The organism is Pseudomonas sp. A-RE-22 (assembly GCF_019956035.1).
GTDB lineage: Bacteria > Pseudomonadota > Gammaproteobacteria > Pseudomonadales > Pseudomonadaceae > Aquipseudomonas > Aquipseudomonas brassicacearum.
The window spans coordinates 115,343-173,013 of the sequence record NZ_JAHBCZ010000002.1; the positions used below are offsets into that span (position 1 = coordinate 115,343).

Consider the following 57,671-nt stretch of genomic DNA (forward strand, 5'->3'; position numbering starts at 1 on the left):
CCGTCCAGTTCGTCAGGCTTGCGCGGGCCGGAGATCATGTTGACGTAGGTGGTGATCGGCTGGCCAAGGGCCGAGCGGGTCAGCAGCGACAGCAGCGGCACGACGTCGCGCAGGTTCTCGACGACTTTTTCGATGCCGGTCACGGCAATGTGCACCGGCGGCACGGTGGTGGACATCCGCCCGTTGCCTTCGTTTTCCACCAGCAGCAGCGTGCCGGTTTCAGCGACGGCGAAGTTGACGCCGGAGACGCCGATGTCGGCCTCGAAGAATTTCTGCCGCAATACCTTGCGACCGATCTGAATGAGTTGGTCAACGTCCTTGGTGTACTCCACGCCGAGTTTGTCGTGGAACAAGGACGCGACCTGACCGGCATTCTTGTGGATCGCCGGCATAATGATGTGTGAAGGCTTCTCGTGGTCGAGCTGGACGATGTATTCCCCCATGTCGGACTCAAGACATTCAATGTCCCGAGCCTCGAGGAAATGGTTCATCTCCATCTCTTCGCTGACCATCGATTTGCCCTTGATCACTTGCCGCGCCTCGTGAGCGCGGATGATCGAGAGGACGATGCCATTGGCTTCGTCCACCGTTTCCGCCCAGTGCACGTTCACACCGTTGCGGGTCAGGTTGCTTTCAAGTTGCTCGAGCAGGTCGGGCAGCTTCGATAACGCACGGGCGCGGACGGCATTGCCCAGCACACGCAGGTGTTCTCTTTCGTGGGCATCGCTGAAGGACGTTGCCCGCTTGGTCATCAGTGAATCCATCGCGCTGCGAAAGTTGTTTCGCAGTTGCGTGTCGGCCAGGGCCTTGTGGGCTCGGGCGCGAAAATCTTCCTGCACCTCAACGGTCGGAATCAGCGTCGGCGTGCTCATGCGACACCTCCGCTACGCTGCCAGAGGAAGCTCGCCAGGTGCTGGCCGCGTAACGCCTCCTGCTGTTTTTCCAGTGCGCCGTTGATGTTCATCAGGCAGCCACAATCGGCACTGATGACCTTGTGCGCGCCGGATTCCTTCAGCGCTCGGGTCTTGTCGGCCACCATCGCGCCGGAAATATCCGGCATGCGAACGCTGAACGTCCCACCAAAGCCACAGCATTCGCTTTCGTGGCTGTGGTCGACTCGTTCCACATTGCGCAACTGCGCCAACAACGCGCGGCCGTGCAGGTGGGTGTTCATTTCACGCCGTGCCGAGCAGGACGTGTGCAGCGCAACCTTCACCGGCTCACCGCTGTCGTTCAACTGCACCTTGCAGACAAACAGCAGGAATTCAGCCAGTTCATAGGTCCGGGCCGCCAGGGCCTGGACCTGTTTGAGCGTGTCGGGCTCATCCTTGAACAGGTCGGCGTAATGCTCGCGCAGCATGCCGGCGCAGGAGCCCGAAGGCACCACCACCGGATAGTCTTCGGCAAACAAGGCCAACTGCGCCCGTGCCACTGTCCGCGCCTGCTCGGTGTAGCCCGAGGTGTAGGCCGGTTGGCCGCAGCAGCTTTGCCCTTGCGGGTAGACCACCCGGACTCCTTCGCGCTCCAGCAGATGAATCGCATCCATCCCGGCTTCGGGATAGAACAGGTCCACCACGCAAGTGCCGAACAGGTAGACCCTTTGCGGTTTCTCGCTGGGGTACTGCCGAGGCTCGGGCAATGGCGGGGCGACACGGGTCGCGTTCGGCACGGCGTTGTAAAAAAGCTCGCTCATCAGGCGTGTCTCCGGGTGGTCCCGGTTATCCGTCCGCTGAGGCTGCTGAATATAGACAGGAAATCTTTCAGCAGCCTTGCAGACCCGGTGGTGAATAGCAGACGCCGAATCACGGTTCGGCGTCGGTTTTTTCAGTATTGCGTGTAGGACTTAATGAACCAGCATGCCGGTAAACCAGTAGGCCTGGGCCAACGTGATCAGGCCGACAATCGTTGCAAAGAATAGGCTGTGTTTGAGGGTGAAACGGAACAGATCCGATTCCTTGCCCACCAGCCCGGTCGCCGCGCAGGCCACCGCGATCGATTGTGGCGAAATCATCTTGCCGGTCACGCCGCCGCTGGTGTTGGCCGCGACGAGCAAGGTGTCATTGACGCCGAGCTGGTGCGCGGTGGTGGCTTGCAGCGAGCTGAACAGGGCGTTGGACGACGTATCGGAACCGGTCAGGAACACACCCAGCCAACCCAGGAACGGCGAGAAGAACGGGAACGCCGCGCCCGTGCCGGCCAGCACCAGGGCCATGGTCGACGACATGCCCGAGTAGTTGGTGACGAACGCGAATGCCAACACCATGCCGATGGACAGGATCGGCCAGCGCAGGTCGAAAAGCGTCTCTTTAAAAGTGGTAAGACCAGTTTTGATATTGATCTTCAGCACCAGCATCGAGATTAATGCGGAGAAGAAAATCGCCGTGCCGGTGGCGGAAATCGGATCAAGCTTGAACACGGCCGGAATGGCAGTGGGGTTGATCACGATGGGCGCGACCTTGATCACCATCTGGTCCAGGTGCGGGATGGCGAAGTTGAACACCCAGCCGTACATCGAGCCGCCAGCGGCGAACATCGCCTTGAACGGCTTGAGGGTCCAGATCGTCACCAATACGGTCAGGATCAGGAACGGCGACCAGGCCTTGATGATTTCCCCCAGGCTGTAGGGCGAAGCGACGGTGCTGCGCGGTTGGCCGAAACCACCGGCGCTGGCGGTGACCGTGGTGCTGGAGGTGGCGCCGGCAATCTGGGCGCCAGCGGTACGCTTGGGCTGCCAGACTTTCAGGAACAGCGTCAGGGAAATCAGGCTGGCCAGGGCGGAGGTGATGTCCGGCAGTTCCGGGCCAATGAAGTTGGAGGTGAAGTACTGGGTGATGGCGAAGCTCAGGCCTGCCACCAGTGCTGCTGGCCAGGTTTCCCGCACGCCGCGCAGGCCGTCCATCATGAACACCAGCCAGAACGGCACGAACAGCGACAGCAATGGCAGCTGGCGACCGGTCATGGCGCCGATCTTGAAGGCGTCGATCCCGGTGACCTGACCGGCCACGATGATCGGAATGCCCAACGCACCGAACGCGACCGGGGCGGTGTTGGCGATCAGGCACAGGCCGGCGGCGTACAGGGGATTGAAGCCCAGGCCGACCAGCAGGGCGGCAGTGATCGCCACCGGGGCACCGAAACCGGCGGCACCTTCCAAAAATGCGCCGAAGCAAAAGCCGATCAACAGCACTTGCAGGCGTTGGTCATCGGTAATCGACAGCACCGAGCTGCGAATCACCTCGAACTGGCCGCTCTTGACTGTCAGTTTGTAGAGGAATACGGCGGCGACGATGATCCAGGCGATGGGCCACAGACCGTAGGCAAAACCATAGCCGGCGGCTGCGAAGGCCATGTCGGCGGGCATATTGAAAGCGAAAATCGCCACGGCAATCGCCAGGGCCAGGGTGATGCTGCCGGCCACATGCCCCTTGAGGCGAAACACCGCCAGGGCCAGGAAGAAAAATACGATGGGAATGACGGCCGCGAGTGCGGACAAGCCGAGGCTGCCGAGCGGGCTGTAGAGCTGTTGCCAGGTTTGCATAATGGGTGGGCCCCTAATTGTTGTTGGTCAGGCACTGCCAGCGGGTTTGGTTAATTGGTAATACCAATTTACAATCGCTGTTGGCTAGGGTAAAAGCCTTGGTTGTCATGTGTCAATTTGCCGCCCTGAAACTTTCGTCGAATAAGCGGTGCAGAGCGCATCTGATCCGGTTGTGCAAAACGGCTTTGATGGGTGTGGACAAGGCCCGGATGGTCCAGAATAGAGAGCCCGGCGAGCCGTCGGGATCGTGGAGAATTGAGTTATGGGGTTTGATCAGATTCGTCAGCGCCGTTTGTCTGACGATATTGTCGAGCGGCTTGAAGGCATGATCCTTGAGGGCACGCTCAAGTCCGGTGAGCGGCTGCCGGCCGAGCGGACCCTGGCTGAGCAGTTCGGTGTGTCACGCCCTTCGTTGCGCGAGGCGATCCAGAAGCTGGCGGCCAAAGGCTTGTTGGTCAGTCGCCAGGGCGGCGGCAACTATGTGGTGGAGTCGCTGGGCTCGACGTTCAGTGATCCACTGCTGCAATTGTTGGAAAGCAATCCCGAAGCGCAGCGCGACTTGCTTGAGTTTCGTCACACCCTGGAAGCTTCCTGTGCTTATTACGCGGCGCAGCGGGCCACGGATGTAGACCGCGAGCGGCTGACGGCGGCATTCGACGAGCTGCAGGACTGTTACTCGCGTCACGAAGAGGTGAGCCGGGCGGAGGAGGGCGCGGCGGATGCCCGGTTTCACTTGGCGATTGCCGAGGCCAGTCATAACGCGGTGTTGCTGCATACCATCCGCGGCTTGTTCGACCTGCTCAAGCGCAACGTGGTGACCAACATCGGCGGCATGTACAAGCAGCGCAGTGAAACCCGCGACATGTTGATCAGCCAGCACCGGGAGTTGTACCAGGCGATCATGGGCGGGCACGCCGAACAGGCGCGGGAAGTGTCCAGCCGGCACATCTTGTATGTGCAGGAGGTTCTGGAAGAGGTGCGTCAGGAAGTGCAGCGCGTGGCGCGGGCGGAGCGGCGTAAAGGGATGTAATCGCGCCTGTGGACACTGTGGGAGCGAGCTTGCTCGCTAAAGCGGTCTGTCTGACACATCACTGCCGGATGTGTCGACGCCATCGCGAGCAAGCTCGGCTCCCACAGTTGATCCCGGGCTAGTCTTCCTTGCCCTTGTTGCGCACCGCGCGCTGCAGCTCGCGGCCGGCATCGCGTTCGCGTTCGGTATCGCGCTTGTCGTATTCCTTCTTGCCCTTGCCCAGGGCAATCTCGCACTTGATCAAGTGCTTGCTCCAGTACAACGACGTGCAGACGCAGGTGTAACCCTTCTGCTGCACGGAGGCGAAGAGTTTTTCCAGCTCGCGCTTGTTGAGCAGCAGCTTGCGCGAGCGCGTCGGGTCGGCGATCACGTGGGTGCTGGCGGTGGTCAGTGGCGTGAAATGGCTGCCCAGCAGCCAAGCCTCGCCGTCCTTGAGCAGCACGTAGCTGTCGACCAGTTGCGCCTTGCCGGCACGCAGGCTCTTTACTTCCCAGCCGGCCAGGACCATGCCAGCCTCGAAACGTTGTTCGATGAAGTAATCGTGTCGCGCCTTTTTATTTTGCGCGATGGTCCCTGTGGGGTGTTTCTTCTGTTTAGCCATAGGGGCGGCATTATAGGCAGTTGCGTGCGTGTCGGCTACGGTGAAGCAGCGTGCTTGAGCACGTTGAGTGAATCCCGGACAATGCGGCCTCTTTTTTGAATGCTTGGGCGTGATCACGATGTCGACAGACAAGGTTTCTGTCCACGGCAGTTGGGCTAGCCGCTGGGTTTTTATATTCGCTGCAACCGGTTCTGCGGTGGGGTTGGGCAGTATCTGGAAATTCCCCTACATGGTCGGCGTCTACGGTGGCGGTGCCTTCGTACTGATGTTCCTGGCGTGCATTGCGCTGATCGGCGCGCCGGTAATGCTGGCCGAAACCCTGATCGGTCGTCGGGCCCGGCAAAGCCCGGCCAATGCCTTGAAGGTGTTGGCGGTGGCGGTGGGGCACTCGCCCAAGTGGTCGTGGGGCGCCTTCGCCGGGATGATCACGGCGCTGTTGATCCTGTCTTTCTATAGCGTGGTCGGCGGTTGGTCGCTGGACTACATCATCGACATGGGGCGTGGGGATTTTCAGGGTGTGACGCCTGATCAGGTAGGCGCCTACTTCGGCAATGTGATTGCCGATCCCTGGAGGCTGACCCTCTGGCACACGATTTTCATGGTGCTCTCGGCGGTGGTGATTGCCCGGGGAGTGGTTGCCGGGCTTGAGCGCAGCCTGCGGATCATGATGCCGTTGCTGTTCGTGATGATCCTGGTGCTGCTGGGCTACAGCATGACCACCGGGCATTTCATGGAAGGCGTGCATTTCATGTTCGACTTCCAGCCGGAGAAAGTCCTGGATGGCCTGCTGCCGGCCATGGGGCATGCGTTTTTCTCCCTGAGCGTCGGGGTCGGTTCGATCATGATCTATGGCGCCTACATGCCCAAGAATGCATCCCTGACCCGGACCGTTGTCGGTGTCGCGCTGTTGGATACCTTCGTGTCACTGTTGGCGGGGGTGGCATTGTTTCCGATTGTGTTCGCCGCCGGCCTGAACCCCAGTGAGGGGCCGGGGCTGATGTTTGTCAGCCTGCCTTTTGCCTTCGGCAGCATGGCGTTCGGCCAAGTGATGGGCGTGGTGTTCTTTCTCCTGGTGGCCATCGCAGCCTGGAGTTCGGCCATCTCCCTGTTGGAACCCATGGTGGCTTACCTGGTTGAACGGACCCGGCTCAGCCGCGCCTGGGTAACCTTCTGGTTGGCCTTCACCTGCTGGTTTGTCGGCCTGGGCACGGTGTTTTCCTTCAATATATGGAAGCAAGCGAAGTTTTTCGTGAACGAAGACGGGCTGTTCCATCTCTACCAATGGGGCGCAACCGGAGGGCTGGATTTCTTCGGCGTGATTGATTTCTTCACCTCACGGATCATGCTGCCATTGGGTGGTTTGTGTTTCGTAGTGTTTGCAGGATGGATCATGGGGCGTGAAGCGGTGCGTGATGAATTGTCGCTGCGCAGCCCGGTATTGTTTGGTTTGAGCCTGTTCTTGATGCGCTACGTGGCGCCCATCGGCATTCTTGTAGTGTTTGCCGCCCAGCTGTGGAAGTGACGCTTACATGACGACACATATTCAACGCTCGGCCTTGCTGCCCTACCCGGCGCAGGCGCTGTATGACCTGGTCAACGATGTGGCGAGCTACCCGCAGTTCTTGCCGTGGTGCTCGTCGGCCGAGGTGCTGGAGAGCTCTGAAACCCATATGCGCGCCAGCCTCCACATTGCCAAGAGCGGCTTGAGCCAGCGCTTCGTCACGCGCAATACGCTGGTGCCGGGGCAGTCCATCGAGATGAATCTGGAAGAAGGGCCTTTCAACCAGCTCCACGGTGTCTGGGTGTTCAAGCCGCTGGGTGAAAAGGCCTGCAAGATCAGCCTGGACCTATCGTTCGACTACGCCGGTCCTCTGGTGCGGGCGACGTTGGGGCCGCTGTTCAATCAGGCCGCCAATACCCTGGTCGATGCGTTCTGCCAACGGGCCAAGCAGAATGCAGAGTTCAAGCGTTGATTGAGATAGAAGTGGTGTACGCCTCGGCGGAGCGTCAGGTCTTGCGCACCTGCGTGGTGCAAGAGGGCGCGAGTGTTCGCGCCGCACTGGCGGCATCGGGCATTGCCGATGTGTTTCCGGAGCTGGATCTGGCGACTTGCCCGGTGGGGATTTTTGGCAAGCTGGTTGCCGATCCAGAGCATCAGGTGGTGCAGGCGGCCGATCGACTGGAGATCTATCGCCCGTTGTTGGCCGATCCGAAGGAAATTCGTCGCTTGCGCGCGGCGAAGGCTGCCCAGGCACGCCAATCGGAGCAATAACCTGGCTTGAATGGCAGGCAATAAAAAACCCGGCATGCCGGGTTTTTTTATGCCGCAATTTATTGCGGCGAGGTGTCCAGGGGCTCTGGTGTCGGGACGGGTACGGTCTCGACTTTGTCCACGTCCTTCTGGATCTGGTCCAGCAACGAACCAGGCTTGGCCGGTTTTTCCGGTTTCGGCTGTTCGGCCTTCTGGGTCGGGTCAGTAACGGTGTTGTCGCTGTCCTTGCCCAAGATGGCCTCGTCACGGCTCACGCCAGGCATGAAATCGCCCGACAGGCTGACGAGTTGGTCGTTGGGGCTAAAGATAACGCTGATGCGTTCCTGCTGGCGCTCACCGCCGCCTGGCTGCAAGCTGTACAGGTAATCCCAGCGATCGGCATGGAACGTGTCGGTCAGCAGGGGGTTACCCATGATAAACCGTACTTGCCGGCGGGTCATTCCCGGGCGCAACTGGTCTATCATGTCCTGCGTGACGACATTGCCCTGCTGGATGTCGATTTTGTAAACCCCGGGGAATGAACAACCGGCGAGTGCGAGCAGTCCCACAAAGGTGAAACTGGTTAGCAAGAGCTTGGTGTTTTGCATCGGTGGGCGACTTCCACTATCTTGGCTGGGACAACGTAAACGCCGATCATACCCGCATTAAGAGAAGCTGCGAAGCAGCATCGCGAGAAAGCTGACCATGGTTGAAAATAGCGAACTACGCAAAGCCGGCCTCAAAGTGACCCTGCCACGGGTCAAGATTCTACAAATGCTCGATTCCGCCGAGCAACGCCACATGAGTGCTGAAGATGTCTATAAGGCGCTTATGGAGGCTGGTGAGGACGTCGGTCTGGCCACGGTTTACCGTGTTCTGACCCAGTTCGAGGCAGCTGGCTTGGTGGTGCGGCACAACTTCGACGGAGGCCATGCGGTCTTCGAACTGGACGACGGCAAGCATCACGACCATATGGTCAACGTCGAGACGAGCGAAGTGATCGAATTCTTCGACGAAGAAATCGAGCGGCTGCAGAAAGCAATCGTCGACAAGTATGGCTTCGAGATGGTTGATCACAATCTCGTGCTGTACGTACGCAAGAAAAAGTAAGCATGTCGCGCGGACTATTACGGTTCGTGAAACGAACGAAGGCGACCCCAGGGTCGCCTTCGTGCTGTCTGCCGTTCTCAGATTTTCGCGGTAACGACCATTTTTTTCGCGTGGGCCAGGGATTCCTTGGTGAGGTCGATGCCCCCGAGCATTCGCGCCACTTCTTCCACACGCTCGTTTTTGTTGAGTTTGGACACGGCGGTGCGAGTGGCATCCTCGCCGCGTACCTTGTGCACAAATAGATGCTGGTGTCCCTGGGCGGCGACCTGGGGTAGGTGAGTCACCGTCAGCACCTGGCCGCGTTCCCCCAGCCGGCGCAGCAACTGGCCGACAATTTCCGCGGTTGGGCCACCGATGCCCACGTCAACTTCGTCGAATACCAGCGTTGGCACGCGAGAGGTCTGCGCGGTGATGACCTGGATGGCCAGGCTGATTCGTGACAGCTCGCCGCCGGACGCGACTTTGGCCAGGGCCTTGAGCGGTTGCCCGGGGTTGGCGCTGACCAGCAGTTCCACTTGCTCCAGGCCATTGGGCTGGAGCTCGTCGCCAGCGTTGGGGCGCAATTCGATGGTGAAGCGTCCGCCCGGCATGCCCAGGCGCTGGATTTCCTGTTCCACGGCGCTGGCCAGCCCTGTTGCGGCGTGCTGCCGCAGTCCGCTGAGCTCCTTGGCCTTTTCCTGGTAATGACGGGCGTAAGAAGCCAGTTCGTCCCCCAGGCGCTCGATGGACTCATCGTTGGCGTTCAGGGTTTCCAGTTCTTCCAGCAGGCGCTGCTGAAGTTCGGCAACATCGGTCGGCTGGATGCGATGCTTGCGCGCCAGTGTATAGATAGTGTCCAGGCGCTCTTCCAGGTACTGCAGGCGGGCCGGGTCGGCATCGAAATGATCGAGGAACCGATTCAGCTCCCCTACGGCTTCTTCGACCTGGATCTGCGCACTCGTCAGCAGGTTGGTCGCTTCGTTCAGGGCGCCCACCGAATTGTTCACGCTGGAGAGTCGGTTCAAGCTCGCTGTCAGTGCATTGAGCACATTGCCTGAATCGCTCTCGCTGCATTGTTCGACCACTTGCCGGCAAATGCCCAGCAGGGTTTCGGCGTTGGTCAGGTTCTTGTGTTCCTGCTCCAGCTCTTCCAGTTCATTTTCACCCAGGGCCAGGTTCTCCAGCTCTTCGAGCTGGTAGCTCAATAACTGGTGACGGGCACGCTGTTCGTCGCCGGAATTGGAGAGTCGATCCAGTTCCTGGCGGGTCTGACGCCAGCGTTGGGCCGCCAGTTGGACCTGTCGGGCCAGATCGGTGGCGCCAGCGTATTCATCCAGCAAGCGGCGATGGGTGTCGGTCTTGAGCAGGGATTGGTGTTCATGCTGGCTGTGAATGTCGATCAGCAGCTCGCCGAGGGCCTTGAGGTCGCCCAAGGGGCAGGGCGTGCCGTTGATGTAGCCTCGGGAGCGGCCTTCAGCGGTGATGACTCGGCGCAGGATGCACAAACCGTCGGTGTCCAGGTCGCGTTCGGCCAGCCAGGCGCTGGCCTCGGGGATGTCGACCAGGTCGAATGTCGCCAGGATGTCGGCCTTGTCCGCTCCGGGGCGCACCACGCCACTGTCGGCGCGGTCGCCCAGCGTCAGGCCCAGGGCATCGAGCATGATCGACTTGCCTGCGCCGGTTTCACCGGTGATCACGCTCATGCCTCGATCAAGTTCGAGGTCGAGGTGTTCGACGATGGCGTAGTTGTGTACGGACAGGTGCACCAGCATAAGGCCGCTCCCAGGCTTTAGGTCTGGTTATTTATACAGTGTTTTGTTTTGGCCTGACAATGCCCACGCTTAGCTCGATTTGCTTGGACAAATGATTTTCTTAGCGCTGCGGGGAATGGTTATGCAGCTGCTTTTTGTAAGGTTAATTCGTCAGATGGCCCTTGAAGCTGCAAAACCCGACCCCATATACCGGGGCAGAAGCGCGAGTTGAGCTCGCGGACGAAGTTGAGAGGAGAAATCTATGGCTGACGAACAGACGCAGGACACGCAAAATCTAGACGCCAATCAGGCTTCCCAGGATTCCGGTGAAGACCTGGCGGCACGTGTACAAGTGCTCGAGGAGCAACTGGCCGGTGCGCAGGATCAGGCGTTGCGTGTAGCAGCCGACCTGCAGAATGTCCGCCGTCGCGCCGAGCAAGATGTAGAGAAGGCTCATAAATTCGCCTTGGAGCGTTTCGCCGGCGACCTGCTGCCGATCATCGACAGCCTGGAGCGTGGCCTGGAGCTGTCCAACCCGGATGACGAAAACATCCGTCCGATGCGTGAAGGCATCGAGCTGACCCTGAAGATGTTCCAGGACACCCTCAAGCGTTATCAGCTCGAAACCCTTGATCCGCATGGCGAACCCTTCAACGCCGAGCACCACCAGGCCATGGCGATGCAGGAAAGTGCCGACGTCGAGCCAAACAGTGTGCTGAAGGTTTTCCAGAAGGGCTATCTGCTCAATGGTCGCCTGCTGCGCCCGGCCATGGTCGTGGTCAGCAAGACGCCAGCGCCGGTTTCGCCTTCTATTGATGAGCAGGCTTGAAATCGGTCGTAGCGGCCCCATCTATATGTCAAGCGTTTAAGTGCTACCGCAGTTAGCCACCACTGCTGCGGCAACAAAATCCAAGTTCCGGGAGAGTTAACATGGGCAAGATTATCGGTATCGACCTGGGGACGACCAACTCGTGCGTCTCCGTGCTGGAAAACGGCAAGGCCAAAGTCATCGAAAACGCTGAAGGCGCGCGTACCACGCCGTCGATCATCGCTTACGCCAATGATGGCGAGATTCTGGTTGGCCAGTCGGCCAAGCGTCAGGCAGTGACCAATCCGCATAACACCCTGTACGCGGTGAAGCGTCTGATCGGTCGCAAGTTCGACGAAGAAGTCGTCCAGAAAGACATCAAGATGGTTCCTTACAAAATCGCCAAGGCTGACAACGGCGACGCCTGGGTTGAAGTGAACGGCCAGAAAATGGCGCCGCCACAGATCTCGGCTGAAATCCTCAAGAAAATGAAGAAAACCGCCGAAGATTACCTCGGCGAAGCGGTGACTGAGGCGGTCATTACTGTTCCTGCCTATTTCAACGACAGCCAGCGCCAGGCGACCAAAGATGCCGGCCGCATCGCGGGCCTGGACGTAAAACGTATCATCAACGAACCGACTGCGGCCGCTCTGGCCTACGGTATGGACAAGGCCAAGGGCGATCACACCGTGATCGTTTACGACCTGGGTGGCGGTACCTTCGACGTCTCCGTGATCGAGATCGCTGAAGTCGACGGCGAGCACCAGTTCGAAGTGCTGGCAACCAACGGTGACACGTTCCTCGGTGGTGAAGACTTCGACATCCGCCTGATCGACTACCTCGTCGACGAGTTCAAGAAAGAAAGCGGCATGAACCTCAAGGGTGACCCGCTGGCCATGCAGCGCCTGAAAGAAGCCGCTGAAAAAGCCAAGATCGAACTGTCCTCGAGCCAGTCGACCGACGTGAACCTGCCGTACATCACTGCAGATGCCACAGGTCCTAAGCACCTGAACGTAAAAATCTCCCGCGCCAAGCTCGAAGCGCTGGTGGAAGACCTGGTTCAGCGCACCATCGAACCTTGCCGCATCGCCATGAAAGACGCCGGTATCGACGTTGGTTCGATCAACGACGTGATCCTGGTTGGCGGTCAGACTCGTATGCCACTGGTTCAGAAGCTGGTCACCGATTTCTTCGGTAAAGAGGCACGTAAAGACGTCAACCCTGACGAAGCTGTTGCCATGGGTGCTGCTATCCAGGGCGCGGTGTTGGCTGGTGACGTGAAAGACGTTCTGCTGCTCGACGTCAGCCCGCTGACGCTGGGTATCGAAACCATGGGCGGCGTAATGACCGCGCTGATCGAGAAAAACACCACGATTCCTACCAAGAAATCGCAAGTGTTCTCGACTGCCGATGACAACCAGGGCGCAGTGACCATTCACGTACTGCAAGGTGAGCGTAAGCAAGCCGCACAGAACAAGTCCCTGGGCAAGTTCGACCTGGCCGAGATTCCACCAGCACCACGTGGCGTGCCACAAATCGAAGTGACCTTCGACATCGACGCCAACGGCATCCTGCACGTCGGCGCGAAAGACAAGGCCACTGGCAAGACCCAGTCGATCGTGATCAAGGCCAACTCCGGTCTGTCCGAGGAAGAAATTCAGCAGATGGTTCGCGATGCTGAAGTCAACGCCGAGGAAGACCGCAAGTTCGAAGAGCTGGCCAGCGCTCGCAACCAGGGCGATGCCTTGGTGCACTCGACTCGCAAAATGATCGCTGATGCTGGCGAAAAAGTGACCGCGGAAGAGAAAGCTGCCATCGAAGCGGCCGTGGTTGCCCTGGAAGCTGCCGTCAAAGGCGACGACAAGGCCGCCATCGAAGCGAAGATCGAAGAGCTGTCCAAGGTCTCCGCGCCAGTGGCTCAGAAGATGTACGCCGAACAGGCTCAGCCTGCAGAAGGCGCGGCTGCGCAGGGCGAATCGGCCGAGAAAGCCGACGACGTCGTTGACGCCGAGTTCGAAGAAGTGAAAGACCACAAGTAATCGCTTGTTGGTCGGCCGGTTGACTGCATTTGTGCGGTGGCTGGTAGGATGTCGCCGCGCGGGAGCTTGCTCCCGCGTTGGCGTGTCTGGAGCCAATGAATTTTTACAGCATGCGACAACGCTCGGATGCTGGCGGTGCGTTCGGGAATGCTCCTGCTTTCCGGCGATGGGCACTGCGTTTTGGCCGGGGCCCTGGCTGAAATATTTAAAGACCAGGATCGTTGATGAATTGACGTGAGTTGGGTCCGGGCCTGTATTGGGGCTCAACGAGTTTGGCAAGGTTCAGGAGAGGTTTGCCGGACGTCCTATAAGAGTGCAAAGACTAATGGCAAAGCGTGACTTTTACGAAGTATTGGGTGTCGAGCGGGGGGCCAGCGAGGCAGACCTGAAAAAGGCCTATCGTCGCCTGGCGATGAAGCACCACCCGGACCGTAACCCCGGCGATAAAGCGTCGGAAGAGATGTTCAAGGAGGCCAACGAGGCCTACGAAGTACTGTCCGATTCGAGCAAGCGCGCGGCTTACGACCAGTACGGTCATGCCGGCGTCGACCCAAGCATGGGTGGCGGCGGTGCCGGTTTCGGCGGTCAGAACTTTTCCGATATTTTCGGTGATGTGTTCAGCGATTTCTTCGGTGGCGGTCGCGGCGGTGCCCGTGGCGGCGCCCAGCGTGGCAGCGATTTGCGCTACACGCTGGAGTTGAACCTGGAAGAGGCGGTGCGCGGTACTACCGTCAATATCCGCGTTCCAACGCTGGTCAATTGCAAGCCGTGCGATGGCTCGGGTGCCAAGAAGGGCTCCTCGCCCGTTACGTGCCCAACCTGCGGCGGCATCGGCCAGGTCCGCATGCAGCAGGGCTTCTTCTCGGTGCAGCAGACCTGCCCGCGTTGCCATGGCCAAGGCAAGATCATTTCCGATCCGTGCGACTCCTGCCACGGTGAAGGGCGTGTCGAAGAGTACAAGACGCTGTCGGTCAAAGTGCCGGCCGGTGTCGACACCGGTGACCGCATTCGCCTGTCCGGCGAAGGCGAGGCGGGTGCCCAGGGCGGCCCGACTGGTGACCTGTATGTGGTCATCAACGTGCGCGAGCATGCGATTTTCCAGCGCGACGGCAAGCACCTGTTCTGCGAAGTGCCGATCAGCTTCGTCGATGCGGCCTTGGGTGGTGAGCTTGAGATCCCGACCCTCGACGGTCGCGTCAAGCTGAAAATCCCCGAGGGCACGCAGACCGGCAAGCAGTTCCGGATTCGTGGCAAAGGCGTCGCGCCAGTGCGTGGCGGCGGTGCGGGCGACCTGATGTGCCGTGTGGCGGTGGAGACTCCGGTCAATCTGGGTCGGCGTCAGCGTGAGCTGTTGGAAGAATTCCGCAACTCGTTGGCGGATGACAACAGCCACTCCCCGAAAACCACTGGTTGGTTCGAAGGCGTGAAGCGCTTCTTCGGCGACCTGTAAGGAGTTCGCATGCGACGTATAGCTGTGATGGGCGCTGCGGGGCGCATGGGCAAGGCGCTGGTCGAGGCGGTGCAGCAACGCTCGCCGCTTTCCGGCCTGACGGCGGCCATCGTTCGGCCCGACAGTACGCTGGTAGGCGCCGATGCGGGCGAGTTGGCCTCGTTGGGGCGTATCGGCGTGCCGATGTCCGGCGGCCTGGAGAAAGTGCTCGACGAGTTCGATGTGCTGATCGATTTCACCCTGCCGGAAGTGATGCTGAAAAACCTCGCGATCTGCCGCAAGCACGGCAAGGCCATGGTGATCGGTACGACGGGGCTGGACGCTGCGCAAAAGCAATTGCTGGCCGATGCGGGCAAGGACATTCCGATCGTGTTCGCCGCGAACTTCAGCGTGGGCGTGAACCTGTCGCTGAAGCTGCTGGACATGGCTGCCCGGGTCTTGGGTGACGATGCGGATATCGAAATCATCGAGGCGCATCACCGGCACAAGATCGACGCGCCTTCGGGAACGGCCTTGCGCATGGGTGAGGTGATTGCCGATGCGCTGGGTCGCGATCTGCAGGAAGTGGCCGTGTATGGGCGCCAGGGGCACACCGGCGCGCGTGAGCGCAGCACCATCGGTTTCGCCACTGTGCGCGGCGGTGATGTGGTGGGCGACCACACCGTGCTGTTCGCCACTGAGGGTGAGCGCCTGGAGATCACCCACAAGGCGTCGAGCCGGATGACTTTCGCCAAGGGTGCTGTACGTGCCGCGCTGTGGCTGGATGGCCGCGAGCCTGGTTTGTACGACATGCAGGACGTTCTCGACCTGCGTTGATGCCCTTAAGTGCGGGGTTCAGGTTATACTGAGCCCCGTTTTACACCGCTTCGCGACGGCCTGTCGCATTCCCCTGCCTTTAAGGCTCATTAGCGGTGGACCAAAAATGCCTTTTTCTGTAAGCTACAGCTTTAGTGTGTCCACTAAAAGCGCGCAGAATAATTCAGTGAACAAGCGGGGTGACGTGTCCATACGTCACTCCGCTTTTTTACAACCTGCGATCGCCCTTTCAGGCTTTATTTACGGGAGGTCTTCTTGACTAAGCCAGCCATACTCGCCCTTGCTGATGGCAGCATTTTTCGCGGCGAAGCCATTGGAGCCGACGGTCAGACCGTTGGTGAGGTGGTGTTTAACACCGCAATGACCGGCTATCAGGAAATTCTTACCGATCCTTCCTACGCCCAACAAATCGTTACCCTGACTTACCCGCACATCGGCAACACCGGCACCACGCCGGAAGACGCCGAGTCTGATCGTGTCTGGTCCGCCGGCCTGGTCATCCGTGACTTGCCGCTGGTGGCGAGCAACTGGCGTAACACGATGTCCCTGTCCGATTACCTGAAAGCCAACAACGTTGTGGCGATTGCCGGTATCGACACCCGTCGCCTGACCCGCATCCTTCGGGAAAAAGGCGCACAAAACGGCTGCATCATGGCCGGCGACAACATTTCCGAAGAAGCCGCCATCGCCGCTGCCCAGGGCTTCCCTGGCCTCAAGGGCATGGACCTGGCGAAAGTCGTCAGCACCAAGAAGCAGTACGAATGGCGCTCCACGGTCTGGGACCTGAAGACCGACAGTCACGCGACGATCGAGGCTTCCGAGCTGCCTTACCACGTGGTGGCCTACGACTACGGCGTCAAGCTGAACATCCTGCGCATGCTGGTCGAGCGTGGTTGCCGCGTCACCGTGGTGCCGGCCCAAACCCCGGCCGCCGACGTCCTGGCCCTCAAGCCCGATGGCGTGTTCCTGTCCAACGGCCCGGGTGACCCGGAGCCTTGCGACTACGCGATCCAGGCGATCAAGGACGTGCTGGAAACCGAGATCCCGGTATTCGGTATCTGCCTCGGTCACCAGTTGCTGGCCCTCGCTTCGGGCGCCAAGACCTTGAAGATGGGTCACGGCCACCACGGTGCCAACCACCCCGTGCAGGACCTGGATACCGGCGTGGTGATGATCACCAGCCAGAACCACGGTTTCGCGGTGGACGAAGCCACCCTGCCGGTCAACGTGCGCGCGATTCACAAGTCGCTGTTCGACGGCACGCTGCAAGGTATCGAGCGTACCGACAAGAGCGCGTTCAGCTTCCAGGGCCACCCTGAAGCCAGCCCGGGCCCGAACGATGTGGCGCCGCTGTTCGATCGCTTCATCAATGAGATGGCCAAGCGACGCTGACTGCGTGAAGCCCGAAGGCGGCCCCGAATACGGCGGCCCCTTCGGGCGCTACAAAGATTGTTCGACGGCCTAGCCGACTGACCTGCGGATTTGAGTGACAAACCCATGCCAAAACGTACAGACATAAAAAGCATCCTGATTCTCGGCGCTGGCCCGATCGTGATCGGCCAGGCCTGCGAATTCGACTACTCCGGCGCCCAGGCCTGTAAAGCCCTGCGCGAAGAGGGCTACCGCGTCATTCTGGTGAACTCCAACCCGGCCACCATCATGACCGACCCGGCCATGGCTGACGCCACCTACATCGAGCCGATCAAGTGGCAGACCGTTGCCAAGATCATCGAGAAGGAACGCCCGGACGCGCTGCTGCCGACCATGGGTGGCCAGACCGCGCTGAACTGCGCCCTGGACCTGGAGCGCGAAGGCGTCCTGGAGAAGTTCGGTGTGGAAATGATCGGCGCCAACGCCGACACCATCGACAAGGCCGAAGATCGTTCGCGCTTCGACAAGGCGATGAAATCCATCGGCCTGGACTGCCCACGCTCGGGCATCGCCCACAGCATGGAAGAGGCCAACGCCGTCCTGGAACGCCTTGGCTTCCCCTGCATCATCCGTCCGTCCTTCACCATGGGCGGCACCGGTGGCGGCATCGCCTACAACCGTGAAGAATTCGAAGAAATCTGCGCCCGTGGTCTCGACTTGTCGCCGACCAAGGAACTGCTGATCGACGAATCCCTGATCGGCTGGAAAGAATATGAAATGGAAGTTGTCCGCGACAAAAAGGACAACTGCATCATCGTCTGCTCCATCGAGAACTTCGACCCGATGGGCGTGCACACCGGTGACTCGATCACCGTCGCACCAGCCCAGACCCTGACCGACAAGGAATACCAGATCCTGCGTAACGCCTCCCTGGCGGTACTGCGCGAGATCGGCGTGGAAACCGGCGGCTCCAACGTCCAGTTCGGCATCTGCCCGAACACCGGTCGCATGGTGGTCATCGAGATGAACCCGCGGGTATCCCGTTCGTCGGCCCTGGCTTCCAAGGCCACTGGTTTCCCGATTGCCAAGGTCGCTGCCAAGCTGGCCGTGGGCTACACCCTGGACGAGCTGTCGAACGACATCACCGGCGGCAAGACCCCGGCGTCCTTCGAACCGTCCATCGACTACGTCGTCACCAAGCTGCCACGCTTTGCCTTCGAGAAGTTCGCCAAGGCTGACGCCCGCCTGACCACCCAAATGAAGTCGGTCGGTGAAGTCATGGCCATCGGCCGGACCTTCCAGGAGTCCTTGCAGAAAGCCCTTCGCGGCCTGGAAGTGGGCGTCTGCGGTCTCGATCCGAAGCTGGACCTGGCCGACCCGGAAAGCATGAGCGTGCTCAAGCGCGAGCTGACCGTGCCGGGCGCCGAGCGTATCTGGTACGTGGCCGACGCCTTCCGTGCCGGCATGACCGTCGAGCAGATCTTCGGCATGAACATGATCGACCCTTGGTTCCTGGTGCAGATCGAAGATCTGATCAAGGAAGAAGAGAAGGTCAAGACCCTGGGCATGTCCAGCATCGACCGCGACATGATGTTCCGCCTCAAGCGCAAAGGCTTCTCCGATATGCGCCTGGCCAAGTTGCTGGGTGTGACCGAGAAGAGCCTGCGTGCGCATCGCCACAAGTTGGAAGTGTTCCCGGTCTACAAGCGCGTCGACACCTGCGCGGCCGAGTTCGCCACCGATACCGCCTACCTGTACTCCACGTACGAAGAAGAGTGCGAAGCCGCGCCATCGACGCGCGACAAGATCATGATCCTGGGTGGCGGTCCTAACCGGATCGGCCAGGGCATCGAGTTCGACTACTGCTGCGTACACGCGGCACTGGCCCTGCGCGACGACGGTTACGAGACCATTATGGTCAACTGCAACCCGGAAACCGTGTCCACCGACTACGACACCTCCGATCGCCTGTACTTCGAGCCAGTGACCCTGGAAGACGTGCTGGAAATTGTCCGCGTCGAGAAGCCGAAAGGCGTGATTGTCCAGTACGGCGGCCAGACTCCGCTGAAACTGGCGCGCGCCCTTGAAGCCGCTGGCGTGCCGATCATCGGCACCAGCCCGGATGCGATCGACCGCGCCGAAGACCGTGAGCGTTTCCAGCAGATGGTCGAGCGCCTGAACCTGCGCCAGCCGCCAAACGCCACCGTGCGCAGCGAAGACGAAGCGATTCGTGCCGCCGCCAAGATCGGTTATCCGCTGGTGGTGCGTCCGTCCTATGTACTGGGCGGCCGTGCGATGGAAATCGTCTATCAAGAAGACGAGCTCAAGCGCTACCTGCGTGAAGCGGTCCAGGTCTCCAACGACAGCCCGGTGCTGCTGGATCACTTCCTCAACTGCGCCATCGAAATGGACGTGGATGCGGTCAGCGACGGCAAGGACGTGGTGATTGGCGCGATCATGCAGCACATCGAACAAGCGGGCGTTCACTCCGGTGACTCCGCTTGCTCGCTGCCGCCTTACTCGCTGCCGGCGCACATCCAGGACGAGATGCGCGAGCAGGTCAAGAAAATGGCCCTGGAACTGGGCGTTATCGGCCTGATGAACGTGCAACTGGCCCTGCAGGGCGAAGACATCTACGTCATCGAAGTCAATCCGCGCGCTTCCCGGACGGTGCCGTTCGTCTCCAAGTGCATCGGTGTTTCCCTGGCGATGATCGCTGCCCGGGTCATGGCTGGCAAAACCCTGAAGGAACTGAATTTCACCAAGGAAATCATTCCGAACTTCTACAGCGTGAAAGAGGCGGTGTTCCCGTTCGCCAAGTTCCCTGGCGTCGACCCGATCCTCGGTCCTGAGATGAAGTCCACCGGTGAAGTGATGGGTGTGGGCGATACCTTCGGTGAAGCCTTCGCCAAGGCCCAGATGGGCGCCAGCGAAGTGCTGCCGACTGGCGGCACGGCGTTCATCAGCGTGCGTGATGACGACAAGCCACTGGTTGCAGGCGTAGCCCGTGATCTGATCAACTTGGGCTTCGAAGTGGTCGCCACTGCCGGTACTGCCAGGCTGATCGAAGCGGCAGGCCTGAAAGTGCGCCGCGTGAACAAGGTGACCGAGGGGCGTCCGCACGTGGTCGACATGATCAAGAATGACGAAGTCACGCTGATCATCAACACCACCGAAGGTCGTCAGTCGATCGCCGATTCCTACTCCATTCGTCGCAATGCGCTGCAGCACAAGATCTACTGCACCACGACCATTGCTGCGGGCGAAGCGATCTGCGAAGCGCTCAAGTTCGGTCCCGAGAAGACCGTGCGTCGCTTGCAGGATCTACATGCAGGATTGAAGGCATGAGCATAACCAAGTACCCGATGACAGTTCAGGGCGCGAAGGCTCTGGAAGAAGAACACGCTTTCCTGACCAAGGTCGAGCGCCCGCGCTTGAGCCAGGCTATTGGTGAAGCGCGTGAGCTGGGCGATCTCAAGGAGAACGCCGAATACCACGCTGCCCGAGAGGAGCAGGGGATGGTCGAGGCGCGTGTCCGTGATATCGAAGGTCGCATGCAGAATGCTGTGATCATCGATGTCACGACGATCCCGCACACTGGCAAGGTGATCTTTGGCACTACCGTGGAAATCGCCAACGTCGAGACCGATGAAAGCGTCACTTACCAGATCGTTGGTGAGGACGAGGCAGACATCAAGCTCGGCAAGATCTCCGTTGGTTCGCCCATCGCTCGCGCCTTGATTGCCAAGGAAGAGGGCGATGTGGTGGTGGTGAAGACGCCAGGTGGTGTCATCGAGTATGAGATTGTCGAAGTCCGTCACATCTGAACGAAGGCGCCCGCTGCGAGCGGGCGCCATGATCTGGCAGCTCACCCAGATGTTGTGGGTGGGCGGCGTCTGGTTGTTGCACATCGGTTTGCTGCCGGTGCTGGGTCGAGTCGGCCTGGCACCGCTGCTCATCGATGAAATCGCAGGCATGCTGACGGCGCTGCTGGTGGGTTTTTCCGCGGCGTGCGTAATGTTTCAGGCTTTGGTGCTGGTTCAGGCCGAGGGCCTTGCCAGTCTATGGCGCGACATTCGTGGGCAATTGTTGCTCATGTCGTTGTACGCGTGCGGGATGTTCTTCGCGGTGCGTCTCGGCTGGCCGGATGCGAGCCAGTGGCAGGCATTCAGTTACCTGGTGCTGGGTTTTTCCGGATTGGTGCTGGTGTTGCAACCGGTTCCCGGGTGGAGCGGCAGGGTGTGCGAGGCACACCCTTGACCCTTTGACATCACTTGAAGCGGTGAACGTTCGACAGTTGCTTGTTGACGCTGAAATTCTTGCGATAAATCAGCGCCATCTTGCCGATGACCTGTACCAGGTCTGCCTTGCCGGTCTTGCACAGTTCGGCAACGGCAGCCAGGCGGGCTTCGCGGTCGAGGATGTTGAGCTTGATCTTGATCAGTTCGTGATCGCTCAAGGCGCGTTCCAGTTCGGCGAGTACACCTTCAGTCAAACCGTTGTCAGCCACAGTCAAAACCGGTTTCAGATGGTGGCCAATGGATTTGTATTGTTTCTTCTGCTCTTGAGTGAGCGGCATAATCTGACCCCTGCGTCTGATCTTGTAAAAAGCGGCGGCCAGTTTACCCGAGCAAGTCCGGGACCGCCCACTTAATCACGACCCGTTTTATTTTTGAGGTGGCCCGTGGCCCGTTCCAAGACAAGTCTTAAATGGCTGCAAGAGCATTTCAACGACCCATTCGTGAAAATGGCGCAAAAAGACGGGTATCGTTCCCGTGCCAGCTACAAGCTGCTGGAGATTCAGGAAAGAGACCGTTTGATCCGTCCAGGCATGAGCGTGATCGACTTGGGCGCCGCCCCGGGTGGCTGGTCCCAAGTGACCAGTCGTCTGATTGGTGGGCAAGGCACGCTGATAGCTTCCGATATCCTGGAAATGGACAGCATTCCGGATGTGACCTTCATTCAGGGCGACTTTACCGAGGACGCCGTACTGGCGCAGATCCTTGAGGCGGTTGGAAAAAACGAGGTGGACCTTGTGATTTCCGATATGGCCCCCAATATGAGTGGATTGGCATCTGTTGATATGCCGCGATCGATGTTCCTGTGCGAGTTGGCACTGGATCTTGCGACTCGGGTGTTGAAGCCAGGTGGTGATTTTTTGATCAAGGTCTTCCAGGGTGAAGGCTTCGACGAATACCACAAAAGCGTGCGCAAGCAGTTCGAGAAGGTCACGACGCGCAAGCCGAAATCATCGCGTGATCGCTCCCGTGAGCAGTACCTGCTGGGCCGTGGTTTCCGTGGTCGCAGTGAGGAATAAGAGGTTTTTCGACCGGGGCGATAGGTTTTTCGTATTTCGTCCCGTGAGCATTAGCGAATATTGTGTAGAAAGTGTTTCACAAAGGGTTACAGACGGCGCCTGCCAGAGTCGTAGGTAATGTAGTAAGTTAGGCCGGTGAATATCATGCGAAGCGCGCGCCAGTAGCGGAGCTTGCTTCAGAGGGTAGTTAATTGAACGATATGGCAAAGAATCTGATCCTGTGGTTGATCATCGCCGCTGTCCTTGTGACCGTGATGAACAACTTCTCCAGCCCTAACGAGCCGCAGACCCTCAACTATTCCGACTTCATCCAGCAGGTCAAGGATGGCAAGGTCGAGCGCGTAGCCGTTGATGGCTATGTGATTACCGGTAAGCGCACCGATGGCGACAGCTTCAAGACCATTCGTCCGGCAATCCAGGACAATGGCCTGATTGGCGACCTGGTGGACAACCATGTCGTGGTCGAAGGCAAGCAGCCTGAGCAGCAAAGCATCTGGACCCAGCTCCTGGTCGCCAGCTTCCCGATCCTGGTGATCATCGCCGTGTTCATGTTCTTCATGCGCCAGATGCAGGGCGGCGGTGGAGGCAAGGGCGGGCCGATGAGCTTTGGCAAGAGCAAGGCCCGGCTGCTTTCCGAAGACCAGGTGAAAACCACCCTGGCCGACGTCGCGGGTTGCGACGAAGCCAAGGAAGAGGTCGGCGAGCTGGTTGAGTTCCTGCGTGATCCGGGCAAGTTCCAACGCCTGGGCGGCCGTATCCCGCGTGGCGTACTGATGGTGGGCCCGCCAGGTACTGGTAAAACCTTGCTGGCCAAGGCGATTGCCGGTGAAGCCAAGGTGCCGTTCTTTACGATTTCCGGTTCCGACTTCGTCGAGATGTTCGTCGGCGTGGGCGCCAGTCGTGTTCGCGACATGTTCGAGCAGGCCAAGAAACACGCGCCATGCATCATCTTCATCGACGAAATCGACGCCGTCGGTCGCCACCGTGGTGCCGGCATGGGTGGCGGTCACGATGAGCGTGAACAGACCCTCAACCAGTTGCTGGTCGAGATGGACGGTTTCGAAATGAACGACGGCATCATCGTGATTGCCGCCACCAACCGTCCTGACGTACTCGACCCCGCGCTGTTGCGTCCAGGTCGTTTCGACCGCCAGGTCGTGGTGGGGCTGCCGGACATTCGTGGTCGCGAGCAGATCCTCAAGGTTCATATGCGCAAGGTGCCAATGGGTGACGACGTCGCCCCGGCAGTCATCGCGCGTGGTACGCCAGGCTTTTCCGGTGCCGACCTTGCGAACCTGGTCAACGAAGCGTCGCTGTTCGCTGCTCGCACCGGCAAGCGTGTCGTGGAAATGAAGGAATTCGAGCTGGCCAAGGACAAGATCATGATGGGCGCAGAGCGCAAATCCATGGTCATGTCGGAGAAAGAAAAGCAGAACACTGCATATCACGAGGCGGGTCACGCGATCGTCGGTCGTGTCGTGCCTGAGCATGATCCGGTCTACAAGGTCTCGATCATTCCACGCGGTCGTGCCCTGGGCGTGACCATGTTCCTGCCGGAAGAGGATCGCTACAGCCTGTCCAAGCGTGCATTGATCAGCCAGATCTGTTCGTTGTACGGCGGCCGTATCGCCGAAGAGATGACGCTGGGCTTCGACGGTGTGACCACTGGGGCGTCCAACGACATCATGCGGGCCAGTCAGATCGCCCGGAATATGGTCACCAAGTGGGGCCTGTCCGAGAAGTTGGGGCCGCTGATGTATGCCGAAGAAGAGGGGGAGGTATTCCTCGGTCGTGGTGGCGGTGGCCAGCATGCAAGCTTCTCTGGCGAAACGGCCAAGCTGATCGATTCCGAAGTGCGCAGCATCATCGACCAGTGCTACGGCACAGCCCGGCAGATTCTCACGGACAACCGTGACAAGCTCGATGCCATGGCCGATGCCCTGATGAAGTACGAAACCATCGATGCCGAGCAGATCGACGACATCATGGCGGGTCGTGTACCTCGCGAGCCTCGTGACTGGTCGGGTGGTACTGGCACCTCCGGTACACCTCCGGCTGTACAGGGTGAGCGTCCGGAAACACCGATTGGCGGCCCGGCCGCTGATGTCTAAGGCTTGAAATGACTTCTGTTCTGTCCTCGACCCGGTTGCCTTGCGGCAACCGGGTTCTTGATTTGGCCTGTGCGCATGTCATGGGCATTCTCAATGTCACGCCTGATTCCTTTTCCGATGGTGGTCGATTCAGCCAGCTCGATGCTGCGCTGCGGCATGCCGAGGCCATGGTGGCTGCGGGCGCAACGCTGATCGATGTGGGTGGTGAATCGACCCGGCCGGGCGCACGTGCGGTCTCGCCTACTGAAGAGCTGGAGCGAGTGGCGCCGATTGTCGAGCGCATCCATCGCGAACTTGATGTCATTATCTCTGTCGATACGTCCACGCCTGCGGTCATGCGTGAGACTGCGCGGCTGGGGGCGGGCCTGATCAATGACGTTCGGTCCTTGCGGCGCGATGGTGCCTTGGATGCGGCGGCGGCCACCGGGTTGCCGGTGTGCCTGATGCATATGCTCGGCGAGCCGGGGACCATGCAGAATGACCCGCACTATGATGATGTGACCAGGGAGGTAGGTGAATTCCTGGTGGAGCGTCTGGACCAGTGCGCCGCCGCGGGCATCCCCGCCGAGCGGATCATTCTTGACCCCGGGTTCGGCTTTGCCAAGACCCTGGCTCACAACCTGAGCCTGTTCAAGCATATGGAAGCCTTGCATGCCCTGGGGCGGCCCCTGTTGGTTGGGGTCTCGCGAAAGAGCATGATAGGTAATGCCTTGGGCCGCCCGGTAGGTGAGCGCCTGTATGGCGGTCTCGCCCTTGCGGCCTTGGCCCTTGCCAAAGGTGCGCGCATATTGCGCGTGCACGATGTAGCCGAAACGATGGATGTCGTGCGGATGATCGCAGCTGTGGATTCAGCCGAATAAGAATGACGGAGCACTTATGAGCAAGAAATATTTTGGCACCGACGGTATTCGTGGTCGGGTCGGCGAATACCCTATTACCCCTGATTTCATGCTCAAGCTCGGCTGGGCGGCCGGTATGGCGTTCCGCAAAATGGGCGCGTGCAAGGTGCTGGTCGGCAAGGACACGCGAATTTCCGGCTACATGTTCGAATCGGCACTCGAAGCCGGCCTGACATCAGCGGGTGCCGATGTGATGCTGCTGGGCCCGATGCCGACGCCAGCCATTGCCTACCTGACGCGTACGTTCCAGGCGCAGGCGGGCATCGTGATCAGTGCCTCGCACAACCCTCATGATGACAACGGCATCAAGTTCTTCTCCGGCCAGGGGACCAAGCTGCCGGATGATATCGAGCTGATGATCGAAGAGCTGCTGGACACGCCGATGACTGTGGTTGAGTCGAGCAAGATCGGCAAAGTGTCGCGGATCAACGATGCGTCGGGTCGCTACATCGAGTTCTGCAAAGGCAGTGTGCCGACCGGTACCAGTTTTTCCGGCCTGAAAATCGTCGTCGATTGCGCCCACGGGGCAACCTATAAAGTTGCGCCGAGCGTCTTTCGCGAGCTGGGCGCCGAGGTGGTGGTGCTTTCCGCCCAGCCTAATGGTCTGAACATCAACCATAACTGTGGCTCCACCCATACCGAGGCATTGCAGGCTGCGGTGCTGGCTGAGCATGCCGATCTCGGGATCGCCTTCGATGGCGACGGTGATCGGGTCCTGATGGTCGATCACACCGGTACGGTTGTCGATGGTGACGAGCTGCTGTTCATCATTGCCCGTGACCTGCATGGGCGCGGCAAGCTGCAGGGCGGTGTGGTCGGTACGTTGATGAGCAACCTCGGGCTTGAGCTGGCCCTGGCGGACCTGGATATCCCGTTCGTGCGGGCTAACGTGGGTGACCGCTACGTGATCTCGGAGCTGCAGGAACGCAACTGGATGGTCGGGGGCGAGAACTCCGGCCACATCGTGTGCTTTGACCATACCACCACGGGTGATGCGATCATTGCGGCGCTGCAAGTGCTGATGGCACTCAAGGCGCGTAACGAAGGGCTCGCACAGTCGCGCCAGGCATTGCGCAAATGCCCGCAAGTGTTGATCAACGTGCGTTTCGGCGGTGGTGTAAATCCTCTCGAGCATGCGAAGGTCAAGCAGGCCAGTGAGCGTGTGACAGAGGCGATGGCGGGGCGTGGACGCGTGTTGTTGCGCAAGTCTGGCACAGAGCCTTTGGTGCGCGTCATGGTCGAAGGAGAGGATGAAGCGCAAGTTCGCGGTTATGCCGAAGAGCTGGCAAAGCTGGTTACTGAAGTTTCTGCCTGAATTCGGCTTGCCAGTCATGAATCGGTTGGGTAACATCTGCGCCCACTTTGACCGACGAGGTACAGCATGCGTCGCCCTATGGTAGCTGGTAACTGGAAGATGCACGGTACCCGCGCCAGCGTCGCTGAGCTGATCAATGGCCTTCGTCATCTGGCCTTGCCTAGCGGTGTTGATGTCGCGGTATTCCCGCCTTGCCTGTATATCAACCAAGTGGTTGATGGCTTGAAAGGCAAATCGATTTCGGTCGGTGCGCAGAATTCTGCGGTGGAATCCATGCAAGGTGCGCTGACCGGCGAGATTGCGCCGAGTCAGTTGGTGGATGCAGGTTGCTCCCTGGTCCTGGTCGGGCACTCCGAGCGTCGCCAGATCATGGGCGAGCAGGACAAGACCTTGATCCGCAAGTTTGCTGCGGCCCAGGCCTGTGGTCTGATTCCGGTGTTGTGCGTAGGGGAGACTCTCGAGCAGCGTGAAGCCGGCAAGACCCTTGAGGTTGTCGGGCGTCAGCTGGGCAGCATCATCGAAGATCTGGGTGTCGGTGCTTTTGCAAAGGCAGTCATTGCTTACGAGCCAGTCTGGGCCATTGGCACCGGGCTGACTGCTTCGCCGCAACAGGCGCAGGATGTGCACGCAGCCATCCGTGCACAGTTGGCGGCAGAGAATTCTGAAGTGGCACGAGGTGTGCGGCTTCTATACGGCGGCAGCGTGAAGGCGGCCAATGCGGCCGAACTGTTCGGCATGCCGGATATCGATGGGGGGCTCATTGGTGGAGCGTCCCTGAATGCAGATGAGTTCGGTGCGATTTGTCGCGCCGCGGGAAACTGAAAAAATGCTGGAAACAGTCGTAGTCGTTTTTCATCTGCTGGGTGCACTGGGCGTAGTTGCTCTGGTATTGCTGCAGCAGGGTAAAGGTGCGGATGCTGGTGCGTCTTTCGGTGCAGGTGCTTCAAATACTGTGTTCGGAAGCCAAGGTTCCTCTACCTTTCTTAGTAAGTTTACTGCTATACTTGCCGCCGGTTTCTTCATGACCAGCTTAGGGTTAGGTTACTTTGCTAAAGAGAAAGCTCATGAGCTGACTCAAGTAGGTTTGCCAAACCCAGCGGTACTGGAAGCGCCAAAGCAACAGCCGGCTTCTGATGATGTCCCGGTGCTTCAAGAGCAAAAGTCGGCCAACCCGGCGACTGACGTACCTCCAGCTCAAGAGCAGAAGTAAGAAGGTTTCAAACGCTGTATTGCCGAGGTGGTGGAATTGGTAGACACGCAACCTTGAGGTGGTTGTGCCCATAGGGTGTAGGGGTTCGAGTCCCCTTCTCGGTACCAATTATCAGGAGAGCCCGCGATTGCGGGCTTTCTTGTAGGTGGAAGGGTTACATTGACCCTGTAAAGGATCGGTCGTATACTTCCGCCCCAGCTTTGTCGCGGGATGGAGCAGTCTGGTAGCTCGTCGGGCTCATAACCCGAAGGTCGTCGGTTCAAATCCGGCTCCCGCAACCAGTTTCAGGGGCCCCTTCCAAGGGGCTTTTTGTTAGCTGGACACTTTATAACGCCGCTGTTCGACGGCGTTTCAGGGATGGGCGATTCGCCCATTTTTTTTTATTTGCACAGCATGCACAAACATGCACGAGGGGGTTCAGGTGTCGAGCAAGCTAGAACAGTTGCAGGCCTTGTTGGCCCCGGTGGTCGTGGCCCTTGGCTATGAATGCTGGGGTATTGAGTTCTCGGCTCAAGGTCGCCACTCACTGTTGCGCGTTTATATCGATAAGGAAGGCGGCGTGTTGGTGGATGATTGCGCCATCGTCAGCCGTCAGATCAGCGGTGTACTGGATGTTGAAGATCCAATCACCTCCGAATACACCCTTGAAGTTTCCTCGCCTGGCATGGAGCGCCCCCTGTTCACACTTGAACAGTTCGCTTCGTTTGCCGGTGAACAAGTGAAGATCAAGCTGCGCTCGCCTTTCGAAGGTCGACGCAACTTCCAAGGCCTTCTGCGCGGTGTAGAAGAGCAGGACGTCGTGGTGCAGGTAGATGACCATGAGTTCCTGTTGCCGATCGATATGATCGACAAGGCCAACATTATTCCCAGTTTTGACTGATACGTGCCAGATACTGCGGATCCCGCGGATCCAATGGCTTGCGAAAGGCGAGGCGTACGATGAGCAAAGAAGTACTGCTGGTTGTTGAGTCGGTATCCAATGAAAAGGGCGTACCGGCTAACGTTATTTTTGAAGCGCTGGAGCTGGCTCTGGCCACTGCTACCAAGAAGCGGTTTGAAGACGAAGTTGATTTGCGTGTGGAAATCAATCGCCACACCGGTGCCTACGAGACTTTCCGTCGCTGGACGGTAGTCGAGGAAGCCGACCTGGACGATCCGGCTATCGAAACCTGGCCGAGCAAGGTTGCAGAAACGCACCCGGGCGCCAAGGTTGGTGATGTAGTAGAAGAAAAAATCGAGTCCATCGAGTTCGGTCGCATCGCTGCACAGACTGCCAAGCAGGTCATTGTGCAGAAAGTTCGCGAAGCCGAGCGCGCGCAAGTCGTCGACGCTTATCGCGAGCGCCTGGGGGAAATCATCTCCGGCACCGTGAAAAAAGTGACCCGCGACAATGTGATCGTCGACCTGGGCAACAACGCCGAAGCGTTGCTGGCTCGCGAAGACATCATCTCTCGCGAAACTTTCCGGGTTGGCGTGCGTTTGCGTGCGCTGCTCAAGGAAATCCGCACCGAGAACCGCGGCCCGCAGCTGATCCTGTCGCGTACCGCGCCGGAAATGCTGATCGAGTTGTTCCGCATCGAAGTGCCGGAAATTGCTGAAGGCCTGATCGAAGTCATGGCCGCCTCCCGTGATCCGGGATCGCGTGCCAAGATCGCGGTCCGCTCCAAGGACAAGCGCATCGACCCGCAAGGTGCCTGCATCGGCATGCGTGGTTCGCGTGTCCAGGCCGTATCCGGCGAGTTGGGCGGCGAGCGCGTGGACATCGTCCTGTGGGACGACAACCCGGCGCAGTTCGTGATCAATGCCATGTCGCCCGCTGAAGTGGCGGCAATTATCGTCGACGAAGATGCCCACGCCATGGACATCGCCGTTGGCGCAGACAATCTGGCTCAGGCCATCGGTCGCGGTGGTCAGAACGTGCGTCTGGCCAGCCAGTTGACTGGCTGGACCCTGAACGTGATGACCGAATCGGACATCCAGGCTAAACAGCAAGCTGAAACCGGCGACATCCTGCGCAACTTCATCGACGAGCTTGAAGTCGATGAAGAGCTGGCGCAGGTGCTGGTGGATGAAGGCTTTACCAGCCTGGAAGAGATTGCCTACGTACCGGTGGAGGAAATGCTCAACATCGACGGCTTTGACGAGGAGATCGTCAACGAGCTTCGCGCTCGGGCCAAGGATCGTTTGTTGACCAAAGCCATCGCTACTGAGGAAAAGCTGGCAGACGCCCATCCGGCCGAAGACCTGCTCTCGCTTGAGGGCATGGACAAGGATTTGGCGATGGAACTGGCGGTGCGCGGCGTAATTACCCGCGAAGACCTGGCCGAGCAGTCTATTGACGATCTGCTCGACATCGACGGCATTGACGATGATCGTGCCGGCAAGTTGATCATGGCCGCCCGAGCCCACTGGTTCGAGTAATTAGGCGCGGCCTGAGGAGAGAAGTGCATGACGCAAGTCACGGTGAAACAACTGGCCGATGAGGTCAAAACACCGGTAGAGCGCCTGTTGCAGCAGATGCGTGAGGCAGGTCTGCCGCACACCGCCGCCGAGGAACATGTGACCGACAGTGAGAAGCAGTCCCTGCTGACTCACCTGAAGAGCAGTCACAAGGCGAAAGTGGAAGAACCGCGCAAGATCACTCTGCAGCGTAAAACCACCAGCACCCTGCGTGTTGCCGGTAGCAAAAGCATCAGCGTTGAAGTACGCAAGAAGAAAGTCTTCGTACAGCGCAGCCCGGAAGAAATCGAAGCCGAGCGCAAACGCGAACAGGATGAACGTCGCGCAGTAGAAAATGCTGCTCGTCAGAAGGCTGAAGAAGAAGCCAAGCGTCGCGCCGAAGAAGAAGCGCGTCGCCAGCCTGCTGCTGCGCAAGCCGCTCCGGTAGAAGCCGTCGAGGCTGTTGCCCCGGTAGCCGAACCTGTGCGCGAAGCCGCTCCAGTCGTGGCTGCGGCTGCGGCTGCGGCTCCGGCCGATACTCGCAAGCGCGACGAACAGCGTCGTCCGGACAAACCACGTGCCGACGACAACCGTCGTGGCAGTGGCGATGGCGAGCGCAAGAACGCTCCTCATCGTGCTTCGGTCAAGGAAAAGGCACCAGCGCCACGCGTTGCGCCACGTACCACCGATGAGGAAAGCGATGGCTTCCGTCGCGGCGGTCGCGGCAAGGCCAAGCTGAAGAAGCGCAACGCCCACGGTTTCCAGAGCCCTACCGGCCCTGTCGTGCGTGAAGTGAAGATCGGCGAGACCATCACTGTGGGCGATCTGGCCCAGCAGATGTCGGTCAAGGCTGCTGAAATCATCAAGTTCATGTTCAAGCTGGGTACGCCAGCCACCATCAACCAGGTACTGGACCAGGAAACTGCCCAACTGGTTGCTGAAGAGCTGGGCCACAAAGTGACCCTGGTCAGCGACACCGCCCTGGAAGATTCCCTGGCCGAGTCCCTGAAGTTTGAAGGTGAGGCGGTTTCCCGTGCTCCGGTCGTGACCGTCATGGGTCACGTTGACCACGGTAAAACGTCCCTGCTCGACTATATTCGTCGTGCGAAGGTTGCGGCAGGTGAGGCTGGCGGCATTACCCAGCACATCGGCGCCTACCACGTTGAAACCGACCGCGGCATGGTGACGTTCCTCGACACCCCAGGTCACGCCGCGTTTACCGCGATGCGTGCTCGTGGTGCCAAGGCGACCGACATCGTGATCCTGGTGGTTGCAGCGGACGACGGCGTGATGCCGCAAACCATCGAAGCCGTTCAGCATGCCAAGGCAGCTGGCGTGCCGCTGGTGGTTGCGGTGAACAAGATCGACAAGCCGGGCGCCGATCTCGATCGCATCCGCAGCGAACTGTCGGTCCACGGCGTGACCTCTGAAGAGTGGGGTGGCGACACTCCATTCGTTCCGGTCTCGGCGAAGATGGGTACCGGCGTTGACGAACTGCTCGAAGCCGTTCTGTTGCAAGCCGAGGTTCTGGAACTGACCGCTACGCCTTCGGCTCCTGGCCGTGGTGTGGTCGTTGAATCGCGTCTCGACAAGGGCCGTGGCCCGGTTGCGACCGTCCTGGTTCAAGACGGTACCCTGCGTCAAGGCGACATGGTGCTGGTCGGTTCGAACTACGGCCGTGTACGTGCCATGCTCGACGAGAACGGCAAGTCCATCAAGGAAGCAGGTCCCGCTATCCCGGTCGAGATTCTCGGCCTGGACGGCACCCCGGATGCTGGCGACGAGATGAGCGTTGTGGCTGACGAGAAGAAAGCCCGTGAAGTGGCTCTGTTCCGTCAAGGCAAGTTCCGCGAAGTCAAACTGGCTCGTGCTCACGCTGGCAAGCTGGAAAACATCTTCGAGAACATGGGGCAGGAAGAGAAGAAGACGCTCAACATCGTCCTCAAATCCGACGTCCGTGGTTCGCTGGAAGCGTTGAACGGTGCCTTGAATGGCCTGGGTAACGACGAAGTGCAAGTGCGTGTGGTCGGTGGCGGTGTCGGTGGTATCACCGAATCCGACGCCAACCTGGCACTGGCCTCCAACGCTGTACTGTTCGGCTTCAACGTGCGTGCCGATGCCGGCGCTCGCAAGATCGTCGAGCAGGAAGGCCTGGATATGCGTTACTACAACGTAATCTACGACATCATCGAAGACGTCAAGAAAGCGTTGACCGGTATGCTGGGCAGCGACGTCCGGGAGAACATCCTGGGTGTGGCCGAAGTTCGCGATGTGTTCCGTTCGCCGAAGTTTGGTGCCATCGCCGGTTGCATGGTGATCGAGGGTGTTGTTCACCGTAACCGTCCGATCCGTGTACTGCGTGAAGACATCGTGATCTTCGAAGGCGAGCTGGAATCCCTGCGCCGCTTCAAGGATGACGCTTCCGAAGTACGTGCCGGCATGGAATGCGGTATTGGCGTCAAGAGCTACAACGACGTCAAGGTCGGCGACAAGATCGAAGTCTTCGAGAAGGTCCAGGTTGCTCGCAGCCTCTGACTCGCGCACTTCAAGAGCTGCACCGGGTAGCCGCATGAACATGCGCTGCTTCGTTGGCGGACTCTAAACGCAACGCCCGGTCTGGCTTTTGCCAGGCCGGGCGTTTGCCGCTTTCAGACCTCGCGGGTTTCACCGTGGGGCAGTAACAGGTAACAAGACATGGCAAAAGAATACAGCCGTACCCAACGAATCGGCGATCAGATGCAGCGTGAGCTGGCCCAACTGATCCGTCGCGAAGTCAAAGACCCGCGCGTCGGCCTGGTCACCATTACCGCAGTGGAAGTCAGTCGTGACGTCGGTCATGCCAAGATTTTCATCACCGTGATGGGCCAGGACAGCGCCGAAGAAATCGCCCAGAGCATCAAGGTGCTCAACTCGGCCGCTGGCTTCCTGCGTATGCAGCTGGCTCGGGAAATGAAGCTGCGCAGCGTCCCACAGCTGCACTTCCACTACGACGAAAGCGTCGTGCGTGGTGCGCATCTGTCGGCCCTGATCGAACGCGCCGTGGCTGAAGACAGCCAGCATCCGGTTGCGGCTGAACCCGAAGACACCAAGGAGTAATCGGTGGCTCAGGTCAAACGTATCCGTCGTAACGTCAGCGGTATCATCCTGCTCGACAAGCCGCTGGGGTTCACGTCCAACGCGGCGTTGCAGAAGGTTCGCTGGCTGCTCAATGCCGAAAAGGCCGGGCATACCGGTAGCCTCGATCCGCTGGCCACCGGCGTGCTGCCGCTGTGCTTTGGCGAGGCGACCAAGTTTTCCCAGTACCTGCTCGATTCCGACAAGGGCTATGAAACCCTGGCGCAACTGGGCAAGACCACCACCACGGCGGATGCCGAAGGTGAGGTTTTGCTCGAGCGCCCGGTGACCGTTGGTCAGGCTGATATCGAAGCCGTGCTGCCAGCTTTTCGTGGGCAAATCAGTCAGATACCGCCGATGTACTCGGCTCTGAAGCGTGATGGCCAGCCCTTGTATAAACTGGCCCGGGCAGGCGAAGTAGTGGAGCGTGAGCCGCGTTCTGTTACTATTGCGCGCTTGGAATTGCTGGCCTTTGACGGTGATACTGCGCGGCTGGCCGTGGATTGCAGCAAGGGCACCTATATCCGGACCCTGGTGGAGGATATTGGTGAACAGCTCGGCTGTGGCGCGTACGTGGCAGAATTGCGACGGACCCAGGCCGGGCCTTTCACGTTGGCCCAGACGGTCACGCTGGAAGAGCTTGAAGCGGTACATGCCGAAGGCGGCAACGAAGCGGTCGACCGTTTCCTGATGCCATCGGACAGCGGGTTGCTGGATTGGCCGCTGTTGCAGTTCTCGGAACACAGTGCGTTCTACTGGCTCAACGGCCAGCCGGTACGTGCCCCGGATGCGCCGAAGTTCGGCATGGTCCGGGTGCAGGATCACAACGGTCGCTTCATCGGTATCGGTGAAGTGAGCGAAGACGGGCGTATTGCGCCGCGTCGACTGATTCGGTCGGAATGACCGGAACCAGCCTGTGTAACAGCAGGTTGGCGAGTGTGGCTGTTAACAGGCACGGTCACTACTCATTTATAGATACAGGGATTTGTCCCTGGCCTGTTGAAGCTGTTTCCTTGAAACAGTTTCCTGACTAAAAGGATTGCCTCATGGCTCTCGACGTTCAAGAAAAAGCTCAAATCGTAGCTGACTACCAGCAAGCTGTTGGTGACACTGGTTCGCCAGAAGTGCAAGTTGCACTGCTGACCCACAACATCAACAAACTGCAAGGTCACTTCAAGGCCAACGGTAAAGATCACCACTCCCGTCGTGGTCTGATCCGCATGGTAAACCAGCGTCGTAAGCTGCTGGACTACCTGAAAGGCAAGGACGTGAGCCGTTACAGCGCTCTGATCGCTCGCCTGGGTCTGCGTCGCTAATCAGCGATTGCGCTAGAGGTTGGTGGTCTGTCGTACGTCAGTGGGTTTCCCGCTGGCGCATGGCAGGCTCCCAGCCTCAAGTTTTATCTGGATACACGTTTACCCTGGACAGGCGTCGGGCCGATTCCCGCCATTGCCCAAGAATTTCGCAAGAAGACAAGTTCCCCAAGAGCCACAAAGAAGGTAGGACACCGTGAACCCGGTAATCAAAAAATTCCAGTTCGGTCAGTCGACCGTTACCCTCGAGACTGGCCGTATCGCCCGTCAGGCCTCCGGCGCAGTGCTGGTCACCGTTGACGACGACGTCAGCGTATTGGTGACCGTTGTCGGTGCCAAGCAAGCCGATCCAGGCAAGGGCTTCTTCCCTCTGTCTGTTCACTACCAGGAAAAGACTTACGCTGCCGGTAAGATCCCTGGCGGTTTCTTCAAGCGCGAAGGCCGTCCTTCCGAGAAAGAAACCCTGACTTCCCGACTGATCGACCGTCCGATCCGTCCGCTGTTCCCAGAAGGCTTCATGAACGAAGTGCAGGTTGTCTGCACCGTCGTCTCCACCAGCAAGAAAACCGATCCGGACATCGCTGCGATGATCGGTACCTCGGCTGCCCTGGCGATCTCCGGCATTCCTTTCGATGGCCCGATCGGTGCTGCCCGCGTTGCGTTCCACGAAAGCACCGGCTACCTGCTGAACCCGACCTACGAGCAACTGAAGGCTTCGAGCCTGGACATGGTCGTGGCCGGTACTTCCGAAGCCGTGCTGATGGTTGAATCCGAAGCCAAAGAGCTGACCGAAGACCAGATGCTGGGCGCCGTGCTGTTCGCCCACGACGAGTTCCAGGTGGTGATCAACGCCGTCAAGGAACTGGCCGCCGAAGCCGCCAAGCCAACCTGGACCTGGGCTCCGCAAGCCGAAGCCACCGAGCTGCTGGGCGCGATCCGTGCCGAGTTCGGCGAAGCGATCTCCCAGGCCTACACCATCACCGTCAAGGCCGACCGTTATGCGCGCCTGGGCGAGTTGAAAGACCAGGTCGTTGCCAAGCTGTCCGGCGAAGAAGGCCAGCCATCGGCCAGCGACGTCAAGGCCGCTTTCGGTGAAATCGAATACCGCACCGTTCGCGAAAACATCGTCAACGGCAAGCCGCGTATCGACGGTCGCGACACCCGTACCGTACGTCCGCTGAACATCGAAGTCGGCGTTCTGCCAAAGACCCACGGTTCGGCACTGTTCACCCGTGGCGAAACCCAGGCGCTGGTCGTTGCAACACTGGGCACCGCCCGTGACGCGCAACTGCTGGACACCCTGGAAGGCGAGAAGAAAGACCCGTTCATGCTGCACTACAACTTCCCTCCGTTCTCGGTGGGCGAGTGTGGTCGCATGGGTGGCGCCGGTCGCCGCGAAATCGGTCACGGCCGTCTGGCCCGTCGTTCGGTCCAGGCCATGCTGCCTGCCGCTGACGTGTTCCCGTACACCATCCGCGTGGTATCGGAAATCACCGAGTCCAACGGTTCGAGCTCGATGGCTTCGGTCTGCGGCGCTTCCCTGGCCCTGATGGACGCCGGTGTGCCGATGAAGGCTCCGGTTGCCGGTATCGCCATGGGTCTGGTCAAAGAGGGCGAGAAATTCGCCGTCCTGACCGACATCCTGGGTGACGAAGACCACTTGGGCGACATGGACTTCAAAGTGGCCGGTACCGCCAAAGGCGTCACCGCACTGCAGATGGACATCAAGATCAAGGGCATCACCGAAGAGATCATGGAAATCGCCCTGGGCCAGGCCCTGGAAGCGCGCCTGAACATCCTCGGTCAGATGAACCAGATCATCGGTCAGTCCCGTACCGAACTGTCGGAAAACGCTCCGACCATGATCGCGATGAAAATCGACACCGACAAAATCCGTGATGTCATCGGTAAAGGCGGCGCGACCATCCGTGCGATCTGTGAAGAAACCAAGGCTTCGATCGACATCGAAGACGACGGTTCGATCAAGATCTTCGGCGAAACCAAGGAAGCGGCAGAAGCAGCACGCCAGCGCGTCCTGGGTATCACCGCAGAAGCCGAGATCGGCAAGATCTACGTCGGCAAGGTTGAGCGCATCGTCGACTTCGGCGCGTTCGTCAACATCCTGCCGGGCAAGGACGGTCTGGTTCACATCTCCATGCTGAGCGATGCTCGCGTCGAGAAAGTGACCGACATCCTCAAAGAAGGCCAGGAAGTGGAAGTGCTGGTACTGGACGTGGACAACCGCGGCCGTATCAAGCTGTCCATCAAGGACGTCGCAGCAGCCAAGGCATCGGGCGTTTAATCACCCCTTCGCCTGGCCGCTGAACAAGCAAACGCCCCGACTGGTTCGGGGCGTTTTGCTGTGTGGTGAAAATCCCTGTGTCGCGGGTTGCCTGGCCACAGGGGACGATGCTAGGTTTAGCCACCGCCCGTGTAGCTCAGTCGGTAGAGCAGCGCACTCGTAACGCGAAGGTCGCAGGTTCGATTCCTGTCTCGGGCACCATTCCCCTCGTTATTTCACTTTCCTGCTCAGATCCTCGACCGTGCGTTTGAGCTGATCCATCTCGCGATCCTGATCGCTGAGCTCCCGTTTCAGGGATGAAATCTCGCTGTTGCTCGAACTCGAACTGGAGCCGCTATTGCGCTTGAGTTCTTCCACTTGCTTGCCCAGATCGTTCAGGTCGCGTTCCTGTTCCTTGGTGGTGCGCTTGAGCTCGTCGATTTCCTTGCTGCTGGAGGTGGAGCTGGAGCCACTGTTGCGCTTGAGTTCTTCGATCTGACGGGCCTGCTCGCTGAGGACGCGTTTCTGGTTTTCCAGTTCGTCAGCATTGTTCTTTACGGTTTTTGGCAGGTTTTCCAAGGCGCTGACGCTGACATTGGTCTTGACGAGTACGTACTTATCAAATCGGTCATAACGAAGGGCAGGAATAGCGTCGTCGGAAGACGGCCCATCAGAGGAGACTTCAACAGCTGCTTGGGCAACGCCGACCAAAGTCAGGCTGCCGAGCAGCAAGGCCGCGGTAGCAAGCCGAGTCAACGAACGTTTCGAAAAGCTGCGCATCACTGGGGTTCCTTGTGAAGTGCCGGCATGGCACATGGCTATGACTGGTTATTTTGACAGATGTTCCCAAGCTCCCCTGGTTTCTCAGGCGCATGTTTTTTTGTGGGATAGATGTAAAGAACCGTGTAAATCGTCGGCAAAACGTCCTATATTCAGTGCCTGCATGTGCATCGCCCAGCAGTTTTCAGATGATCCCCGAATGGTTCTGAAGGCCAGATAAACCGGGCTTCACACGGTTTTTTTGCGTCAGAGAGATCCTTGATGATCCAGATCCATCTTCCATTCCCCAGATCAACGAGAACGCCATGACTGTTAAAGAATTGACCCAGGAAGCCAGGCACGAAGAAGCGCTGAAGAAGTACGTGTTGGATGCGCCCCAGTTGCTGGAAGAGATCAAGGACTTGTCTGCCGACGATCAAAAAGACCAGATCCAATGGGCGTTCGAGGACGAGGCCGAGGCCCAGGGTCTGCAGCCTTGGGAGTTGACGCTCAAGTACACCAGCACACCTGAAGAATTCGAGACGCAGCGCCTTGCGTTGCACAAGGAAGCGGCCGAGGTGCTGGGTGTGGAATGGGATGAGTACTGCGAGATGAACAATCTGGTGGTCTGAAAAAAAACGCCAGCCTTGAAGGCTGGCGTTTTTTGTTGTCAGAGGCTCAAGCGCATCGACAGATCCACTGCCTTCACATCCTTGGTCATCGCGCCGATCGAGATGTAGTCCACCCCGGTCTCGGCAATCGGGCGCAACGTGCTTTCGTTGATCCCGCCGCTGGCTTCCAGCTTCGCCTTGCCGCCATTGAGGCGTACGGCTTCACGCATGTCGTCCAGGCTCAGTTCGTCGAGCATGATGATGTCGGCGTTGGCCGCCAGCGCTTCCTTCAATTCCGCCAGGCTTTCCACTTCGACTTCCACCGGTTTGCCCGGTGCGATCTTGTGGGCGGCCGCGATGGCCTGGGCGATCCCGCCGCAGGCGGCGATGTGGTTTTCCTTGATCAGGAAGGCATCGTACAGGCCGATGCGGTGGTTGTGGCAGCCACCGCAGGTGACCGCGTACTTCTGGGCCAGGCGCAGCCCCGGCAGGGTCTTGCGGGTGTCCAGCAGCTTGACCTGGGTACCGGCGACAAAGTCGGCCAGGTAACGGGCCCGCGTGGCAACGCCGGAAAGCATTTGCAGGAAGTTCAGCGCGCTGCGTTCGCCGGTCAGCAGCGAGCGGGCCGGGCCTTCCAGGTGGAACAGCGCTTGATCGGGGTTGACCCGGTCGCCGTCGCGCACTTGCCAATGCACCGCGACACGCGGGTCCAGTTGCCGGAACACGGTGTCGACCCAGGCCGTGCCACTGATGATCGCCGCGTCGCGGGTAATGATGGTGGCCTTGGCCAGGCGTTCGGCGGGGATCAGTTGCGCGGTGATGTCGCCGCTGCCGATGTCTTCAAGCAACGCACGGCGCACGTTGGCTTCGATTTCGGCGGTCAGATCGGCGAGACGTAGATTCGGCATAACGGGCTCCACAAACAAAGTGGCCTGATTATAGGGTGTCGAAACCTGCATTTGGTCGCGTCCTCGCAACATTTCCTCATTTCCCGGGTCACTTATTGCGCCGTATTTCGAGATGGATCACAGAGTGTGCTGGTACGACAGGGTTGTTTTATCCGATAATCCGCCTTTCGATTGACGTCATAGCTTTGACGTTGCGAGCCGCAGAAAGCCGTTTCAGGAGGCCAGGATGCACAACGACGGGAATGTAGTGCCTTTGCACAAGGTCGCTACCGATCAGGCGAATCCTTCGCCGCTCGCCCGCCTGCCTGTGATTCTGCTTCAGGTTCGCGACAAGGCCGCCCAGCAGTTGCGCCTGGGCTTGCAGGGGCTGTTCGATAACGCCGACGACACCTTGTTTGAAATGGCCGACCGGGCACGCGACGACGTCGAGCAAAACCTGTACTTCGAGGCCATGCGGGACCTGCGCCTGAAGCGTAAAAGCATCGAACGTGAATTTATCGAGCAGTTTTTCGAGACCTTCGTCAGCCTCGCCCAATACGACCTGACCCATACCAGCTTGGTGCCAGACAGCCCAATCCAGCGCTCCCAGGACGACCAGGAGCGGCAACTGGCGGTCGAGGCGATGGTCACTCGGGTGCTCAGACGCGATGGTGTGTCGCTGGAACAACTGACGGCCCGACTCAGTGTGCTGCTGGCCCGCCCGCTGGCCAATCAGCACAATCCCTTGAGTCCGGCATTGCTGTGCGAAAAGTTCCTGCAGGCCGGGCGCAACCTGGGCGTGGGAATCAAGGTCAAGCTGATCCTGCTCAAGCTGTTTGAGCGTTATGTGCTCAGCGATTGCGACCAACTCTATACCGAGGCCAACCAGTTGCTGGCCGCTACAGGCATCCTGCCAGAGCTCAAGGTTACGCTGGCGCGCCGGGCGTCGGATCGCACCGAGGATAACCCCAGGCCCGCCGCCGAGATGGCCGCCAAGCCCAGCGATGCCGAGGTCGATGACAGCGTGCAGGAAGTGTTCGCCGCCTTGCAGAAACTGTTGATGCAGGTGCGTGGCACTGTGGCGCCGACCCTGGAACCCAGCGCACCGCCCCAGCCGATTTCAACCCGTGACCTGCTGCGGCTGCTCTCTCATTTGCAGCAATACGTGCCGGCACCTACCGTTTACGACGAGTTCGATTTGCGTAGCCAGCTCGAACAGCTGTTGACCCGGGTCAGCGTCAGGAGTGGCAAGTCTCGCGTGGTCGAAGGCGCCGATGAAGACGTGATCAACCTGATCTCGATGATGTTCGAATTCATCCTCGACGATCACAACCTGCCAGACTCCTTCAAGGCCCTGATCGGCCGCCTGCAAATCCCGATGCTCAAGGTCGCGGTGCAGGACAAGAGTTTCTTCAGCCGTGGCAATCATCCGGCCCGGCGACTGCTTAACGAAATTGCGGCCGCGGCCATGGGCTGGGGTGATTGCGACGATCATCAGCGCGACAGCCTCTACCTGCGCATCGAACAGGTGGTGCAGCGCTTGTTGAATGATTTTGTCGATGACCCGGCGATTTTCTCCGAGCTGCTGGCCGACTTTCTGGCCTTCACCAGTGACGAGCGGCGCCGCAGTGAGCTGCTCGAACAGCGCATCCGCGATGCCGAAGAGGGCCGGGCCAAGGCCGAACTGGCGCGCCAGCGCGTCGAAGGGGCGCTGAACCAGGTGATGTTGGGCAAAGTCCTGCCGCAAGCCGTGGTGGAGTTCGTGCAACACGCCTGGAGCCAGGTGTTGCTGCTGACGTGCTTCAAGCATGGCAAGTATTCCGCCGAGTGGCAGGCCGACGTCTTGACCCTGGAGCAATTGATCTGGAGCGTCCAGCCTCACGACGAACCCGATGCCGGCCTGCGTTTGCTGGCGATAGTGCCCGAACTGCTCAAGGCCCTGCGTGAAGGCTTGAGTCGCTCGGCGTTCGACCCGTTCGCCACCAGCGAGTTTTTCAGTGAGCTGGAAGCCCTGCATGTGCAGGCGCTCGAACGCACGGGCCAAGCGACGGAACAGGCCCAGTCGTTCGATTCGTCGGCCATGGTCGAGGTGCTGGAAAAAATCGTCTTGCGGCCCCCTCAAAAGTCGGCGGGGGAGAGCGTGGCGGTGCATTTGCCGGCCGATGACGTTGGGCTGCTGCAGGTCGACCAGTTGCACCTGGGAAGCTGGGTCGAGTTCCAGGAGGACGATGACAACACCTTGCGTTGCAAGCTGGCGGCGATCATCGAGGCCACCGGCAAATATGTCTTCGTCAATCGCACCGGCCTCAAGGTACTGGAGCACAGCCGCACCAGCCTGGCCCTGGAGTTTCGCCGTGGCGCGGCGCGGCTGTTGGACGACACCCTGTTGTTCGACCGCGCGCTGGAGTCGGTGCTGGGCAATCTGCGCCAGCTCAATCGCGGCAAGTGATCGCGCAGCCCGGTCCGATCACGGCATACTGGCGGCATTCACCGTCGTCATCGAAGGAACCTGTATGCATTTGGACTCCGCGAGCGGTTGGTGCGAGGGGATACGTCATTGCCCATCGCCCAACTTCAATGCGCGCCCCGAAGGCGAAATCTCCCTGCTGGTGATCCACAACATCAGCCTGCCACCGGCACAATTCGCCACGGGCAAGGTGCAGGAATTCTTCCAGAATCGTCTGGATGTCACGGAACATCCCTACTTTGTCGGTATCGCCGACCTGCGCGTCTCTGCGCATTTTCTGATCGAGCGTGACGGCGCCGTGACCCAGTTTGTCTCTTGTCTGGATCGTGCGTGGCATGCGGGTGTCTCGTGCTTCGAGGGGCGTGAGACCTGTAACGATTTTTCCCTGGGCATCGAGCTTGAGGGCACGGATGATCTGCCGTTCACCGATGCGCAATATGCCGCGTTGGTGGACCTGACCCGGCAGTTGCAAGCGGCGTTCAGGGCGATCACTGTGCAGCGTATCTGCGGGCACAGCGACATCGCACCGGGGCGCAAGACCGATCCGGGACCGGCATTCGACTGGGTGCGCTATCGCGCGGCCCTGACAGAAGGGGAAGGACAATGAGTTTTCTGGTGTTGCTGCTGGCCGTCTGGATCGAGAAGTTCTCGGCCTTGCGCCAGCGGGTCCAGCGCGACGGCGGTTGGCTGCACGAGCTGAGCAAGCTCGAGGCGAGCCCACGTTGGGTCAACCGACCCTGGCTGGTGCTGACGGTGATGGTTTTGCTGCCCGTGGCGCTGCTGGCGTTGCTGCTGTGGGTGCTGGAGCCGGTGGCCTACGGTCTGTTGGCGCTGCCGGTGCATTTGCTGGTGGTGATTTACAGCCTGGGGCGCGGTGATCTGCTGGCCGGCCTCGGGCCGTTTCGCGACGCGTGGCGTCGGGAAGACCTGCAAGCGGCGGCCCATGTCGCCAAGCGCGACCTGGACATTGAAGCCGATGACGGTGAGCAGTTGCTGGAGCGGGTCCAGGGGCATTTGTTGTGGCAGGCCTACCAGAGCTTCTTCGCGGTGATTTTCTGGTACTTCGTGTTGGGCCCGGTCGCCGCCCTGAGTTATCGACTGCTGGCGCTGGCCGCCGAGCACAGCCAGAACCCCGGCGTGGCCGAGCGGGCCGCGCAAATGCGCCATGCCTTCGATTGGGTGCCGGTGCGGTTGCTGGCGGCGAGCTTCGCCCTGGTGGGCAATTTCGTCGCGGTCAGCCGGGTCATGCTGCATGAGCTGCTGAACTGGAACATCAGCGCCGCCGACCTTATCGACAAGGTCGGCCTGGTGGCAGGCGAGATCCCCCGGCCCGTCGCCGGACCGGACGGTATCAACAGCCTGGACCGTCTCTGGGAACTGCTGCTGCGTGCGGCGCTGCTCTGGTATGCCGGGTTTGCGTTGTGGACGGTGTTGGCCTGAAAGCAACCAACACATTTCCTTGTGGCGAGGGATACGGTGGGAGCAAGGCTTGCCCGCGATACAAGCGATGCGGTCTTTCAGAAATCGAGGCGCCTGCATCGCGGGCAAGCCTTGCTCCCACAGATAAATCCCCCTCCCACAGCTGAACCGTGTCAGTCCTTCTCGTTAACCTTAAGTTACAAATCTCCCCGCCGATTTAGGCTATACAGGGACAGCGCCCGAATAGTGGCTTTCTGCTGTCTCCGTGCGCGAACTCATAACAATAAGAACACTACCGGGAGACTTCCTTGTGAAGAGTTTGCTCTGGCCCGCCGTCGCGCTGATGAACCGCCTGAGCTTCGGCATGAAGTTCAGCCTGATCAGCGTGCTGTTCCTGTTGCCAATGCTGGTAACCAACTTCTTTCTGGTGCGCGATTCCTATCGGGAATTCCAGGGCACGCAAGTGGAGCTGCAAAGCCTCGACCTGCTGGGCAGCAGCCTGACCCTGCGCCGGGACCTGGAAACCCTGAATAACCTGGTGCAGATCAACGCCAGCCTGGGCCAGTCCGGAAAGGCCGGTGATGTCGAAGCGAAGATCGGCAGCCTGGAACAACAGGTCCTCGTGCGGCTGCAAGGCATGACTCCCGTGGCCATCGAGCCAGAGCAGGTCAGTGCCTTCGAGGCCAAGCGCGACGAAATGATCGGAGCTTTCAAGGCCCAGCAGGCCGAAAGCTCGCTGCAGAGCAAAAGTGCGCTGATCGGCAAGTTGCTCAACAGCGCCCAGATGTTCGGCCAGCTCATCGCCAGCCAGGCGGGGCTGAGCCGCGACAACCAGAGCGACATCCGTCAGCTCAGCGAGTTGATCATCGGCACGACCCCCAAGGTCACCCAGATTCTCGGCGAAGGCCGGGCGCTGGGCGCGTCCTCGTTGGGGCTGGGGTTTCTCAATTCGGCGTCGAGCACCCGCTTCGACGAGTTGCTGGTGCAGATCGAAAAGCTCCAGGGTGAATATGATTTGAAACTGCAGGATGCCTTGGGTTCCAGCAAGGCCGCCGGGCAGGCCCTTGCCGATCGGGCCAATGGCAGCAAGAGCACCCTCAAGAAGGCCAGTGAACTGATTGAAGAGCAGGTAGTGATGGCCGACACGCTCGATGCGCCATGGCCGGCATTTTATGAGCAAGTCAGTGGCCTGATGGAGCAGACCTATCGGCTGAACGAGGCGACCCAGGGCTTCCTGGGTGTGCAGTTGCAGCAGCGTCTGGAGCAGAACCGCAGCCACATGGTGCTGCAAGCCGTGGCGCTGGTGCTGGTGTTCCTGTTGATTTTTTACCTGTACGCCGGTTTCTACGCCTCGACCCGCACCACGCTCCAGCACCTGGGCCAGATGATGGACAAGGTGGCGGCGGGGGACATGACGGTCAATTTTGTTGCCTGCAGCAAGGATGAGCTGGGCGAATTGGGTGAAGTGTTCAACGGTACGGTGGCGAAGATCCATGACCTGATCGAACAGGTCGGTCGCACCGTCGCCGAAGTCGAACGCCAGGCCGGGCAGGTGGAAACGGTATCGGCCCAGAGCAACCAGGCCGTCGCCGGCCAGCGCAGCCAGATCGAACTGGTGGCCACGGCGATGAACCAGATGTCGGCCACGGCCCAGGAGGTTGCCCGCAGTGCCGCTGCAGCTGTGAGCAGTGCCCACAGCGTGAACGACGAAACCCTCAGTGGGCGCGGGTTGGTGGAATCCCAGCAGGGCAGCATCGCCCGCTTGGCCAGCGAGATCGACCAGTCCGTGCAGGTGATCAATCAACTGGCGACCGACAGCCAGGCCATCAGTCGCGTGCTGGATGTGATCAAGAGCATCGCCGAGCAGACCAATCTGCTGGCCCTCAATGCCGCCATTGAAGCGGCCCGGGCCGGTGAGCAGGGGCGCGGCTTTGCGGTGGTGGCCGATGAAGTGCGGACCCTGGCCAAGCGAACCCAGCAATCGACCGAAGAAATCGAAGCGATGATCACCCGTCTGCATGGTGGTGTCGGCGCTGCGGTCAAGGCGATGGGCACCAGTCATGAGATGGCCAGTGGCACGGTCAGCCAATCGGAAAAGGTCCAGCAGGCCCTGGAGAATATCCTCGGCGCCGTCGGCATGATCGTCGACCAGAACCAGCAGATCGCCGCCGCGGTAGAGCAGCAGACGGCGGTGGCCCATGACATCGACCAGAACATCGTCGAGATCAACCGCGCCGGCGAACGCACCGCCGAAGGTGCCCACCAGACCGAAGACGCCAGCCGCGAATTGTCTGCCCAGGTGGTGCAGCTCAAGCAGTTGATCAATGCGTTTCGGGTGTGATTCCCAGGGCCCACCACCGATCCAATGTGGGAGCGAGCTTGCTCGCGATAGCGGAGTGTCAGGCAACCTATTTGTCGACTGATGGGACGCTATCGCGAGCAAGCTCGCTCCCACAAGGGATCACCAGTTGAACAGTCGGCGGGCGTTGGCCGTGCTGGCCTCGGCCAGTTGCTCGGGGCTGATCGCCATGATCCCGGCCAACGCCTCACAAATCGCCGGCAAATGCGCCGGGCTGTTCCGTTGGCCGGGGAACATCGCCGGGGCCATGTCCGGAGAATCGGTTTCCAGCACCACCGCGTCCAGCGGCAATTTCGCCAGCACCCGGTGCATGCGCAAGGCCTGGGGCCAGGTCGCGGCGCCGCCCAGGCCGAGCTTGAAGCCGAGCTTGATGTACTCGCGGGCCTCTTCAAAACTGCCGGCGAAGGCGTGGATGATTCCTGCGCGTTTGGGGCCCATGCGCTTGAGCGTTGCGATCACGTCGGCATGGCTGCGGCGTACATGGATCAGCGCCGGCAGCTCGAACTCCACCGCCAGTTGCAGTTGTGCTTCAAACAGCGCCTGCTGGCGTTCGCGGTCCAGGGTCGGGATGTAGTAATCCAGGCCGATTTCCCCCACCGCACACAATTGCCGGTGTCCGGCCAGGCGGCTCAGCCACTCGCGCAGTAGCGCCACGTCGTCGGGTCGGTGCTGATCGAGATACACCGGGTGCAGGCCCAGTGCGGCATGCAGGTCCGGGTCGCTTTGCACCAGGTCCCAGACCCGCTGCCAGTTGTCCCGGTACACGCCCAGTACCACCATTTGCCGCACGCCCACGGCGCGGCTTTCGGCCAGCAGTGCCGGGCGGTCCGCGTCAAAGTCTGGAAAATCCAGGTGGGTATGGGTATCGATCAACTCCATGCATCAATCCTGAAGAAGCTTCAGCCCTGGTGAATACGCTGCTTGAACGTCCGCGCGATGGCCTGCACGCCTGGCTGGTAGTCATCGTTTTCGATGGCCGCCAGGGCCAGCTCCAAGGCTTTTTCGGCGATCAGTTGGTGCTGCTGGGACATGGCATTGACCGGTAGCGGCAGGAAGTCCAGCAACTGCGTGTCACCAAACGTGCCCAGGCGCAGCGGCCGCGACTTGAGCGGGAAATCGTGGAGGGCGTCGAACACCCCTTGCAGCAGCACGTAGGACGTGGTGATCAGCGCATCAGGCAGATGCCCCAGGCGTGCGAGCATTTCATCCATCAACTGGCGACCGCATTCACGGCTGAACGACTCGCCATGCTCGATCAGTACCTGGCCCTCGAACCCGGCCAAGGCTTCGCGAAAACCGGCGGTCCGTTCCTGGCTGATGCTCAACTCGGGACGAGCGCTGATCAGCGCGATTTGCCGAGGGTGGGTCTGCAGCAGGCTGCGCGTCAGTTGCAGGCTGGCCTGGCGGTCGTCGCTGATCACCGAGCAGAACCGCGCAGGGTCCATGACCCGGTCGATGGCGATGATCGGAATGCCCTTGGCCTGCAACTGCAGGTAGCTGTCGTCGCCGGCCGGCAGGCAACTGGCGACGATCAGCGCATCGCAGCGCCGGGCGCGGAACAACTGCAACAGTTGCCGTTCACTGTCGGGTGCGTCGTCGGAACTGGCGATCAGCAACTGGTAGCCCCGCGCTCGTGCCCCTTGTTCCAGCAGCTTGGCGATGCGTGCGTAACTGGGGTTTTCCAGGTCTGGCAGGATAAAACCCAGGGTGCGGGTGTGGCGACTGCGCAGCCCGGCGGCCTGGGGATTGGGCGTGAAGCCGTGTTCCAGGACCACCGCCCGCACCCGTTCGACGGTGGCGCTGCTGATGCGTTGCTGTTCGGCCTTGCCGTTGATGACATAGCTGGCGGTGGTCACGGACACACCGGCCAGTTGGGCAATATCACTGAGTTTCAACCCGGTTTTCCTTGTTTTTTCGAGTTAGCCCCGACAATAAGGGCCATCCTACCCGATTCAAGCCGACGGTCACCGTCCAAGCGCTTACGACAAGTTGCACTTCAAGGATGAGAGATTATCGAGTAACGTGCCAATCTTTCTAGATTAAACGTTTCAGCAAGCGTATTTTCAAGGCTAGCAGGATTTTTGGCCCTTCTGCCGTGATCACGCCAAAAATCATCCTGCAACGCTAAGCTGATTCATTCAAAACAATACCTGGCGCCAACCGGACGCCAAAAAGGAGAAAGCATGCTCGAGCTCACTCTAGAGCAGATATCCATGGCTCAGACGGCTGTGGATAAAGACGCTGCACTGCAACTGCTCGCCGACAAACTGGTGGCCGATGGCTTGGTGGCTGAGGGTTACCTCGCCGGCTTGCAGGCTCGCGAAGCCCAGGGCTCGACCTTTCTTGGCCAAGGTATTGCCATCCCCCATGGCACTCCGCAGACCCGCGACCTGGTTCATTCGACCGGTGTGCGCCTGCTGCAATTCCCCGAGGGTGTGGATTGGGGCGATGGTCAGATCGTCTACCTGGCGATCGGTATCGCGGCCAAGTCCGACGAACACCTGCGCCTGCTGCAACTGCTGACCCGCGCCCTCGGCGAGACCGACCTGGGCCAGGCCCTGCGCCGTGCCGGTTCCGCCGAAGCGTTGCTGAAGCTGCTGCAAGGCGCGCCGCAGGAGCTGGCGCTGGATGCCCAGATGATCGGCCTCGGTGTGTCGGCTGACGATTTTGAAGAACTGGTATGGCGCGGCGCCCGCTTGCTGCGCCAGGCCGATTGCGTGAGCAATGGCTTTGCCGGGGTGTTGCAGCAAGTCGATGCGCTGCCCCTGGGCGATGGCTTGTGGTGGCTGCACAGCGAACAGACCGTCAAGCGTCCGGGCCTGGCGTTCGTCACGCCGGACAAACCCATCCGCTACCTGGGTCAACCGTTGAGCGGGCTGTTCTGCCTCGCCAGCCTCGGCGAAGCTCACCAGGCCTTGCTGGAAAGACTCTGCGCCTTGCTGATCGAGGGTCGTGGCCACGAACTGGGTCGCGCCACCAGCAGCCGCAAGGTGCTGGAAGTGCTCGGCGGCGAATTGCCCGCCGACTGGCCCAGCGCGCGCATCGGCCTGGCCAATGCCCATGGCCTGCATGCACGCCCGGCGAAGATCCTCGCCCAGTTGGCGAAAAGCTTCGAAGGCGAGATCCGCGTGCGCATCGTCGATGGCCAGGACAGCGCCGTGTCGGCCAAGAGCCTGAGCAAACTGTTGAGCCTGGGCGCCCGTCGCGGCCAGGTCCTGGAGTTCATCGCCGAGCCGAGCATTGCCGCCGATGCGTTGCCGGCCCTGCTGGCGGCCATCGAAGAAGGCCTTGGCGAAGAAGTCGAACCGCTGCCGCCACCGAGTGCGCCGCGGGAAACCGTGATAGCCGAAGTGGCGACTGTCGTGTTGGCGCCCGAATCCGGCAGCCTGATCCAGGCCGTCGCCGCCGCCCCGGGCATCGCCATCGGCCCGGCCCACATCCAGGTATTGCAGGCCATCGATTACCCGTTGCGTGGTGAGTCGGCGGCCATCGAGCGCGAGCGCCTGCAAAACGCCTTGAGCCAGGTGCGCCGTGATATCCAAGGGTTGATTGAGCGCGCCAAGGCCAAGGCCATCCGCGAGATCTTCATCACCCACCAGGAAATGCTCGACGACCCGGAGCTGAGCGACGAAGTCGACACCCGCTTGAAGCTGGGCGAGAGTGCGCAAGCGGCGTGGATGGGGGTGGTTGAAGCCGCCGCGAAAGAACAGGAAGCCTTGCAGGACGCCTTGCTGGCCGAACGTGCCGCCGATCTGCGAGACGTCGGCCGTCGTGTGCTGGCGCAACTGTGCGGTGTCGAAACCCCGAACGAACCCGATCAACCCTACATCCTGGTGATGGACGAAGTCGGTCCGTCCGACGTGGCCCGCCTGGACCCGACGCGGGTGGCGGGGATTCTCACCGCCCGTGGCGGCGCCACTGCCCACAGCGCCATTGTCGCCCGGGCCCTGGGCATTCCGGCGCTGGTGGGCGCCGGTGAGGCGGTGTTGCTGCTGGCGCCGGGCACGTCCTTGTTGCTGGATGGCCAGCGTGGTCGCCTGCACGTGGACCCTGACGCCGCGACTTTGCAGCGCGCCAAGGAAGAACGCGACACCCGCGAGCAGCGCCTCAAGGTCGCCGCCGAGCAGCGCCACGAACCGGCGCAGACCCGTGACGGTCATGCCGTGGAAGTGTTCGCCAACATTGGCGAAAGCGCCGGTGTCGCCAGCGCGGTGGAGCAGGGCGCCGAAGGCATTGGCCTGTTGCGCACCGAACTGATTTTCATGGCCCATACCCAGGCGCCGGACGAAGCGACCCAGGAAGCCGAATACCGCAAGGTGCTCGACGGTCTGGCCGGTCGACCGCTGGTGGTGCGCACCCTCGATGTCGGCGGCGACAAGCCGCTGCCGTACTGGCCGATCGCGAAAGAAGAAAACCCGTTCCTCGGCGTGCGCGGCATCCGCCTGACCTTGCAGCGTCCGCAGGTCATGGAAGCGCAACTGCGTGCCCTGTTGCGCTCGGCGGACAACCGTCCGTTGCGGATCATGTTCCCGATGGTGGGCAGCGTCGATGAATGGCGCCAGGCCCGGGACATGACCGAGCGCCTGCGCCAGGAAATCCCCGTGGCGGACCTGCAACTGGGGATCATGATCGAAGTGCCGTCCGCCGCGTTGCTGGCGCCGGTGCTCGCCAAGGAAGTCGATTTCTTCAGCGTCGGCACCAACGACCTGACGCAATACACCCTGGCGATCGACCGTGGTCACCCGACCCTTTCGGCCCAGGCCGACGGCTTGCACCCGGCCGTGCTGCAACTGATCGACATCACCGTGCGCGCCGCCCATGCCCATGGCAAATGGGTGGGTGTGTGTGGCGAACTGGCGGCCGACCCACTGGCGGTGCCGGTGCTGGTGGGCCTGGGTGTGGACGAACTGAGTGTATCGGCCCGCAGCATTGCCGAGGTCAAGGCGCGGGTCCGCGAATTGAGCCTGGCGCAAGTACAAACCCTGGCCCAAGAGGCTTTGGCCGTGGGCAGCGCCGATGACGTGCGCGCATTAGTGGAGGCGCTGTAATGGCGAAGATTCTTACCCTGACCCTCAACCCGGCGCTCGACCTCACGGTGGAATTGGCGCGCCTGGAGCCGGGGCAGGTCAACCGCAGCGACGCCATGCACGCCCACGCCGCCGGCAAGGGGGTGAACGTGGCTCAGGTGTTGGCCGATCTCGGCCATACGCTGACGGTCAGTGGTTTTCTGGGCGAAGACAATGCCCAGGTGTTCGAGACGCTGTTTGCCCAGCGTGGTTTTGTCGATGCGTTTATCCGTGTCCCCGGCGAAACTCGCAGCAATATCAAACTGGCCGAGCAGGACGGACGCATCACTGACCTCAACGGCCCCGGCCCGGTGGTTGATGAAGCCGCACAGCACGCCTTGCTTGCGCGCCTTGAGCAAATCGCCCCCGGTCACGACGTTGTCGTGGTGGCGGGCAGCTTGCCCCGGGGCGTCAGCCCGCAGTGGTTGCAGGCCTTGATCACGCGCTTGAAAACACTCGGCCTGAACGTGGCCCTCGACACCAGTGGCGAAGCCTTGCGCGTCGCCCTGGCGGCGGGGCCGTGGCTGATCAAGCCGAACACCGAGGAACTGGCCGACGCGCTGGGTTGCGAGGTGGTGAGCGAAGCGGCCCAGGCGCAAGCGGCGCAGCGCCTGCATGCCCAGGGCGTCGAACATGTGGTGATTTCCCACGGCGCCGATGGCGTGAACTGGTTCAGTGTCGGTACGGCGCTGCATGCTTCGCCACCCAAGGTCAGCGTCGCCAGCACCGTGGGTGCCGGGGATTCGCTGCTGGCGGGCATGCTGCACGGTCTGCTCAGCGCCGACACCCCGGAACAGACGCTGCGCACCGCCACGGCCATCGCCGCCATGGCGGTCACGCAGATCGGTTTTGGCATCCACGACACCGCGTTGCTGGCGTCGCTTGAACAGGGCGTGCGCGTGCGCCCCCTGACAGAACAATAAGAGGGTTAGCAAGAATGAAACTAGCCATTGTGACGGCCTGCCCCAACGGCATGGTCACCAGTGTGTTGTGCGCCCGCCTGCTGGACGCCGCGGCGCAGCGCCAGGGTTGGAGCACCAGTGTTGAAGTCCATGACACGGCCCACCCGGAAAGCCAGTTGTCGGCGGCGACCCTCGAAGCGGCCGAATGGGTCCTGCTGGTTGCCAGTGGCCCGGTGGACATGTCGCGCTTCGTCGGCAAACGCCTGTTCCGCAGCACCCCGGCCCAGGCCCTGCAAGACGTCGATTCGGTGCTGCGTCGCGGCGCCGAAGAGGCCAAGGTTTTTCTCGCCTCGGATGTCGTGGAGGAGGTACCTGCGGTGTCGACCGAGCGTGCGCCGCGCCTGGTTGCCATCACCGCATGCCCAACGGGCGTTGCTCATACCTTCATGGCCGCCGAAGCATTGCAGCAGGCAGCGAAGAAGCTCGGCTACGACCTGCAAGTGGAAACCCAGGGTTCGGTCGGTGCGCGCAATCCGTTGAGCGCCGAGGCCATCGCCGAGGCGGACGTGGTGCTGCTGGCGACTGACATCGAGGTCGCCACCGAGCGTTTTGCCGGCAAGAAGATCTACCGCTGCAGCACGGGCATCGCCTTGAAACAGGCCGAAGCGACGCTGAACAAAGCGCTGGTCGAAGGTCGTCAGGAAAGCGCGTCGAGCGGTGCCAGCGCCCCGGCCAAATCGGAGAAGACCGGCGTCTACAAGCACCTGCTGACGGGCGTGTCGTTCATGCTGCCGATGGTGGTGGCCGGTGGTCTGTTGATCGCCTTGTCGTTTGTGTTCGGCATTACCGCCTTCAAGGAGCCCGGCACGCTGGCGGCCGCGCTGATGCAGATCGGCGGCGACACCGCGTTCAAATTGATGGTGCCGCTGCTGGCTGGCTACATCGCCTATTCCATCGCCGACCGTCCGGGCCTGGCGCCGGGGATGATCGGCGGGATGCTGGCGAGCACCCTGGGCGCCGGTTTCATTGGCGGGATCATCGCCGGTTTCCTGGCCGGTTACGTGGCCAAGGCGATCAACCGCTACGCGCGCCTGCCCCAGAGCCTGGAAGCGCTCAAGCCGATCCTGATCATCCCGCTGCTGGCGAGCCTGGTCACCGGCCTGGTGATGATCTACATCGTCGGCAAACCGGTGGCGGGCATGCTCGAAGGCCTGACTCATTTCCTCGACAGCATGGGCACCACCAACGCGATTCTGCTGGGCGTGCTGCTGGGGGCGATGATGTGTGTCGACCTCGGTGGGCCGATCAACAAGGCCGCCTACGCGTTTTCGGTGGGACTGCTGGCTTCCCAGAGTTATGCACCGATGGCCGCGACCATGGCCGCCGGCATGGTGCCGCCGATTGGCCTGGGTATCGCCACCTTCATCGCCCGGCGCAAATTCGCCCAGACCGAGCGCGAGGCCGGTAAAGCCGCGCTGGTGCTGGGGCTGTGCTTCATCTCCGAAGGGGCGATTCCGTTCGCGGCCAAGGACCCGCTGCGGGTGATCCCGGCCAGCATCGCCGGCGGCGCGCTGACCGGTGCGCTGTCGATGTACTTCGGCTGCAAGCTCATGGCCCCCCACGGCGGCCTGTTCGTGATGCTGATCCCCAACGCCATCAACCATGCATTGTTGTACCTGCTGGCGATCGTGGCGGGGAGCCTGCTGACGGGGGTGGCGTATGCGCTGCTCAAGCGGCCGGAAGTGGTGGAGATGGCGTTGGAGCCGGCCAAGGCCTGATCACTGCTGTGCCTACTGTGGGAGCGAGCCTGCTCGCGATAACGGAGTGTCAGACAGCCTGTTTGTCGACTGATACACCGCTTTCGCGATCAGGCTCGCTCCCACATTTCGTTCTGCTGAGTTCATGAGGTCCTGTCACACCCACTTCACAGAGCCATGCTTAAGTTTCCCCATTTCAAGGGAGAACACCATGAGCGAATTCGACCTGGGCCGCCGTCGTGTGATGCAAGCCGTGGGGGCGGGGTTGTTGTTGCCGGGGCTGGCGCCGGCGGTGATGGCTTCGGTCAAGGATCGGCCGGTGCTCACCGACGGTGTGCAGTCTGGCGACTTGCAGGGCGACCGGGCGATGATCTGGAGCCGCAGCGACCGTCCGGCGCGGATGGTGGTGGAGTGGGACACCCGCAGCAAGTTCAGCAATCCCCGCCGCTTCGTCTCGCCCATGGTCGACGCCCGCAGCGATTTCACTGCCCGGGTCGAACTCACCGGGCTGCCCCGCGACCAGGCGATTTTCTACCGGGTGCATTTCGAAGACGCCCAGAGCGGTGTCGCCAGCGAACCCTGGCTGGGTCACCTGCGCAGCGTGCCGCAGTTCAAGCGCAACATCCGTTTTGTCTGGAGCGGCGATACCGTCGGCCAGGGCTTCGGCATCAACCCGGACATCGGCGGCATGCGCATCTACGAAGCCATGCGCCTGCGTCTGCCGGATTTCTTTATCCACAGCGGCGACACCATCTACGCCGACGGCCCGGTGCCGGCGCAAATCACCACCGAGGGTGGACGCATCTGGCGCAACCTCACCACCGAAGCCAAGAGCAAGGTCGCCGAGACCCTGGATGAGTATCGCGGCAACTATCGCTACAACCTGATGGACGAAAACGTTCGTCGCTTCAACGCCGAAGTGCCGCAGATCTGGCAGTGGGACGACCATGAGGTGGTCAACAACTGGTCGCCGGGCAAGCAACTGGACGAGCGCTACCAGACCAAGGATATCCACAGCCTCGTGGGGCGCGCGCGACAAGCCTGGCTGGAATACGCGCCGATGCGTCTGCAGAAGGCCGACGGCGGCGGACGGATCTACCGCAAGCTCGGTTACGGGCCGCTGCTGGATGTGTTCGTGCTGGACATGCGCAGCTACCGCGAAGCCAACGACGCCAACCTCGGCGCGGCCAAGCCGTTCCTGGGGCGTGAGCAGTTGAATTGGCTCAAGCGTGAATTGAAGCAATCCCGTGCCCAATGGAAAGTCATCGCCGCCGACATGCCCATCGGCCTCGGTGTGCCGGATGGCGAGGTCAGCCCCGGCGTGCCGCGCTGGGAAGCGGTCGCCAACGGTGACCCGGGCGCGGCCCAGGGGCGTGAACTGGAGATCGCCGAACTGCTCGGCTACCTGCGCAAGCATCAGGTGCGCAACTACGTCTGGCTCACCGCCGATGTCCACTATTGCGCCGCCCATCATTACCATCCTGAACAAGCCGCGTTCCAGGATTTCGAACCGTTCTGGGAGTTTGTCGCCGGGCCGTTGAACGCCGGCAGCTTCGGGCCCAATGCCCTGGACAAGACCTTCGGCCCCGAAGTGGTGTTCCAGAAAGCTCCGCCGGCCCAGAACACCTCGCCGTTTGCCGGGTATCAGTTCTTTGGCGAGGTGAACATCGACGGGCCAAGCGGGGAGATGAGCGTGGTGCTGCGGGATCTGGAAGGTGTGGCGGTGTTCGAGAAGAAGTTGCAGCCGGTTTGACTGTCAGTCGCGCCAGGAACCTCTGTGGGAAAAGCCACTGTGGGAGCAAAGCTTGCTCGCGATAACGGTACATCTGTCAATAAATGGCTGGCTGACAGTCCGCTATCGCGAGCAAGCTTTGCTCCCACAAGGGGTACTTAAGATGGGTGTCTGTCAGTAGACATCCCGTCGATACCGCCCCTGCTCGATCAGCCGCTCCACTTCCTCGCGCCCCAGCACGTTGTTGAGCACGTGATCCACCCCGGATGCCATGCCCTGCAAGCTGCCGCAGACATAGATCACCGCGCCGTCGGCCAGCCATTGCTTGAGCAGCGCGGCCGATTCCAGCAGGCGGTCCTGGACGTAGACTTTCTGCTTCTGATCCCGGGAGAAGGCCAGGTCAAGGCGTTCCAGGTCGCCTGAGGTCACCCATTCCTGCAACTCATCGCGGCAGTGGAAATCGTGTTCGCGGTTGCGCTCGCCAAACAGCAGCCAGTTGCGCTGCATGCCCTCGGTGACGCGTGCCTTGAGCAGGCTGCGCAGGCCGGCCAGACCAGTGCCGTTGCCCAGCAGTATCATCGGCACACCTTGGGCCGGCAGATGGAAGCTGCTGTTGCGGCGCAGCCGCAGGCTGACGGCGCTGCCCAGTGGTGCGTGTTCGGTCAGCCAGCCGGAACCGACGCCCAGGCTGCCGTCGGCGTGACGTTCCTGGCGCACGATCAGCTCCAGCATACCGTCGGCCGGGATCGAGGCGATGGAGTACTCGCGTATCGCCAGCGGTGCCAGGGCATCCACCAGCGCCTGGGCATGCAGGCCGACCAGATGGGCGCGGTTTTCCGGCAGTTGTCGGGTCGCCAGGGCCTGGTCGAGGCTCTGGGACAGGCCATCGACTTGCACGCGCGCGTGGCCGGAGAGGCCGAGCCCGTCGAGGAAATGCTCGATGGCCAGCAGGTCATTGCGCGGCAGGATTTCCACCAGGTCACCGGCCAGCCAACTGCTCGGGCCGGGGGCGGTGAGGCCCAGCAGGTATACGCCCGAGCCGCTGCTGTCGGGGTTGAGCAGGGTGCGCTGGCTGAGGGTCCAGTTTTCGAAGCTTGGTGCCTGCCAAGTGTCCAGCGGGGCTTGGCCGGTCAGCTCTGCCAATTGTTGTTGCCAGTGCCGCAGGGCGTAAGGATCGCCGCTGTCGACTTCCACCGGCGCGAACAGGGTCTTGCCGCCGTGTTCCGCCAGCCAGGCGTGCAGGCGCCGGGCGAAGCCGCAGAAGTGTTCATATTGCCGGTCGCCCAGGCCCAGCACCGAATACTGCAGGCGCTCCAGGCTCAGGGCCTGGCCCAGCACCTTGCGTTCGAAACCGCGGGCACTGTCCGGCCCTTCGCCGTCGCCAAAGGTGCTGACGACAAACAGCGCATGGGTGGCGTCGTTCAGGTCCTGCTCACGCACACCGGCCAGTGGCTGGACCTTCACGGGCAAGCCGGCGGCCTGGAGTTGACCGGCGGTCTGCCAGGCCAGTCGCTCGGCGAAACCGCTTTGGCTGGCGAAGCCGATCAGCCAGGCCGGGGCATTGCCCGGGTTGGCGATAATGGCCTGGCGGGCGTTTCTGACGTGGCGTTTCTTGCGGCGGCGGTCCAGGTACAGCAACCAGCCGGTGATGAAGAACAGCGGCATGGTCAGCGCGGCGACGGTCACCAGGATCCGTCCGACGAGGCCGAAGTAACTGCCGACATGCAAGGCATAGACACTGGTCAGCAACTGCGCCTTGAGGCTCTTGTCGCTGTAGCGGCTGTGCCGGCTGATGACGCCGGTGGCCGGGTCGAGGGTGAGCTGGTTCAGCGCCCGGTCGTGGGGCGAGTTTTTCAGCAGGTAGAACACCGTCGCCGGCTGCCCGGCCACGGGCGGCATGCGCACGTTATAGGCCGACAGCCCCGGGCCGGCGGCGCTGTAGATGCTGCTCCACATGGCCCGGTAATCGGCCGCGGGAAGTGGACCGCTCGGCGCCGGGCCGCGATTGCGCACCCGTTCCTCTTTCGGTGAATCGGAGAGCAGGCGGGTCACGCCTTTGTTGTACCACTCGTAGGACCAGGTCAGCCCGGTCAGCGCCGCCAGCAGATAGAACGCCAGGCACCAGGTGCCCGCCACCGAGTGCAGGTCCCAATTGAAGCTCCGGCCTTTTTTCCCCCAGTCGAGGGTCAGCCAGGCGCGCCAGTTTTTCCATTGGCGCGGCCAACGCAGGTACAGCCCGGACAGGCAGAAAAACACCAGGATCAGCGTACAGGCACCGGTGATTTGCCGACCGACATCATCCAGGGTCAGGACGCGGTGCAACCTGAGCATCAAGCCGAAGAAGTCCTGGCCCGTCACATCGCCCATGAACTGGGCGTTGTAAGGGTTGAAATAGCGCATGGCGCCACGTTTTTCCCCAGGAGGCGCCGCAAAGATCACCCGCGCGGCGTTGCCGCTGTCGGTCTCGACCCAGAGCATGGCGACGGTCTTGCCGGAGGTGGCCTCGATCTGTTCCACCAACTCGGCGGGCGGCAGGACGCCGGCCGGCTGCTTCTCGACCATCAGCACCTGTGGATTCAAGGCCCGCAGGATTTCATCCTGGAACGACACCACCGCCCCGGTAACGCCCATCAACGCCAGGACCAGCCCGGCACTGATGCCGAAAAACCAGTGCAACTGGAACAGGGATTTCTTCAACACGTCGCTCGCCTTGTTCATTTACTGTTCATCACGGCGTGCATTATGCCGTGTGTTATCGAGAAGCATTCATAAACACACTCAAAAGGCCTGATCATTTGCATGAGCGGGCCTTTTGCCCGCCGCCGACGACGAAATCCTGTGGGAGCGAGCTTGCTCGCGAAGAGGCCGGCACATCCAACATCTTCATCGACTGGGACACCGCTATCGCGAGCAAGCTCGCTCCCACATTGGATCTTCAGTAGACACAATATTTGTGTGCATCCAGAGCC

Annotated in this window: 47 protein-coding genes and 3 tRNA genes (1 of these 50 cut by a window edge); 38 read left to right on the forward strand and 12 right to left on the reverse strand. The window is 60.7% G+C overall.

What is annotated here, in order from left to right:
* From KGA89_RS01385 to KGA89_RS01395, 3 genes are all read right to left on the reverse strand, one after another.
* On the reverse strand, positions 1-872 hold the 5' portion of the coding sequence (locus tag KGA89_RS01385) for a LutB/LldF family L-lactate oxidation iron-sulfur protein (protein ID WP_003197654.1). Its footprint begins 586 nt before the window's first position; only the first 872 of its 1,458 coding nucleotides appear in the window; it begins with the start codon at positions 870-872; the stop codon falls past the left edge of the window.
* The gene (locus KGA89_RS01390; RefSeq protein ID WP_223470323.1) at positions 869-1,693 is read right to left on the reverse strand and encodes a (Fe-S)-binding protein; all 825 of its coding nucleotides are present in this window, start codon (positions 1,691-1,693) and stop codon (positions 869-871) included. The genes KGA89_RS01385 and KGA89_RS01390 overlap by 4 nt, the downstream gene beginning before the upstream one ends.
* Before the next feature lie 150 nt (positions 1,694-1,843).
* Positions 1,844-3,538: a lactate permease LctP family transporter gene (locus tag KGA89_RS01395; RefSeq protein ID WP_223470324.1), complete on the reverse strand. Its 1,695-nt coding sequence runs from the start codon at positions 3,536-3,538 to the stop codon at positions 1,844-1,846.
* Between the two features lie 262 nt (positions 3,539-3,800).
* Here KGA89_RS01395 and KGA89_RS01400 point away from each other — a divergent pair, with 262 nt between their 5' ends.
* Positions 3,801-4,568 (forward strand): FCD domain-containing protein, encoded by a 768-nt coding sequence (locus tag KGA89_RS01400; RefSeq protein WP_013692246.1) that lies wholly within the window; start codon positions 3,801-3,803, stop codon positions 4,566-4,568.
* Between the two features lie 118 nt (positions 4,569-4,686).
* Here the strand turns inward: KGA89_RS01400 and smpB are convergent, their stop codons facing one another.
* Entirely contained in the window at positions 4,687-5,169 is a 483-nt protein-coding gene (smpB, locus tag KGA89_RS01405) for an SsrA-binding protein SmpB (protein ID WP_003197663.1), read from the reverse strand.
* A gap of 118 nt (positions 5,170-5,287) precedes the next feature.
* On the opposite strand from smpB, the gene KGA89_RS01410 reads away from it, so the two are divergent.
* Genes KGA89_RS01410 through KGA89_RS01420 form a run of 3 tightly spaced genes read left to right on the forward strand, consistent with a single transcriptional unit; the run spans position 5,288 to position 7,441 of the window.
* Positions 5,288-6,691 (forward strand): sodium-dependent transporter, encoded by a 1,404-nt coding sequence (locus tag KGA89_RS01410; protein WP_223470325.1) that lies wholly within the window; start codon positions 5,288-5,290, stop codon positions 6,689-6,691.
* Positions 6,692-6,698: 7 nt separating this feature from the next.
* Positions 6,699-7,142, forward strand: a complete 444-nt coding sequence (locus tag KGA89_RS01415) for a type II toxin-antitoxin system RatA family toxin (RefSeq protein ID WP_223470326.1) — start codon at positions 6,699-6,701, stop codon at positions 7,140-7,142.
* Positions 7,139-7,441, forward strand: coding sequence for an RnfH family protein (locus tag KGA89_RS01420; RefSeq protein ID WP_100264279.1), 303 nt, complete (start codon positions 7,139-7,141; stop codon positions 7,439-7,441). Before KGA89_RS01415 ends, KGA89_RS01420 begins: the two co-directional genes overlap by 4 nt.
* Positions 7,442-7,500: 59 nt before the next feature.
* Here KGA89_RS01420 and KGA89_RS01425 read toward each other — a convergent pair whose 3' ends face one another.
* The gene (locus KGA89_RS01425) at positions 7,501-8,028 is read right to left on the reverse strand and encodes an outer membrane protein assembly factor BamE (protein ID WP_072341055.1); all 528 of its coding nucleotides are present in this window, start codon (positions 8,026-8,028) and stop codon (positions 7,501-7,503) included.
* 97 nt (positions 8,029-8,125) lie between these two features.
* Between KGA89_RS01425 and fur the strand changes: the two genes are divergently transcribed.
* Entirely contained in the window at positions 8,126-8,530 is a 405-nt protein-coding gene (gene fur, locus KGA89_RS01430; protein WP_003197684.1) for a ferric iron uptake transcriptional regulator, read from the forward strand.
* 77 nt (positions 8,531-8,607) lie between these two features.
* Here the strand turns inward: fur and recN are convergent, their stop codons facing one another.
* Positions 8,608-10,281: a DNA repair protein RecN gene (gene recN, locus KGA89_RS01435; RefSeq protein ID WP_100264278.1), complete on the reverse strand. Its 1,674-nt coding sequence runs from the start codon at positions 10,279-10,281 to the stop codon at positions 8,608-8,610.
* Positions 10,282-10,522: 241 nt separating this feature from the next.
* Between recN and grpE the strand changes: the two genes are divergently transcribed.
* From grpE to KGA89_RS01475, 8 genes are all read left to right on the forward strand, one after another.
* Positions 10,523-11,089 (forward strand): nucleotide exchange factor GrpE, encoded by a 567-nt coding sequence (grpE, locus tag KGA89_RS01440; protein WP_013692249.1) that lies wholly within the window; start codon positions 10,523-10,525, stop codon positions 11,087-11,089.
* Positions 11,090-11,190: 101 nt separating this feature from the next.
* Positions 11,191-13,107 carry a molecular chaperone DnaK gene (dnaK, locus tag KGA89_RS01445; RefSeq protein WP_003197691.1) on the forward strand — a complete coding sequence of 639 codons (1,917 nt, stop codon included), beginning with the start codon at positions 11,191-11,193 and terminating at the stop codon, positions 13,105-13,107.
* A gap of 325 nt (positions 13,108-13,432) precedes the next feature.
* A complete protein-coding gene (dnaJ, locus tag KGA89_RS01450) occupies positions 13,433-14,557 on the forward strand; it encodes a molecular chaperone DnaJ (RefSeq protein ID WP_003197693.1) in 1,125 nt (374 codons plus the stop codon).
* A gap of 9 nt (positions 14,558-14,566) precedes the next feature.
* Complete coding sequence (dapB, locus tag KGA89_RS01455) at positions 14,567-15,373, forward strand: 4-hydroxy-tetrahydrodipicolinate reductase (RefSeq protein ID WP_003197696.1); 807 nt, start codon at positions 14,567-14,569, stop codon at positions 15,371-15,373.
* 255 nt (positions 15,374-15,628) lie between these two features.
* Positions 15,629-16,765 (forward strand): glutamine-hydrolyzing carbamoyl-phosphate synthase small subunit, encoded by a 1,137-nt coding sequence (gene carA / locus KGA89_RS01460; RefSeq protein ID WP_223470327.1) that lies wholly within the window; start codon positions 15,629-15,631, stop codon positions 16,763-16,765.
* A gap of 105 nt (positions 16,766-16,870) precedes the next feature.
* On the forward strand, positions 16,871-20,092 hold the full coding sequence (gene carB / locus KGA89_RS01465) for a carbamoyl-phosphate synthase large subunit (protein ID WP_003197699.1): 3,222 nt from the start codon (positions 16,871-16,873) through the stop codon (positions 20,090-20,092).
* A 2-nt stretch (positions 20,093-20,094) separates the two neighbouring features.
* Complete coding sequence (gene greA, locus KGA89_RS01470; RefSeq protein WP_027911987.1) at positions 20,095-20,571, forward strand: transcription elongation factor GreA; 477 nt, start codon at positions 20,095-20,097, stop codon at positions 20,569-20,571.
* A gap of 28 nt (positions 20,572-20,599) precedes the next feature.
* Positions 20,600-21,004: a hypothetical protein gene (locus tag KGA89_RS01475; protein WP_028237551.1), complete on the forward strand. Its 405-nt coding sequence runs from the start codon at positions 20,600-20,602 to the stop codon at positions 21,002-21,004.
* Between the two features lie 10 nt (positions 21,005-21,014).
* On the opposite strand, the gene KGA89_RS01480 is transcribed toward KGA89_RS01475, so the two are convergent.
* Positions 21,015-21,323, reverse strand: a complete 309-nt coding sequence (locus KGA89_RS01480) for a YhbY family RNA-binding protein (protein ID WP_003197704.1) — start codon at positions 21,321-21,323, stop codon at positions 21,015-21,017.
* Between the two features lie 105 nt (positions 21,324-21,428).
* Between KGA89_RS01480 and rlmE the strand changes: the two genes are divergently transcribed.
* From rlmE to KGA89_RS01560, 16 genes are all read left to right on the forward strand, one after another.
* Entirely contained in the window at positions 21,429-22,061 is a 633-nt protein-coding gene (gene rlmE / locus KGA89_RS01485) for a 23S rRNA (uridine(2552)-2'-O)-methyltransferase RlmE (RefSeq protein WP_003177853.1), read from the forward strand.
* A gap of 200 nt (positions 22,062-22,261) precedes the next feature.
* Positions 22,262-24,172 carry an ATP-dependent zinc metalloprotease FtsH gene (gene ftsH, locus KGA89_RS01490; RefSeq protein WP_013692252.1) on the forward strand — a complete coding sequence of 637 codons (1,911 nt, stop codon included), beginning with the start codon at positions 22,262-22,264 and terminating at the stop codon, positions 24,170-24,172.
* Between the two features lie 8 nt (positions 24,173-24,180).
* On the forward strand, positions 24,181-25,032 hold the full coding sequence (gene folP / locus KGA89_RS01495) for a dihydropteroate synthase (protein WP_223470328.1): 852 nt from the start codon (positions 24,181-24,183) through the stop codon (positions 25,030-25,032).
* Positions 25,033-25,048: 16 nt separating this feature from the next.
* Positions 25,049-26,386: a phosphoglucosamine mutase gene (gene glmM / locus KGA89_RS01500; protein ID WP_223470330.1), complete on the forward strand. Its 1,338-nt coding sequence runs from the start codon at positions 25,049-25,051 to the stop codon at positions 26,384-26,386.
* Between the two features lie 66 nt (positions 26,387-26,452).
* Positions 26,453-27,208, forward strand: a complete 756-nt coding sequence (gene tpiA / locus KGA89_RS01505; protein WP_223470332.1) for a triose-phosphate isomerase — start codon at positions 26,453-26,455, stop codon at positions 27,206-27,208.
* Between the two features lie 4 nt (positions 27,209-27,212).
* Positions 27,213-27,596: a preprotein translocase subunit SecG gene (gene secG / locus KGA89_RS01510; RefSeq protein ID WP_003197714.1), complete on the forward strand. Its 384-nt coding sequence runs from the start codon at positions 27,213-27,215 to the stop codon at positions 27,594-27,596.
* Positions 27,597-27,617: 21 nt separating this feature from the next.
* Positions 27,618-27,703: transfer RNA gene (locus tag KGA89_RS01515), tRNA-Leu, on the forward strand.
* A 97-nt stretch (positions 27,704-27,800) separates the two neighbouring features.
* A tRNA-Met gene (locus tag KGA89_RS01520) sits at positions 27,801-27,877 on the forward strand.
* Positions 27,878-28,017: 140 nt separating this feature from the next.
* Entirely contained in the window at positions 28,018-28,476 is a 459-nt protein-coding gene (gene rimP, locus KGA89_RS01525; RefSeq protein WP_013692254.1) for a ribosome maturation factor RimP, read from the forward strand.
* A gap of 59 nt (positions 28,477-28,535) precedes the next feature.
* Complete coding sequence (gene nusA / locus KGA89_RS01530; RefSeq protein WP_003197716.1) at positions 28,536-30,017, forward strand: transcription termination factor NusA; 1,482 nt, start codon at positions 28,536-28,538, stop codon at positions 30,015-30,017.
* A gap of 27 nt (positions 30,018-30,044) precedes the next feature.
* Positions 30,045-32,570: a translation initiation factor IF-2 gene (gene infB, locus KGA89_RS01535; RefSeq protein ID WP_223470334.1), complete on the forward strand. Its 2,526-nt coding sequence runs from the start codon at positions 30,045-30,047 to the stop codon at positions 32,568-32,570.
* 159 nt (positions 32,571-32,729) lie between these two features.
* Positions 32,730-33,131 (forward strand): 30S ribosome-binding factor RbfA, encoded by a 402-nt coding sequence (rbfA, locus tag KGA89_RS01540; RefSeq protein ID WP_003177871.1) that lies wholly within the window; start codon positions 32,730-32,732, stop codon positions 33,129-33,131.
* Positions 33,132-33,134: 3 nt separating this feature from the next.
* Positions 33,135-34,052 carry a tRNA pseudouridine(55) synthase TruB gene (gene truB, locus KGA89_RS01545; protein ID WP_223470335.1) on the forward strand — a complete coding sequence of 306 codons (918 nt, stop codon included), beginning with the start codon at positions 33,135-33,137 and terminating at the stop codon, positions 34,050-34,052.
* Positions 34,053-34,195: 143 nt separating this feature from the next.
* On the forward strand, positions 34,196-34,465 hold the full coding sequence (gene rpsO / locus KGA89_RS01550) for a 30S ribosomal protein S15 (protein WP_003197723.1): 270 nt from the start codon (positions 34,196-34,198) through the stop codon (positions 34,463-34,465).
* 193 nt (positions 34,466-34,658) lie between these two features.
* Positions 34,659-36,764 carry a polyribonucleotide nucleotidyltransferase gene (gene pnp, locus KGA89_RS01555; RefSeq protein ID WP_003197725.1) on the forward strand — a complete coding sequence of 702 codons (2,106 nt, stop codon included), beginning with the start codon at positions 34,659-34,661 and terminating at the stop codon, positions 36,762-36,764.
* 125 nt (positions 36,765-36,889) lie between these two features.
* Positions 36,890-36,965: transfer RNA gene (locus tag KGA89_RS01560), tRNA-Thr, on the forward strand.
* A 9-nt stretch (positions 36,966-36,974) separates the two neighbouring features.
* Here KGA89_RS01560 and KGA89_RS01565 read toward each other — a convergent pair.
* Positions 36,975-37,523, reverse strand: coding sequence for a hypothetical protein (locus tag KGA89_RS01565; RefSeq protein WP_223470352.1), 549 nt, complete (start codon positions 37,521-37,523; stop codon positions 36,975-36,977).
* A gap of 305 nt (positions 37,524-37,828) precedes the next feature.
* Here KGA89_RS01565 and KGA89_RS01570 point away from each other — a divergent pair, with 305 nt between their 5' ends.
* Positions 37,829-38,134 (forward strand): DUF6388 family protein, encoded by a 306-nt coding sequence (locus KGA89_RS01570; RefSeq protein WP_003197729.1) that lies wholly within the window; start codon positions 37,829-37,831, stop codon positions 38,132-38,134.
* A gap of 38 nt (positions 38,135-38,172) precedes the next feature.
* Here KGA89_RS01570 and nadC read toward each other — a convergent pair whose 3' ends face one another.
* On the reverse strand, positions 38,173-39,021 hold the full coding sequence (gene nadC / locus KGA89_RS01575; protein ID WP_223470337.1) for a carboxylating nicotinate-nucleotide diphosphorylase: 849 nt from the start codon (positions 39,019-39,021) through the stop codon (positions 38,173-38,175).
* A gap of 226 nt (positions 39,022-39,247) precedes the next feature.
* Between nadC and KGA89_RS01580 the strand changes: the two genes are divergently transcribed.
* The 4 genes from KGA89_RS01580 (at position 39,248) to KGA89_RS30625 (ending at position 45,227) form a co-directional block, all read left to right on the forward strand.
* Positions 39,248-41,449, forward strand: coding sequence for a DUF1631 domain-containing protein (locus tag KGA89_RS01580; protein ID WP_223470338.1), 2,202 nt, complete (start codon positions 39,248-39,250; stop codon positions 41,447-41,449).
* 64 nt (positions 41,450-41,513) lie between these two features.
* A complete protein-coding gene (ampD, locus tag KGA89_RS01585; RefSeq protein ID WP_223470339.1) occupies positions 41,514-42,074 on the forward strand; it encodes a 1,6-anhydro-N-acetylmuramyl-L-alanine amidase AmpD in 561 nt (186 codons plus the stop codon).
* Complete coding sequence (gene ampE, locus KGA89_RS01590; RefSeq protein WP_223470340.1) at positions 42,071-42,907, forward strand: regulatory signaling modulator protein AmpE; 837 nt, start codon at positions 42,071-42,073, stop codon at positions 42,905-42,907. The genes ampD and ampE overlap by 4 nt, the downstream gene beginning before the upstream one ends.
* A 1,615-nt stretch (positions 42,908-44,522) precedes the next feature.
* Positions 44,523-45,227 (forward strand): methyl-accepting chemotaxis protein, encoded by a 705-nt coding sequence (locus KGA89_RS30625; protein WP_373366791.1) that lies wholly within the window; start codon positions 44,523-44,525, stop codon positions 45,225-45,227.
* A gap of 120 nt (positions 45,228-45,347) precedes the next feature.
* On the opposite strand, the gene KGA89_RS01600 is transcribed toward KGA89_RS30625, so the two are convergent.
* Positions 45,348-46,124, reverse strand: a complete 777-nt coding sequence (locus tag KGA89_RS01600) for a TatD family hydrolase (protein ID WP_223470342.1) — start codon at positions 46,122-46,124, stop codon at positions 45,348-45,350.
* Positions 46,125-46,144: 20 nt separating this feature from the next.
* Positions 46,145-47,140, reverse strand: coding sequence for a catabolite repressor/activator (gene cra, locus KGA89_RS01605; protein WP_003197741.1), 996 nt, complete (start codon positions 47,138-47,140; stop codon positions 46,145-46,147).
* Positions 47,141-47,428: 288 nt separating this feature from the next.
* On the opposite strand from cra, the gene ptsP reads away from it, so the two are divergent.
* From ptsP to KGA89_RS01625, 4 genes are all read left to right on the forward strand, one after another.
* Positions 47,429-50,293: a phosphoenolpyruvate--protein phosphotransferase gene (gene ptsP / locus KGA89_RS01610; RefSeq protein WP_223470343.1), complete on the forward strand. Its 2,865-nt coding sequence runs from the start codon at positions 47,429-47,431 to the stop codon at positions 50,291-50,293.
* Entirely contained in the window at positions 50,293-51,234 is a 942-nt protein-coding gene (pfkB, locus tag KGA89_RS01615) for a 1-phosphofructokinase (protein ID WP_003197744.1), read from the forward strand. The genes ptsP and pfkB overlap by 1 nt, the downstream gene beginning before the upstream one ends.
* A gap of 14 nt (positions 51,235-51,248) precedes the next feature.
* Complete coding sequence (locus tag KGA89_RS01620) at positions 51,249-52,991, forward strand: PTS fructose-like transporter subunit IIB (protein ID WP_223470344.1); 1,743 nt, start codon at positions 51,249-51,251, stop codon at positions 52,989-52,991.
* A 190-nt stretch (positions 52,992-53,181) separates the two neighbouring features.
* Complete coding sequence (locus KGA89_RS01625; RefSeq protein WP_003197749.1) at positions 53,182-54,723, forward strand: alkaline phosphatase D family protein; 1,542 nt, start codon at positions 53,182-53,184, stop codon at positions 54,721-54,723.
* Positions 54,724-54,876: 153 nt separating this feature from the next.
* On the opposite strand, the gene KGA89_RS01630 is transcribed toward KGA89_RS01625, so the two are convergent.
* Positions 54,877-57,402: a PepSY domain-containing protein gene (locus tag KGA89_RS01630; protein WP_212795856.1), complete on the reverse strand. Its 2,526-nt coding sequence runs from the start codon at positions 57,400-57,402 to the stop codon at positions 54,877-54,879.
* Positions 57,403-57,671: the final 269 nt, after the last annotated feature.

Coding starts and splice junctions, on each gene's coding strand:
- dapB (WP_003197696.1), top strand. CDS start 14,567: ATGCGACGTATAGCTGTGATGGGCGCTGCGGGGCGCATGGGCAAGGCG.
- KGA89_RS30625 (WP_373366791.1), top strand. CDS start 44,523: ATGTCGGCCACGGCCCAGGAGGTTGCCCGCAGTGCCGCTGCAGCTGTG.
- nadC (WP_223470337.1), bottom strand. CDS start 39,021: ATGCCGAATCTACGTCTCGCCGATCTGACCGCCGAAATCGAAGCCAAC.
- KGA89_RS01570 (WP_003197729.1), top strand. CDS start 37,829: ATGACTGTTAAAGAATTGACCCAGGAAGCCAGGCACGAAGAAGCGCTG.
- dnaK (WP_003197691.1), top strand. CDS start 11,191: ATGGGCAAGATTATCGGTATCGACCTGGGGACGACCAACTCGTGCGTC.
- ampE (WP_223470340.1), top strand. CDS start 42,071: ATGAGTTTTCTGGTGTTGCTGCTGGCCGTCTGGATCGAGAAGTTCTCG.
- KGA89_RS01625 (WP_003197749.1), top strand. CDS start 53,182: ATGAGCGAATTCGACCTGGGCCGCCGTCGTGTGATGCAAGCCGTGGGG.
- nusA (WP_003197716.1), top strand. CDS start 28,536: ATGAGCAAAGAAGTACTGCTGGTTGTTGAGTCGGTATCCAATGAAAAG.
- infB (WP_223470334.1), top strand. CDS start 30,045: ATGACGCAAGTCACGGTGAAACAACTGGCCGATGAGGTCAAAACACCG.
- rpsO (WP_003197723.1), top strand. CDS start 34,196: ATGGCTCTCGACGTTCAAGAAAAAGCTCAAATCGTAGCTGACTACCAG.
- KGA89_RS01395 (WP_223470324.1), bottom strand. CDS start 3,538: ATGCAAACCTGGCAACAGCTCTACAGCCCGCTCGGCAGCCTCGGCTTG.
- KGA89_RS01480 (WP_003197704.1), bottom strand. CDS start 21,323: ATGCCGCTCACTCAAGAGCAGAAGAAACAATACAAATCCATTGGCCAC.
- KGA89_RS01475 (WP_028237551.1), top strand. CDS start 20,600: ATGATCTGGCAGCTCACCCAGATGTTGTGGGTGGGCGGCGTCTGGTTG.
- KGA89_RS01400 (WP_013692246.1), top strand. CDS start 3,801: ATGGGGTTTGATCAGATTCGTCAGCGCCGTTTGTCTGACGATATTGTC.
- rbfA (WP_003177871.1), top strand. CDS start 32,730: ATGGCAAAAGAATACAGCCGTACCCAACGAATCGGCGATCAGATGCAG.
- KGA89_RS01410 (WP_223470325.1), top strand. CDS start 5,288: ATGTCGACAGACAAGGTTTCTGTCCACGGCAGTTGGGCTAGCCGCTGG.
- ptsP (WP_223470343.1), top strand. CDS start 47,429: ATGCTCGAGCTCACTCTAGAGCAGATATCCATGGCTCAGACGGCTGTG.
- KGA89_RS01425 (WP_072341055.1), bottom strand. CDS start 8,028: ATGCAAAACACCAAGCTCTTGCTAACCAGTTTCACCTTTGTGGGACTG.
- tpiA (WP_223470332.1), top strand. CDS start 26,453: ATGCGTCGCCCTATGGTAGCTGGTAACTGGAAGATGCACGGTACCCGC.
- ftsH (WP_013692252.1), top strand. CDS start 22,262: ATGGCAAAGAATCTGATCCTGTGGTTGATCATCGCCGCTGTCCTTGTG.
- carB (WP_003197699.1), top strand. CDS start 16,871: ATGCCAAAACGTACAGACATAAAAAGCATCCTGATTCTCGGCGCTGGC.
- grpE (WP_013692249.1), top strand. CDS start 10,523: ATGGCTGACGAACAGACGCAGGACACGCAAAATCTAGACGCCAATCAG.
- KGA89_RS01620 (WP_223470344.1), top strand. CDS start 51,249: ATGAAACTAGCCATTGTGACGGCCTGCCCCAACGGCATGGTCACCAGT.
- KGA89_RS01415 (WP_223470326.1), top strand. CDS start 6,699: ATGACGACACATATTCAACGCTCGGCCTTGCTGCCCTACCCGGCGCAG.
- KGA89_RS01390 (WP_223470323.1), bottom strand. CDS start 1,693: ATGAGCGAGCTTTTTTACAACGCCGTGCCGAACGCGACCCGTGTCGCC.
- pfkB (WP_003197744.1), top strand. CDS start 50,293: ATGGCGAAGATTCTTACCCTGACCCTCAACCCGGCGCTCGACCTCACG.
- dnaJ (WP_003197693.1), top strand. CDS start 13,433: ATGGCAAAGCGTGACTTTTACGAAGTATTGGGTGTCGAGCGGGGGGCC.
- secG (WP_003197714.1), top strand. CDS start 27,213: ATGCTGGAAACAGTCGTAGTCGTTTTTCATCTGCTGGGTGCACTGGGC.
- KGA89_RS01580 (WP_223470338.1), top strand. CDS start 39,248: ATGCACAACGACGGGAATGTAGTGCCTTTGCACAAGGTCGCTACCGAT.
- fur (WP_003197684.1), top strand. CDS start 8,126: ATGGTTGAAAATAGCGAACTACGCAAAGCCGGCCTCAAAGTGACCCTG.
- recN (WP_100264278.1), bottom strand. CDS start 10,281: ATGCTGGTGCACCTGTCCGTACACAACTACGCCATCGTCGAACACCTC.
- smpB (WP_003197663.1), bottom strand. CDS start 5,169: ATGGCTAAACAGAAGAAACACCCCACAGGGACCATCGCGCAAAATAAA.
- KGA89_RS01600 (WP_223470342.1), bottom strand. CDS start 46,124: ATGGAGTTGATCGATACCCATACCCACCTGGATTTTCCAGACTTTGAC.
- folP (WP_223470328.1), top strand. CDS start 24,181: ATGACTTCTGTTCTGTCCTCGACCCGGTTGCCTTGCGGCAACCGGGTT.
- KGA89_RS01565 (WP_223470352.1), bottom strand. CDS start 37,523: ATGCGCAGCTTTTCGAAACGTTCGTTGACTCGGCTTGCTACCGCGGCC.
- ampD (WP_223470339.1), top strand. CDS start 41,514: ATGCATTTGGACTCCGCGAGCGGTTGGTGCGAGGGGATACGTCATTGC.
- glmM (WP_223470330.1), top strand. CDS start 25,049: ATGAGCAAGAAATATTTTGGCACCGACGGTATTCGTGGTCGGGTCGGC.